Consider the following 44,414-nt stretch of genomic DNA (forward strand, 5'->3'; position numbering starts at 1 on the left):
TATCGATCAAAAAAGGGCTGACGATCATCGCCAACCCTTCGGTTATTCATCAGTCTGTGGAACATATTCTCGAAGCGGAGCGCTCTCGCCTCTCAAATCCCACTTCTGCTGCTATTTGTCCGTATGGAACTGCTCACACGCCATCATGGTGTTTTCAATTAGGCTCGCAACTGTCATCGGGCCAACACCACCGGGAACGGGTGTGATGAAGCTTGCGTGCTCTTTGGCTTTAGCATATTCCACATCACCAACCAGCTTGCCGCTATCTAAACGGTTAATACCAACATCAATTACCACCGCACCTTTCTTAATCCAGTCACCCGGAATAAAGTTAGGTTTGCCAACTGCAACCACAACCACGTCAGCTTGACGTACATGGCCTTCTAAATCTTTAGTGAAGCGATGGCATGTTGTGGTTGTACAGCCAGCGAGCAGCAGCTCTAGCGTCATTGGGCGGCCAACAATGTTAGAAGCTCCAACGATAACCGCATGTTTACCACGCATCTCGATGTTGTAGCGCTCCATCAGAGTGATAATGCCTTTCGGTGTGCATGAACGTAGCTTTGGAATACGTTGAGCTAAACGACCGACATTGTATGGGTGGAAACCATCAACATCTTTTTCTGGGTGGATTCTTTCTAACACGTGTGTGGTGTCAATACCGGCAGGCAAAGGTAGCTGTACTAGAATGCCATCAATCGTGTCATCACCATTCAATTCATCGATCAAGCTCAGTAAGTCTTGTTCATTGGTTGTGGCGGGTAAATCGAATGACTTTGAAACAAAGCCAACTTCTTCACAAGCGCGACGCTTGCTGCCTACATACACCTGTGATGCGGGATCTTCACCCACAAGAACCACAGCCAAACCTGGTGCACGTAAACCCGCTTCCTTGCGCGCTTTCACTCGTGCAGCAACTTCAGATCGCACAGTTTGCGATATCAACTTCCCATCAATGTTTTGAGCTGTCATGACTTTCCTTCAGAAATAGAATGGCGAGTAATACGCGGGGTATTGTCGCAAAAAATTTGACGAACATCCATAAGCAAACGTTTGCTTCGTGGTGTTTTTAATCATAGCCCTCAGCGCTGCCCTTTTTTTAAGCATTCAGATCAGAATGTTACTAAAAGGTCTTGTGTTGCGCGTTCTAACTCGTATAATCCTGCCCTGTAGCGCGCCCTTAGCTCAGCTGGATAGAGCACGTCCCTTCTAAGGATGTGGTCGCAGGTTCGAATCCTGCAGGGCGTGCCATTTATTCTAGAAAGCCCCGATAACTCAATGAGTTGTCGGGGCTTTTGCGATCTGGTGACGCCGTATCTTTAATTTTGCAGCTATTAGCATGAGCATTAGTTGTCCACAACAGTGCAATGAGGCATACACTAGACCATTTATTCACAATATTGCGCCTCTGCAGGAAGAAGAACACTGGACGATCCATCTTGTAGGTGATTGTACGCTATAAAGTTCATAGTGCGGGCTTTGGTGTTGTAGGTGAGCGCTGTCAGTGTTTTGGCGATGTTTATGCTGTCATCGATATCGATACCAATAAAATCTTGGCAAGCAATGACTTTCAAGAATCCATCACTCATTCGCCATGCTTTCACCACGTTTTCATCGCTGTCGTCACTCCAGTCGTGATACAAGTTTATTTGGAATTGGCGAGCATTTTGCTTTATTGCATTGCGCACCGGCTCGGTGACTTGCAACAGATTGATGAAATTTTCAATGTCGTCACGTATGCCGTCGTTGTTTTCATCTGGCCCTGTGAGTGAATCGCTGCGATCAAGGGTGTGGTCAAATCGGTCATACAGCACTTGAAATTGGCCATCAATGGTCGGTTGCTGTTTGAGTGTTTGAGTTAATTCCGATGTATCAGTTAGCGTTGATGGTATTGGCTCTGAGCTGGAAGTTTTGCACCCTGAAAGGGTAAGAATAAATAAACTGGTGATTACTAGTTTCATTATTGGGCATTTGGTGAATGATTGACCGCCTTAGTATCTGTATCACCAAATTAAACACAATTACAACAATTAGTTAATGCGATGCTTATTGTGCATAGGTGGCCTGTAAGTGCAATTTTTCTTATCGCTAGCTCCCCTCTGCCCCAAAACGTAATTAGAATTAAGGAGCGCAGCTTACTTTGCCCCTAATTTTGGTTATCTAACCAACGAGTTTTTCAATCTTCTGTAGCTTACCCAGAATTAGCTTGTAAATGTACTCGTGACTCAGAATGTATACCGCAGGTAAATTACATAAGAACCTTGGTAGGTACGTTAAGGTGTTGAGCACGAAAAGATCAGGCTCATAGTAACGATCACCAATCTTCATGGTATTGGCTAAAAAATGTAGTTTTCCCCCTCATATTCAGCAGTTTTAGAGAGACAAATTTCTGTGTCTTGGTTTTTCAATGTGCTGTGCAGTAGGTATGAACACACCTCGGCTAGAAAGTATTTATTCATCTTGGTTTCCATGTTGTTGGCAATCAAGGACATATAACCTTCAATTTTGCAGCTATTGGCGTGAGCATTCGTTGTCCACAACAGAGCAAGGATCCATATGTTAGTCCACTTATTCACAATATTGCGCCTCCGCTTGAAGTGCTACACTGAGCGCCCCATCTTGTAAGCGATTGTATGACAAATAAGTCATGGTGCGGGCTTTGGTGTTGTAGGTGAGCGCTGTCAACGTTTTTGCGATGTTGCCACTGTCACGAGCTGAAATGCCGGCATAATTTTTACAGGCAAGGACTTTTTCATACTCATCCCCCATCCGCCATGCTTTCACCACGTTTTCATCACTGTCGTCACCCCAATCGTGATACAGATTTTTTTGAAAATAGCGAGCATTTTGCTTTATTGCATTGCGCACCGGCTCGGTGACTTGCAACAGATTGATCAAATTTTCAATGTCGTCACGTATGCCGTCGTTGTTTTCATCCGGCCCTGTGAGTGACTCACTGCGATCAAGGGTGTGGTCAAATCGGTCATACAGCACTTGAAATTGGCCATCAATGGTCGGTTGCTGTTTGAGTGTTTGAGTTAATTCCGATGTATCAGTTGGCGTTGATGGTATTGGCTCTGAGCTGGAAGTTTTGCATCCAGAAAGGGTAAGAATAAATAAACTGGTGATTACTAGTTTCATTATTGGGCATTTGGTGAATGATTGACCGCCTTAGTATCTGTATCACCAAATTAAACACAATTACAACAATTAGTTAATGCGATGCTTATTGTGCATAGGTGGCCTGTAAGTGCAATTTTTCTCATCGCTAGCTCCCCTCTGCCCCAAAACGTAATTAGAATTAAGGAGCGCCGCTTACTTTGCCCCTAATTTTGGTTATCTAACCAACGAGTTTTTCAATCTTCTCTAGCTTATTCAGTAAGCTTTGTTTCCTAAATCAGGGAACTAAATCATTAACTTACTATCTGAAACTTACTATCTGATCAGCTAAGTTCACTCAAATACTTAGACCAATGGCCAAGCCTCGCTACAAAACAACCAACTGGAAACAACATAACCAAGCTTTAATTAATCGAGTTTCACTGACATGTTGGATTGACGAAGATGCAATCCAACATCTAGCCATTGATGCTACAGGGCTGAAGGTCTATGGCGAAGGGGAGTGGAAAGTCAAAAAGCATGGCACTGACGGGAAGCGTCATTAATCAGAGTGATGTTATTGGCGATCACTCAACATCAATAAAGTAGGTCGATTGTGCTGACGGGTTCAAGTAGTGATACTGATCGAGAGTGAGCTCTTTACTGTCCAAGACATTGGTGATGCTCAAACCAAATTCAGCAATATTGATGATGGCCGCTTGGGTGCGAGGCACATTTTGATCATAGACCAAGATGTATGGGCTTAGGCGTGTCTCTTTGTTGGTGGAAATCACGACCCCAATTTGATGGTCAGAGAGCTCAACAATGGTGCCTGGCGGATAAACGCCAACAACGCTAATTAACGCCATAATGTCTTTTACATCATGTTGCCCACGGCACTTATTGTATAAGTAGGTCAGTGCACTATGGGGGCTATGTTGGCTGTTTACGCCATTACATAGGTTGTCATAAGCATTGGCTAAAATGAGCACGCGTGAGAGTTGATGGATCTCATCTAAGCTCAAACTATTTGGATAGCCGGAACCGTCGTTGAGCTCATGATGTTGCCCAATTAATTTTAAAGCGGCTTCTGGGAACTTAGGGATCTTTGCGCAAATTTTTAGGCTTTTCTCTAAATGCGAAGCGAGCCGCTGGCGATCATCTTCTGCCAGTGGTTCTGGTTTAGACAGCAAACTCATCGGCAACTGGCTTTTGCCAATATCGTGATACAACGCAGAGAAGGACGCTAACTGACATTGCTTGGGGTTAAACCCTTTTGCCTGGCAGATCAAAACCGATAACAACGACACGTTGAGCGAATGGTAATGCAATCGGCTGTAGCCTACAGAATCATTCATTAAATGAATTGCGCTGCCGCTCTCGGTATCAATATTTTTGTAGAGAAAGTTTACTATTGATAACGATTGGCTGATGCTGGGATTTGCACTTAGCTTATCAAGATCAAAAAGGTCTTGAACATCATTAAGCGTGCTGGCAAAGGCCTCTTTAGAGCGATGAATACGGTCTTCAATGGCGGCAAACTGCTTGCAACTGTCTTGCTTTTTAAGCCACATTTGGTCGAGTGCATCTTCTGCAACGGATTCGAGTAAATGCTCATGGCATACCTGTTCCGTTGGAGGGGGATTGCTTGGTTGAGCTTCCACATCTTGAACATCACTTTTCAGTGCATTAATCGTGATGGTTTTTAGCCCAAGCTGCTTGATGATATTGAGCTGCTCATCACTTTTGATTTTAAAAGAATTGAGTAAGAAAGGGTGCTGGCCCCATTTGAGTGGTAGATAAATATAATGGCCGACACGCAGCTGCTGTACATCAAGTCTTACTTTCATATTCATTCATATCAAAATTAACTGCAATACCTTATTCGCACGAATGCTTGGTATTTTATTTCAGCCTGACTCTACTCCGGAGTCCGGGACTTTTCTATCTTATTTCAGCGGAAAGTTGATGTTGGTGAGCACTATTGCTCATTGCTTAAACCATGCGATGAAATTGAAGCTAAATTTTAACTTAACTGATTGAAAATCGGTCTATTTGGTTGTTGGGTTGAGTTCGAGGGGCTGTGTTGGAGAAAGTGCTTTTGAGACGAAAAGTTTTTGATATGGAGGTTTGTTGAAGAGATGGATTGAATGAAATGGGTCGGGGAGTGGCTATCGAAATAAGGTGCACTCGCAATAAACTGAACCTAATGTCATCAACATCAGGTTCAGTTTTGAAAGTTTACTTAGTATGAAAAATTTGCTCGGTTTTTAGAGAGGTCAACGAGCGAATTTGGCGCCAGACGTAGTAAAAGATACCGAACATCATCAGCATGCTAGGGATGGCGATGATCGGGTAGCTGTATAGGGTTAGCTTACCTAATTCTTCATTAAATGCCGTTGTTCCCGCAGGACTGGTGACAATCCAAGTGGCAAGGAAATAGTTCATCGCAGAAGAAAAAGCGAAGGTGCTCGCAAACAGGTAGTTTGATGATACAAGGCAACGGTCGAAAGCGGCTTTACCCCCATTTTGTTGCAAGCGCTCATTGATGAGAGAAAGGTTTAAGATGGTGTCATTAAGGATCATCTTCTGCATGAACGGGTAACGAGTAAAGGTTGAACCTAGAACGGCCAAGCCAATTAGACCCGGAATTAAGGCTTCTTTAAGTGCTAACCAACGTGTATCGAGTTCTAGCAAGCCAATACCACCGGTCAATAAAACGCTGACAAAGCCAAGCGCGGCGATAAAGTTAAACTTCTTGTTGCGGATGAGATCCATGCCACCGTAAACAATGGGGAATAGCAACGCGACGACAAGTGCCATTGCGGTGCCTAGGTGTTCATCGCCACTAAATTTCATCAAGATAAATGAAGGGATGAAGACGTTAAAGAGGATCTCGAAGAGAGGATTCGACTTTTTCGCGGTCGTGTTATTCATAATTTCCTACTGACTTTACTCTGTCGGCTGCGATTTTAATTCGAGACGAAGTGTCAATTGCCTAGCATCAGATGTAAAGCATTAAAGCGTCGAGTTATGTAACGACTTATGATGTCGGTCACATTGTTTGGGATACGAGAGACCTAGTTTGGACGTGATGCGTTTCAATTTGAGCGTAAGAGTATGGGCAAGTTGTGCTGTGTTCTGAGCCTGCTTCAAACGCATTTTGAGGCCAAGGGAATAAAGTCATAGGGGTGAAGATTGGTTTGATGTTCAATGCTTATCGGTTAAGGAATGATGCGTGTTTAATTCGTTTGTTTTTCGGTCTATAAACTCATTATCCAGTTTGATTTTGTTTTGGAGTACAGTGTGAAAGGTTTCAAATCGGCTCTGCCACACAAAGTTTGCCCTGTCTGCTTGCGGCCATTTTCTTGGCGAAAGAAATGGCAGCGCAACTGGGATGAAGTTGTGTATTGTTCTCAACGTTGTCGCCGCGCAAAAAAAATCGCGTCGAATCAATAGAACTATAAAAGTTTATCTGCCGATATTGTCGATTATTCTCCTTTCTACCAAGGCAATACTTTTCCGTTGTAAGCTAAAAATGCGCCATTTTGTTGTGGGGTTACCGTTTCAATTATTCGGACTAAATCGCAGGCCACTTGCTGTGATTCGAACAGTTTTCCTTGTGGTACATTCGCCTGAAATGGCACGGAAAGGGGCGTGTTCGTTGTTCCTGGATGTAAAGAGAGTACGGTGCCGTGTTTGATCGTGCGTTGCCATTCAATCGCAATGGTTTTCAGAAGCATATTGAGCGCCGCTTTGGAGGCTCGATAACTGTACCAACCTCCAAGATGGTTATCTGTAATACTACCGACTCGAGCGGAAATAGCGGCCAATTTAGGGGCTTGGCTCTGTTTTAATATTGGCGAAAAATACTTGGCAAGCAACAACGTCGGTAAAGTATTGACTGAGATGTTATGCAAAAAGAAATCACTTTGAACTGAGGCTAAATTCTTCTCTGGCCCTTTTGTCGGGGTATGTAGCATACCCGCGCAATTCACCAACCAATCGAGCTTGGTTAGCTGTGCACTGAATACCGCGATTTGTGTTTCTTTGGTGATGTCCAATTGATGCCATTGCAGGCGGTCATGCTGCCATTTAGGCAGAGCATGCCGGTAAGTGGCATGGACAAGAGCATCTGGATATTTCATAAGTAGCTCACGCACCATTGCAAAGCCGATCCCGCCATTACCGCCAACGACCAAAATTTCCATCATAGCTCCTCGATATTCTGCATGTATTGCTCTGCGGTGAGCAATATCTCATCTTGTATTTGCGGATCGGTGCGATCCCAAGAGCGATAAATCATTCCAATGCGAGGATTATTGGCTAAACGTTGGCGATGCTTATGCATGAAGCGCCAATAAAGGCTATTCAATGGGCACGCACCTTCGCCACTGCGTTGTTTAACGCTGTAATGGCATCCTTTGCAGTAGTCACTCATTTTGTTGATGTATGAGCCACTCGCCGCATAAGGTTTTGTTCCGACGATACCGCCATCAGCAAACAAAGCCATACCACGAGTATTGGGCATCTCGACCCATTCTATTGCATCGATGTAAATACCCAGATACCACTGGTCGACTTGAACGGGGGCGATTTCGGTAATCAAGCAGAAATTCCCTGTCACCATTAAACGTTGAATATGATGCGCGTAAGCATAATCGAGAGACTGACTAATCGCGTGATGTAGACACGACATTTTGGTTTCGCCATCCCAAAAGTAGTGAGGCAAAGCTTGTGTAGCATCGAGCGCGTTTAAGGTTTGGTAGTTGGGCATATTGGCCCAGTAAACTGCTCGAATATACTCACGCCAACCGAGTATTTGGCGTATGAAGCCTTCTACTTGAGCGATATCTATGTCAGACCTATTACGATAGGCTTCAAGTGCGGCATCAATCACTTCTGCAGGGCTGAGCAGTTTACTATTAAGAGAAAAGGATAAGCGACTATGGTACAAGCTCCACTTGGCGTTGTGTTCTTGTGTCATCGCATCTTGAAAACGGCCAAACAGAGGTAAGCAAATTTGACAAAAATAAGCGAGTAAAGAGAGGCTTTGAGAACGGTTAATTGGCCAAATTAGTTGGTCACCAATTGAGCCAATAGTATTGATGTTATGTCGTTTTAAGCGCTGGAGGACTTCGCAGGTCTTTGTGCCAAACAGCATAGGTTGCGGGAGCTGCTCGATATCTTGAGATTTGAGTTTATTACGATTACTGGCGTCGAAATTCCATTTTCCCCCTTCGGGCTTACCGTCATGAATCATGACATTGAAGCGCTTTCGCATACGGCGATAAAAGTGTTCCATCATGATGTGTTTTTGCGCTGGAAATTGTTGCTCTATCTCGCTATATGGCAGCATAAAGTGTTCGCTATCGACACAATTTGTCGTGACGCTGGTGGTGCTTATCCTGCTTGGCGACGACGGGGTTTTATTGTTGGCTAGCGGAGGGAGTTTCAGGTTAGCGAGTTGAGCGAGTAATCGGTACTCGTCGGGACGCTGGTATTCAAAAATAGAGGCATTGACTTTGGCGACGTAGTGGGCAATCAATGCAGTAATATCGGCGAAGTGCTGAGTGTCATCTAAGGTCAAATGTAGGATATGGTGACCTTCTTGTTGTCGCTCGTTGGCAAATGCCTGCATAGCAAGAAAAAAGGCGCATACTTTTTGAATGTGGTGTGGCGCATAATGGGTTTCTTGATGCAGCTCTGCGATTAAATATAAGGTGGTCTCATCAACCTGTTCAAACCAACTGTGTTGGGCGTTTAACTGGTCGCCCAAAATAAGGCGAACTCGAGTGTAGTGCATTAGATGGACTCCTGATTACCTTTTTGGGGCACGATAGGCCAATCGACCATATCGACACCATCTGTTTGCGCGTGTGAACAATGGCCTTGCCAGCGACGAATGAAGGACAAGTCAGCGTCATAGTGCTGAGTTTGTTTGTTGAGATCAAAACGTCTTGAACCGCGCGGATCTGCACCGACGCCTGCAAGGTATTGCCAGTTTCCCCAGTTTGATGCGACGTCATAATCGACTAGCTGAGTTTCAAAATACGCCGCGCCGTAGCGCCAATCCAGTTGCAATTCATGGATCAAACAACTGGCGACGATCTGTCTACCTCTATTGGACATGAAGCCAGTTTGGTTGAGTTGGTGCATGCACGCATTCACGATCGGGAAAGGGGTTTCGCCTCGCTTCCATTGCAAAAATCTTTGCGGATAGAAACTCGTCAGTGGCGCGCTAGGTTTATTGCCTGAAAAGCGAAACAACCTTGCACCATGTTTCATTGCTGACCAATAAAAATACTCTCGCCAGAGCAATTCAAAAGAGATCCAGTAGGTGGATTCGTTCCGGCCGAATTGATGCTCATGTTCTGCTAACATCGAAAGTATGGTACATGGTGAGAGGCAACCTATCGCCAACCAAGGTGACAGTTTGGTTGAATAATCCATGCCATCTAGCTCGTTGCGAGTTTGCTTATAGTGTTGTGGTAGGGGGGAGGAAAAATAGCGCTGACAATGCGTTAGCCCAGCAAGTTCGCCGCCCTCAAAAAGCGCGGGTTGAGTGGGGGGTAACTTAGGCCATGTTTCCTCAAATTGAATTTGTAGTGGCGGTGGTAACCTTGTAGTTGTTGTATTGCGTGCTGGTTTGTCGAGTTCTTCAACTTGTTTGCGAAATTGGGTAAACGTTGATGGTAGAGCATTCAGTTCAAATGGTAAGTCGGACTTGCGGAAAAGGCTGCGTACATGGTCTTGAGTTACAATCAGTGAGGGGAATTGCTCTTTAAGTTGCCGTAAAACCTGTTTTTCATCAGTGCCGACGAAGGCGTCGCAGTATAAGTGATCAACCGAATGGTCATGGATAATGCGTTGTAATTTGGCATAAGGAGTCGATGTGGTGACCACAAGTTGTTGACCTAGTGCGGTAAGTGATTTTTGGAGGCACTTTGCGGATTGAGATAGAAACTGTATTTTTGCTGCGGAGAAGCGATGTTCATGTGCGTAGTGAGTGATAAATCGTGTCATTTTTGGGACGCAATAGAGGCAGATTAGCGTATCGACTTCTTGAGCAGCTCGTTGCAGCAGCGGGTTGTTTTCAATGCGCAGATCCTGCGTAAACCAATATAGACCTATTGTGTTTGTCACGTTAAGTTCCCAAGTTCATTATTTTATCAGGCTTTTTTAGGTACGAGAGCAAGCGTTAGTCGATCAGTGTTGAGGTGATAATGGAGCAAAGAAATTTGGCCAGGTATTAGAGATAGTATTTTGCAAAAAAACGCGCATAATCTGGCTATAGAAACCTTAAAGAAGATATTTACTATGACTAACTTTCAATACTACTTTCAGAAACTACCTTGCTTTGGCTGTAAAAAAACGCAAGTAAACGTTGATCTTGGTTGGCTAACGGCAACGATGAAAGAAGATGTTTTAGCGCAACTTTCTACGATCATTGCTGAAGGCAACATTGAAGCGGATCTTTGCGTAAACGTGACATGCACGGCTGCAGAAGCGCGTGATTATCTATTGCTGAATTTCTACGGTTACTCGGAAGAAGAGCTGGATGGTCAGATTGAAGCTGACGATGAGAAAGAAGTCGCAGATGAAATCGCTGAGCTATTGGCTGATGGTAATACAGTTGCTGTATTTGAGCATGACATTGCACTACAAAGCTGTACTGAGTGTGGTATTGAAGACGATGAGTCTATTGAAGAGTAATCGCTTTTCTTCAATGATGTAGCAAGCTTCGATAAAGACTGCTTGTAAACATCGCTCAAGATAATAATAAGGGCTGATGAGATCGTTCTCATCAGCCCTTGTGCATTTTAAGTTCGCTACTTGTCACGATGATTTGTTGTTATCTCAACGATTCAATCGCCTTAATCAGCCCTTCTAGCCCTTGCTCCACTTTACTACGCTGACAGCCGACGTTAAAACGCAAATGGTTGCGACCTAATGGACCGTAGGCGTCACCACGCATGATGGCGATCTTATGATCGTGGATCAGGGCGTGTTGCAGTGCATCCATATCAATTCCTAATGGCGTCAGATCGATCCATGCGAGGTATGTGCCTTGTGGCGGGCAAAAATTCAGTTGCGGAAACGCTTGGTTGAGACGTTCAGCAACCCACTCAAGGTTCTGGCCTAAATACTCTTTGAGTTCACCAAGCCAAGGTGCCCCTTCGCGATAGGCGCTCATCGTGGCAATCACGCCAAAAATAGACGGCGAGGACAAGCCATCGGTCAGTTTGAGGATCTCTAAATACGCTTGCTTGGTCTGCTCACACCCAATCGCGGCATAAGCGCCACTTAGCGCAGGGACGTTAAATGATTTTGAGGCTGAGCTCACCAGCGCCCATCGGTTATCTTGCGCTACTTTTGTCCAAGGAGTGTAAGGCTCAAAGCAAATATCCATGTGGATGTCATCACTGATCACACAGAGTTTATGCCGTTGGGTAATCTCAGCTATTTTGCTCAGTTCTTCTTGGGTCCAAACTTTTCCAGTCGGGTTGTGTGGGTTACACAATAACAAAATTTTGCAGTTAGGATCGGCCGCTTGTTGTTCCAGCAGTGACCAATTGATTTGATAATCACTGCGCTGTGCATCTTGTGCTGAACGGGGGATGGCTTGCAGCGGATTCGGTATCGCGATGCGATCAGCGCTCTCTATGATTGGCTTGAAGGCATCATAGGCAGGATCAAAATAGAGTATGCCATCACCAGGCTTGGACCAAAGCTGAATCAGACGAGAGATGATGTACATGACCGACGGACCATACACCAAACTCTCTTCATTTAGCTCTGTTTGATATTGGTTGGCAAACCAGTGACAAATGGACTGTTTAAAATCGGCATGATTCCAGCGACTGTAGCCAAAAATACCATGATCTAGTCGTTGCTGTAGTGCCTCGGTGATGCAAGGGGCGGAGGCAAAATCCATATCAGAAATGGTGAAAGGCAATAGATCTGAAAAACCAAAGCGGTCGCCAACATAATCCCACTGCGTAGAGTAAGTATTGAGGCGGTTAGTGGGGGCTGAAAAATCAAAACTCATCGAGCAGTTCCTAAGCAAGGAAGGGTAGAAAGACGCGGTGACTTTCATCGCCGCGCCAGCATTACTGCAGGAGCAATAACTCTCGGGGGGGAAGAAAGTTATTTGTTCAGCAACGCTTGTTCTAAACGGTGTAAACGACGATTTTGTTCAATCATTTTACGAATCAGTTCGCGTTCAGAAAGTGTCGTCATTAGATGATCTTGTGCGTGAACCATGATCATACTCACCACGATTTTCTCACCACAAATTTCTTGACGGATCAGATCAGTTTGCACCGCGTGGGCTTTGCGAACGCTGACGTTACATTGCTCCATCATGGCATCTACTTCGTCAAATTTGCCTTCTTCTGACAGCGATAAAGCCTCATAAGCATAACCCTTCGCTTCGCCTGAATAACTCACGATAGAGATTATGATTTTTTCAAAATCTTCATTCATTTCTTGGGTGTTGCTCATGGGATGTTCCTTGGATTTGATTGATTTCGTTTGATGTATTCACACTATCAGACGTCCGAAAAAAAGCGATGAAACTTGATTTCACAGATTTAGTGAAATCAAGTTTCGTTGACGAAATTAGGCAGATGGCTGTTAATTGAGCCGTAATTTAATACGAATCTGATATACGAATAGAAAGGAAATAATGATGAAGATTTTACTAGTTTGTGCTGGTGGTTTTTCAACCACAATGATGATGGAAGAAATTAAGAAAACGATCAACGGCAGTCAAAAACTGAATTTGGAAGACTTCACGTTAGAGGCTATTTCTGTCGATCGACTAGCAGAAAAAATTAACAATTTTGAAGTAATTCTTGTTGGCCCTCAATTGAGCCATAAATATAAGGCGATTGAAGCATCTGCATTAGAAAACAATAAGCCTTCGGTACTGCTTTCAGCTGAAATTTACGGTGCTATGGATGGTGCAACGGTACTAAAACAAGCGCTTCTTGCACACAAAAAGCATCAAATGAGTCTAACGGACTAAGTTTCACGCCTCTCCCTACATAAGTGCGTGATTACCAGTACCCATTATAATAATGAACAAAGGTTATTTATATGAGCCTGTTTGCTTCTTTTGAAAAACTGTTGAGTAGCATATTGCTACCAATTGCAGAAAAAATAGATAAGCAAGTCCATCTGAGTGCAGTAAAAAAAGGTATGGTCGTATTGACGCCTATATTGCTGCTTGGCTCGATGGCATATCCATTAAAAGCACTGAAGAACGTATTTTCTGATTCAGCTGCTGTACAAGAATGGTTTATTAATAATGCTTACCTGATCGATCTGTTAATCAAGTTTTCACTTGGCTTTATTGCAATATATACCGTTATTGCCATCGCTTACTTCTTGAGCGAAGGGTATAAAATATACACCGTTGGTGCGATCGCCTTATCGCTCTTCTCCTATTTGATATTGACCACTACGGTTAACCCCGATGGTTCGCTCGATATTCGCTTCTTTGACTCAAAAGGTCTGTTTACGGCGATATTTGTGGCGATTGCCAGTGTGGAAATATATCGGTTCTTTACTGAGAGAAAGCTGGTGATCAGAATGCCTGAAGGCGTGCCAGACTTTGTTTCTAGCTCGTTTGAATTGATCACGCCGACGGCATTTATTGCTGTGCTGTTTATCTCAATCCGCTACTTTGTTGCTGATTTCACAGGTGGTTTATTAGTACCAGAAATCTTGATGGAAGTGTTAGCGCCAGTGGTTGGTAGCCTAGATAACTTGTGGGTTGTGTGGTTTGTGATCATGCTGCGCTTGTTGTTCTGGTTCTTTGGTATTCACTCGGCAGTGCTTAGCCCAATCCTATCTCCTATTTTTGTTCAATATCTGTCAGAAAACATTGCAGCGAAAACATTAGCAGAGGAACTGCCTCACTTTGTGACTGGTGGTACTTTCTCAGCCTTTGTGAACTTTACCGGTTCCGGTGTGACGCTAGGTTTGGTCATCGCGATGATGATTGCCAAAACGCAACGTTATCGAAAAGTGGGTCAGGTTTCTTTGGTGCCGAGTCTATTTGGTATTAACGAACCGGTGCTATTTGGTGCGCCAATCATCTTAAACCCGATTCTATTTATTCCGTTTGTTTTTGGTGGCTCGCTTATTGGTATCTTCCCACTAGTACTGATGAAATATGGCTTCCTAGCAAAACCGTTCTTTGATCCACCGTATCTACCATTGTTCTTTGAAGGTTATTTAACCGCTTTTGACTGGAGAACACCGTTTGTTCAGGTGGTGCAGATTATGGCTTCTTTCTGTGTTTACTATCCGTTCTTCCGAATTATGGATAAACAAGAAATGATCCGTGAAGCGCAAGTTGAAGCGGAAAAAGAGAAAAAGTCGGTCTTCAGCAAGAAAGATGATGAGTTGCTCGATGAACTGGGACTCGATTTCTAACCCAGCTCGATAACTAATTTAGATCGATAAGTAACTTAGCTCGATAGCAAACCAATCTGATCTCAATGATGTTCTATCTGCGAGATCAGATTCTTTCTAAGCGGGGAGATGCGAATGCCTACATTCAGTCTAAAGCCGTACCAAGCGCAGTTTGATGCGTTGCTGGTAAGCGATAACAATCACAAGCGTTACTTAAGTGGCTTTACCGGTAGTGGTGGTCACTTATTGCTTACCCAAACGGGCGCCGAGTTACTGGTTGCTGGTAAATATTGGCATCAAGTCGCGGAACAAAGTCCACATTGCTACCGAGAGTGTACCGATGGCGCAGGTTGGTTACCAACCTTGCAACAGAGGCTGGATTTTCATGGTGTTGAACGGTTGGGATTTGAATCACACGCGCTGAGTTATCAAGACTTCGAGTTATTGCAGCAAGGGTTATCTCAGCAACTAGTGCCAACGAGTGATGTCATTGCACCTTTGCGACGTTGTAAATCGAAGCAAGAGATTCGCCTGATCGCAAAAGCGTGTGAGATCACTGAAGCTGCAATTGAGCTTGCGTTGGCCGATTATCATCTCGGGATGAGTGAGCACCAATTAGCGGCGCATCTTGAGTTTCATGCGCGCATGCTCGGGGCTGACAGCATTGATTTTTTGATTGTTGTTTCAGGAGAACGTGGCGCATTGCCTCATGGCCGCCCGTCAGATCGCCTTATTGCTGATGGTGAACTGGTCACCATTGATTTTGGGGTGGTGTATCAAGGTTACCATTCAGATGTTACGCGCACTTTCTGTATCGGCGCGATTTCTTCTCAGTTACACGATTTATTTACCGCGGTGCATAACGCGCAACGGTTGGGTGTTGAGATGCTTCGTCCCGGCATTCGTGCTGCCGCTGTTGATGAAGCTGTGCGGCACTATCTCACTCAGCTTGGCTATGGTGAGGCGTTTTGCCATGGCCTTGGCCATGGTGTGGGGTTGCAAGGGCACGAGTACCCGCTATTAACCGCAAGTAGCAACGCGCGACTTGAAGCGGGGATGGTGTTAACCATCGAGCCAGGCGTTTACCTACAAGGTGTCGGTGGCGCGCGCGTGGAAGACACGCTGGTGATCACTGAAAACGGCTGTGAAAGCTTGACCAAGTTGCCGCGAAAATTACGCGATATTAGCAAAATATCTTGAATTAGCTGTGGTATAGCACAAATCGGCATGAATAAGCCGGGAGTAATAACAATGACAGATTTTAGTTTGTTGGCTCAACTTAATAATGCTCATGGTCCTTCTGGACGTGAAGATGAAGTGAGAAAAGTGATTTGTGATGCGCTTGCGCCGATCGCAGATGAGATTACGTTTGACGGTCTAGGCAGTGTGATTGCACGCCTTAACCGCCATGCAACCGGTCCTAAGGTAGCGGTCGTCGCGCACATGGATGAAGTGGGTTTTTTGATCCGTGAAATTCGCCCAGATGGTCTATTGAAAGTCTTTAAGCTTGGCGGTATTGACCCTGCTGTGGCGATCAATAGTGAGCTCGAAATCAAAACGCGCAGTGGTCAAAAATACACAGGCTTAGTCTGGAGTAATAAAGCGGCTGCGGAATTAACGATTGATGATTTGTGGGTCGATGTTGGTGCGAGCAACGCCGACGATGTATTGTCAATGGGTATTGAAATAGGTGATAGCGCGGTGTTTGCTACACGCCATTTTGATCTCAACAATAGCGGCAATCTTGTGGCTAAAGCGCTGGATGATCGTATTGGTTGTTGGCTTGGTATTGAATTAATGCGCACTATGGCAGATAAAGCCTTGCCATGTGATCTCTATTTTGTCGCGTCTGTGCAGGAAGAAGTTGGTACTAAAGGCGGAAAAACGGCGATTGAGCAACTGCGACCGGATGTGGTTTTAGTACTGGATGTTGCCACGGCGAAACATGTTAGCAGCAGTTCGGGTTCACAACGAATTTATGGCAATGGGCCATGTTTGGTGGTGGCGGATAAAATCGCTCTTGGCCATTACCCATTACTTAACTTTGTTAGCGATGTGGCCAAAGAGTTCGGCATTTCGGTGCAACGCGATTTTCTTGCGGGTGGTGGCACCGATAATGGCCCGGCAACATTGGTTGGCAGTGGTATCGCCGGACTGGCGATTATTTTGCCAGTCCGGAACTGTCACTCGGCGTATACCCAAGTCAATCAGCACGATGCCACACAGTGTTTGAGCTTGTTACAACAGGTGATCACTCAACTGGATGAAATGCAGAAAGCGCGCTTGTACCCCTACTACCAATAGGGCTCTCTGGCTCGTTTAACATTGCGAATGGGTCTTGCTCAGTTAAACGTTGATGTAACTGATAGACCGCACGCAGATGCTGAACATTATCAATATGGCTAATCATCATTATTTGTCTGACTGGTCGGTTGAAATTGTCGCAGATCGGCTTCGCAAGTGGCAGGTGAGCGATGGCAATGCGGCGTGAGTGCGCCGCATTTTTACCATGACAAATCAGCAGCCCATGTTGGGCAAAATAAGCGTGGCTATTGGCATGCATCAATGTTTGCACGCCACTGGCGTAGTCTTTCGTTACCAACCCCATCGTTTCCATTTCACCACTCAACCAGTTTAAGATGGGTGTTAACTCTGAGCTGGCTGGCATCTCTTTGTTGTTTCTCAGTGTCACCAGCAAATCATCTAACGCGGGTAGGGTACGGTCATCGATGATCTTATCGCCCATTTGTTTGATCAATTTAGCGACAAATTCTTCTGTATTGAGCTCTCGGCTGCAGCTTTTTGCTATTGATAGCAGTTTCTCCAGTGACATCGGATTTTGACTACGTGCTTCGATAGCCTTATGGATCAATCGCGTTAAGTAACATACCTCTTCATCGCGTAATGGCTCGACCAAATGGTGACCATTTTGGTCGGCAATGAGTTTGATGTGGTCGAATAACTGGCGGGAATAAAGGCTTTGTTCGCCTATTTGAGTATTGAGATTATTTTTAGCTCGATAGACGGCGGTAGTGAGATAAATAACCATGTCATTAAGCAATGTTGTATCGCTTAATAAATCCTCACCACAATAGCGACTAATATCGCTGACGAGTTGAAAAATAAAGCTTTCGGCCTGCAGGCGTTTTTCGTAGAACCCATCAGTATTCATACCGCCGAGAAAGTATTCAGCTAAATGCAGAGCTTCAAATCGGTAGCACTCTTGTTGCCAATTCAGTGCGTTTTGGATGTAACCAAATGCCTTGGTGGACTGCAGAAACGAAGCGTTATTTTTACGATTGATCAGCACACCTTGCTGAATGCGAGCCAAGGTGATTATCAAATAAATGGTGAATAAATTTTTGAATTCGTGGCTCAATGAGCAACCAGCGTTTTCCTCGATCCGGCTGACGGCTGGAAAGGCGGGCTGTGGGTTATACTTCTCAATATATGCACGCACAATCGCCACAATATCACGTTCATAGAAATAACGTTTTTGTAGGTAATGCTGCTCATTATTTTTGCAATAGAGATACTTAGAGGCATAACACATCTGCAAGTAACGGATCTGCTTTTCTTTACCGGAAACAAACAGGTGTTGATCGATCACTTCCAATTCAAGATCTAACGCGCGAAAAATCTCGTTGGTATTACGCAGATCCTTATTCAAGGTTGGCCTACTAACGCGTAAGTAGTTTTGAATCTCACAAAGTGGTGTTTCTGGCGCGAACAAAGCCGTTGTTGCGAGGTATTCTTCTCGCTCATGTTTGGAAAAGACAAAATTACTGGCTAGGCAATCGCTGAAAAAACGGCTCGGATCGTAAGGGTAATGCAGTTCACCTTGCGTCAGTGCAATCGGTGTCATCTCGAGTTTTTCTAGGTAGTAATTGATGTTTTCGATGGCGTAGCGCAGATTACGCGTCGTCATATTAAACACCGCGGCAAGCGCATTGATGGTACTGCTTTGCATCGTCAGTGCCGTGACAATATCAAAGTGCTGTTTATTTAGGCTCATCAGATAGTTAGGCTTACTAAAAAGTGGGCCAAGTCTAGCAATATGTGTTGGGTAAAGATGAGAGCTGAACTACGAAAATAAGCCCTTCAATACACGATGTTTCTTAGTGCTGTGAGCATTCTTCCAAATCACGGCTTGTATAGGTGTTGCTGGTAATACCGCTTTCTTCGGTTGTTTCGCGATTCGTACTGAATTGGCAATAGCAATTGATCCGTACATTAGGAACCGGATCTTCTCCTCAATGAAAACTCCTTTTCTCCAAAGCTTATCTCTGTTTAACAAATGTTCGTAATCTTGCATTTTCATTTGCTTTCATTTTCTTTTCTCAAAGTTTAAAAATAAAAAGTGAAAATAGAAATGTTTGAGCTAAAAACCTACTTCTAACCAGCTATTGTTCGCTTGAGAATAAATGGAATTTACATGGGAAAATATGTGATCTTAATTGCAGAATTTCATAAATTACATAACGACCCATGTTTGCGTTTATTCGTTAAAGTATTGTATTTTAATGGTTTTATTCTTTTTGTGTTATATAGCTGAGTGAGGGCGTCATTGCTTAGATGGAATGATCAAGTGGTTGAGATATAATGCCGATACTTGGATTGCTGAATATTGTGAGTTTAGTCAAGCTTACTATAAAAAGTAATTGCTCAATTAAAGAACATGAAAGAGAATTGCATCAAATGAAAGCAAATGAAAATCTAAGAGCAAGATTATGTGCGTCGAACCAGTTAAAGGGGACGCAACGATGAAAACAGCCATAGAAAGAAGATTAGAAATAGCAAACATGGTTGGCGTGCGTGGGAAAATGCACGTGGATGAACTTGCTGATTACTTTAATGTGACAGGGGCGACGATTCGGGCTGATCTTCGTTTTCTTGATGAAAATGGTTATATCGTTCGCTCACATGGATTTGCTTTAGTTAACCGTGCTGTTCTATCCAAACTTGCGATGTCGGCGACATCCAAAAGCCAAAATGCAAGTTCAGACTTTTATGAATATGTCGCTCAGTCATTTCATAGTGCGTTGGAAGAGAAAAGTACGATTTTCATCGATAGCAGTCCTTTGATAAGAAGAGCGTTGAAGCATGTAAAAGATCTCAAGAGTTCGACCGTTATTACCCGAGATCTCAATTTAATTCAAAATATCCCTCATATAACGGATTGTAAGTTTTTCGTTACCGGTGGGCGTGTGAATACCGAACAAATGAAAATGTCCGGTTCACATATGATTAATAGTTTAAAACAGTATCGATTTAATAATGTTCTCATTCATGTTGAAAGCTTTAATACTAAGTTAGGTGTTTTCTCTAAGAGTGAGTTTGATGCTGAAATGATTCGTTTGTTATGCAAGTTATCTGAGAGAGTCACAATTATTGCTGAGTCTTCAGCATTTGTTCATAACGATTCATTTTGGGCATGCGAACCGAATGAAATAGATACTGTTGTCACAGATTACGATTTGGATGACGAAACTAAAAAGTCATTGGAATTGAATAATGTAAAAATTTTAAAACTAAGTTCTAATAATTAATTAAGGATATATGCATGGCTAATATCGTTTTAGCACGTATTGATGAACGTCTAATTCATGGTCAAATTCGTTTGCAGTGGGGCAAGCATTCTGGCGCAAATACTATTCTTGTCGCAAATGATGAGATTGCACAAATGGAACCGCTTCAAGCACCATTTAAAGCCTCTGCAGGAAGTGATTTTGCGGTTATTTTCCGAACGATAGAACAAACGATAGCCAATTTGCCAAAAGCAGGGATGGACAGAAAAATTCTGTTGCTGTGTAAAAATCCAACTGATTTCTCAAGAATTGTCCAAGGTGGAATTAAATTACCTGAAATTAATATTGGTAATATGCATTTTCATGAAGGACGTGTGGCAGTTAATAAATATATTAACGTCGATAAACATGATATGGCTGCGTTTAATTCTCTGCGTGACCATGGAAGTGTAAGTACTATTCAGCATATGCCTGAAAGTGAAAAAGAATGCATTTTTGAAATGACGAAAGATTTACAAATCTAAGGTGAAATAAAATGTTAATGGAAGCTATTTTAGTCGCCGTTTGGGCGGCGCTGTGTGGCATCGATAAATTCGATGTTTTCACTGGTATTCACAGACCGTTAGTCACCGGTACCGTTGTCGGTCTAATTCTTGGTGATTTACAAATGGGCTTAATTGCAGGTGCGACATTCGAGCTTGCATGGTTAGGTCTTGTTGCAAACGCAGGTGTTCAGCCACCAGATACCACGGTTGGTGCAATCGTAGGTACGATGTTCGCAATCAAACTTGATATGACGCCTGAAGCGGCGATTGGTATGGCAATACCTTTTGCCTTGGCAATGCAAACTTGTGTTCTTTTCCTCTTTACTTCTTGTGCACCAATGATGCAAAAAGCAGATCAATACGCAGAGAGTTTAAACTTAAAAGGTATTGATAAGCTTATATATATCGGTTTGAGTGCGCGTGCATTGCTATACGGTGTGGTTGGTTTCTGTGCTATTTACTTTGGTGCTACTGGCGCTGAATTTATTCAAGAATACCTGCCTCAAAGTATCGTGAAAGGTATGGCGATTGCGGGCGGTATGATGCCAGCGGTTGGTTTTGCAATGTTACTTCGTACTATGTTTAACGTTGCTATTTTACCGTACTTCTTCTTAGGTTTTGTATGCTCGACTTATTTCAATATGCCGATTCTAGGAACAGCGCTTGTGTTTACCTGTGTTGCCGTCCTTGATTACATGAACAATAAAAAGTCTGACACTCCTCAAGCAGCTCAAACACAGGTATTTGATGATGAACTCTAATTCTGAAATGACGATGAATCCTGATCATTACCACGATGATTCAGTAAGTGCAGTAATTAGCAACACGGATAGCTACAGCGATAAAACGGCAACTAAAGTGATTACCAAAAATGATCTGTGGAAAATCGGTTTCCGTGGCTTGTTGATGGAAGGCAACTTTAACTTCAACCGTATGCAAGCAGGTGGTTTTTGTTACTCAATTAGTCCTGCACTGAAAAAGATTCACAAAAACCCAGAAGACCTTAAGAAGGCGTTAAAGAATAACCTTCAGTTTTACAATGCCAACCCGAAAATGTTTACTTTGCCACTTGGTCTTGCAATTGCAATGGAAGAGAGCAAAGAGAAACCATCAACGATTGCCTCAGTAAAAGCAGCGACGATGGGTTCAGTTTCAGGTGTGGGTGATGCGTTAGACCATTCGGTAATGCTGCCTTTAACACTTGCAATCGGTAGTTCGATTGCGTTGCAGGGTAACCCTCTTGGTGTTTTGGTTTTCTTTATTCTGTATCAGTCATACCGTATTCCAATGTATTTCTGGTTATTGTTCCTTGGCTATAACGCGGGTGTATCGGCACTAGAAAAACTGTCAGACCAAGCTGAGAAACTGGGTCGAGCAGCGAACATTGTCGGTCTTGGTGTCATTGGTTCGATGGTTGCGAAATATGTAAAAGTTTCGACGGTCATTGAGCTCGAAGCGGGTGCTGCAGATATTAGTTTGCAAACCGGTATGCTTGATAAGCTAATGCCAAATCTATTGCCAATGGCACTTGTTTGGTTGATGTATTATCTAGTGAAAAAAGGCAAGTCTCCAACGGCACTTATTTTCGGCACTCTATTTGCCGGTGTTGGTGGCCACTTACTGGGTATCTTCTAATAAGGGCTTATTATGATAGGTATTATTGTTTCCGGCCATATTCACTTCGCAACGGGTATGCAATCTGCGGTCGAAGCCATTGTCGGTGAGCAAGCGTCATTAGAGTTTATTGATTTTGTTCCTACAATGACAACAGAACAGTTAGAAGAGCAAATGATCTCTTCGATTGAAAAAATGAATGATGGTTCAGGAGTTTTAATTCTTACAGACGTTCCTGGTGGTTCACCATGTAATCGTGGTGTCGCCATTATGCTAAACCGTGATGATGTCCAAGTGGTTGCTGGTTGTAACTTACCAATGATCACTAATGCATGCTTCGAACGTGATGGTGTCTCTCTTGACGAACTAACTGATATCGTTTGCGAGATTGGTTCTCAGTCTATGAAAGATATGAAGAAAGAACTTGCTCAATTAGAGAATAATAATTCAGATTCATTCGAAGACGAATTGTAAAATCAAATAAGCTCCTAACTTAAATATAGGCACTACTGAGTTTAATTCAATTCTCCCCCTGAATTGGATTTGTTTAGTCAGGATAGTAGTGCCTTTTTTTTGCTGTTTAATAAAAGTAATGCCGATTTAATTAATATTAAATTAGTAGAAAAATAGATTAAATAAGGTTACATAATGAATCGTAATCAAATATTAGAACAAATGAAGCGAGTGTATTGTTGGCAGCGTGACAACAGAACTCGATACGTTACTCGTAGTACGGGTAAAAAACGTTTTTTGAAAGCAACGGATTGGGAGCGAGGCGTATTTTGGCTTTCCGTTGCGGATGCTTGGCAGGCAACTAATGACCACGAATACTTAGAAGGTCTTTTAGATTTTTCTTTACATACAGGGTTCCGTCCAGGGCCATTACCTCGCTTTGCTGATGATCATGTATGCATGCAAGCGTATCTACCTCTATATCCTTTATTTGATATTCCAGAATCGATTGAATATGCCACTAAAGCGTTAGACCTTATGGTGAATGAACCTAAGCCCGGTCGTGAAGATTGGTGGTGGTGTGATTCGTTATTTATGGCTCCTCCGGTTTTTGCGGGTATGAGCGTTGTAACGGGTGACGACAAATACCTGAACTACATGGATAAGGCTTGGTGGGATGCGGTCGACAATCTATTCGATCCTGAAACAAACCTTTATTACCGTGATAAACGCTACATCCCTAATGCTGAAGGAACCGAGTTTAGAGAAGCGAATGGCGAGAAGGTATTTTGGAGTCGCGGTATTGGTTGGGTACTGGCCGCTGTTCCTCGCATTCTTGCACACATGTCAGAAGATTTCCCTGCTCGTCCTCGATACATTCAAATGTACTGTGCGCTTGCACAAGAAGTGATCAAGTACCAGCAAGTAGATGGATTTTGGCGCACCAGTTTGTTGGATCCAGAGAGCTATCCAGCCAAAGAAAGCAGTGCAACCTCTCTGTTTTGTTATGGTTTGGCTTGGGGTATTGAACAAGGTTACCTTGATCGTGATACGTACTTACCCGTTGTCAATAAAGCATGGTCTGCATTGGAAGAATGCATTCATGAAGATGGCATGATTGGTTGGGTTCAATTACCCGCATTTAATCCACGTGATGTGGAATTTGAACACAATATTGATTACGGCGCTGGCGCATTTTTACTTGCAGCTACCGCAGTTCTGGCTCTGACAAGTTAGCCATATTGTATTAAGTATCTAAGGTTATTCTCCTAACAAAGTCAGTTGGCTCAATGACTATATTTCTAATAAATAAAACTGCATCGATGTTGGGATATATAAACGCAGGCATTTTGTTCTGTGTCATCAAAGAAGAGATTCGAAATGAAAATTGCTTTAACAATGGAAAATAGCCAAGCGGCTAAAAATGAAATTATCCTAAAAGAACTAGAATTTGTTACTGCGCAAAGTGGTGATGAGATTTTTAACGTTGGTATGTGTGATGCTGAAGATCACCATCTCACTTATATCCATCTGGGTATTCAAGCGTCGATTCTGTTAGCGGCAAAAGCGGTTGATTTTGTTTTCACAGGCTGTGGCACTGGTCAAGGTGCTTTGATGTCTTGTAATGCTCATGCCAATGTCGTGTGTGGTTACGCATTAGAGCCGTCAGATGCTTTCTTATTCACGCAAATTAATAATGGCAATGCGTTGTCATTGGCTTTTGCTAAAAACTTTGGTTGGGCAGCCGAGCTAAATGTTCGCGGTATTTTTGAAAAAGTACTGATGTCTGGTTGTGAAGCTGGACAAGGGTACCCAGTTGAGCGTGCTCTACCTCAACAGCAAAATGCGGCGATTTTGAATGATGTAAAACATGCAGTAGCAAAAGACTATCTTGACGGTCTAAAAGCGATTGATGTTGAACTTGTTCGCACTGCTTGTGGGGGTGAGCGCTTCCAACAATGTCTGTTTGAAAATGGTCAAATGGGCGAAATTGCCGATTACGTACGTACAATTTTGAACTAGTCGTGGCTTAGAAATGTTGTAGCGAAAGACCAATCATTTGATTGGTCTTTTTTTTCAATGCTGAGGGCTATCACGGATTTATTTCGCTAGTCAGGAGGGAAAATGGCAAAGTATATTCCATCATCAGATCGGCCACATATACCGTGTGAGCATCCTGATCTATCAATGCGCTTACAATTGTTTAAGCAAAATCTAATTCGGCTTAAGTATAAAAATTCAAACTTCACTCAACGCGACAGCGAGATCCAGTCTATTTTTGCTCAGCCAGGGGAGCTGAAACATCAATGTGATTCACTGGTAAGTTATGTTGCCGAAGCTTTCCAGCATTATGCCGTATGGGATTATAGCCACGCTTATTATCCCGGGTATTGTAGTCAACAAACGGCAAGATTAGATGCTATGGAAGGGTGTAGCCGTGTGCTACCAACCCTTGCTGCTTGGTTACATGCAAACAAAAGCAACAAGGCTGGTTTGTATTCACTGGATCATCAGCCTCTTGATATCGCGGATTGGATGCGACAGGCCTTCCTCGCCGGCACAGATCCAAAGCATGTAGGATATTGGGGCGCAATTGAAAACTATGATCAGCGAATCTGCGAAAGTGCGGATCTGGCGTTGGCATTGTGGTTGAGCAAACCATTTGTTTGGGACCATTTTTCTTCGGAGCAACAGCAGCAAATTGTTGTATGGTTTGAACAAGTTAATCAAGCCAAAACAGTTGATAATAACTGGCACTTATTTCCTTTAACGGTTCAATTGGTTTTGAAGTCCCTAACGGGTAATGATCAGATTGATCATCAACGCTATGCGCGTGTTAAGGAATTTTATGTAGGTGATGGTTGGTTTAGAGACGGTGCTAAAGGCAACTATGATTACTATAACGCATGGGGCTTTCATTATTCACTTTATTGGCTTGACCAAATCGATCCTGCGTTTGACCCGAATTTCATTCGCACTGGTTTACGATCGTTTAGTGATAATGCACGTTACCTATTTACCGCGCAGGGTTTTCCTATGTTTGGTCGCAGCGCTTGCTATCGTCTCGCTGCCACGGCACCGTTAATCGCCACATTAGATGCTTGCCATGGGTCAATACCGGAGGATTATTTGGGCCAGTTTAAACGAGCGTTTAGAACCAATTTGGATTTCTTTATCACCAACGGTGCGCTGGAAAAAGGTCGTCCCACTCAAGGTCTTTTCGGTGATGACCTCCGATTGACAGATAATTACAGTGGCCCAGCAAGCAGTTTTTGGTCACTCCGAGCATTAAATATCGCGATTTATTGTGGTGATAAAGTCGGCTTGTGGGATGCAAAAGAAATGCCGTTGGAAATTGAAAAGGAGAGCTTTATGTTTTCTTTAAATGGCCCAGACATGCTGGTTGTTGGCATCAAAGAAACTCAGGAGGTGACGGTTTTGTTCAGAGAAGAATATTTACCACAACCTTCACCATTAAATCGGCGGTTGGAATCCCAGTCTTTGTTTCATGCACTGAAAGAGCGAATTTCCGGGCGGGCTGAAAGGCCGAAAAACAATTTGCTGCGAAAAGGAGTAACTTGTTATAGCTCGAAGCTATCATTGTTTCTCTAGCTGCAGGGGGTCTCTAGCAGCATGTTTGAGGGGAACGACAGATACGATTGAGTATTCCCCTCATGTTTATGCCGTTTATTGATTGTTCACATCATAGCCTAACTGTCTTGATATGTTGTGACCTGCAGTTTGCAACAATTCAACATAGTAAGAGAGTCGCTCTTGATCAAAACGAATGGTCGGGAATGAGATCGAAAGCCCTGCGATGACCTGACCAAAGCGATCATAAATCGGTGCGGCGATGCAGCGTAACCCCGGCTCTTGTTCTTCGTTGTCTTCGGCGTAATGCTGCTGGCGGACTAACTCAAGTTCTGTCAGCAATTGCGCAGTATTTTGTAAGGTTTTTTCGGTGTGTTTTACAAACGTTACATCGGCAAGCGTTCGCTCGACGAACTCTGCGTCACGTTCAGCCAATAAAACTTTACCAATCGCAGTACTATACAGTGGATTGCGGCGACCAATGCGTGATTGCATACTGAGGTTGTAGCCAGAATCGATTTTATGGATGTAGATAATCCCGTCTTCATCCAATGCACCAAGGTGGAGCGCTTCATTGGTTTGCTCAGAGATGTAGCGCATCTCTTTGTCGGCCAAGGCGATAAGATCGACATACTCAAGCGATTTTGCACCCAATTCAAACAGTTTCAAGGTGAGGCCATATTTATCGGCTTCTTCCTCTTGGGAAACGTAACCCAACATTTTCATGGTTTGTAAGAAGCGATAGGTTGTCGCTTTAGACATCATTAAGCGCTGAGAAAGCTCAGAGACACCAATGTCTTTTTGTTCGCCTAATGCCTGAAGAATACTAAATACCTTCATTACTGAAGAGACGGCTTCAGGCTGAGTTGTCTTTTCCATTTTCCTACCTTATGCATATACCTGTGCATGTTCTTGCTCATGCAGAATAGCGCTCATTATACAGAGCGTGTTTGCTTCGGCTAGTTTTTTAAAAAGCCATTTCATTTAATTGAAACATCGTTTTACTTTTAGGTGCAAAATTGTGATGGCGATAGTTATTTTTGAAACGCCATTTCAAAAATAACTATACAGCATTTTGATGTGTTGATATTTTGCTTGTATACAGTGAACAGGCGCTCAGAAAAGAGCCAGAATATTGCACAGCATTTAAGGAAATAACATGATTTTGGATTCATTTAATTTACAAGGCAAAGTCGCCATCGTAACGGGGTGTGATACAGGTTTAGGCCAAGGTATGGCATTGGGTTTAGCAAATGCAGGTTGTGACATTGTTGGGGTTAACATTGTTGAACCAACTGAAACAATCCAAATGGTTGAGCAGACTGGCCGCAAGTTTATTGACGTTCGCGCGAACTTGATGAAGCTTGATGATATTCCAGCCATCGTTGATCGCGCGGTGACAGAATTAGGCCGTATCGACGTACTAGTTAACAATGCGGGCATCATCCGCCGCAACGATGCGATTGATTTTTCAGAGCAAGATTGGGATGACGTCATGAATATCAACGTGAAGTCTGTATTCTTCCTATCGCAAGCTGTCGCAAAGCAATTTATTGCTCAAGGTGAAGGTGGCAAGATCATTAATATCGCATCAATGTTGTCTTTCCAAGGCGGTATCCGTGTACCTTCTTACACGACGTCTAAGAGTGGTGTGATGGGCGTGACTCGTCTAATGGCAAACGAATGGGCGAAGCACAACATCAATGTTAATGCGATTGCACCAGGTTACATGGCAACTAACAACACCGCGGCTTTACGTGCTGATGAATCGCGTAACAAAGAGATTCTCGATCGCATCCCAGCTGGTCGCTGGGGTAAGCCTGCTGACTTGGCAGGTCCTTGTGTGTTCTTGGCATCAAATGCTTCTGATTACATCAATGGTTATACCATTGCCGTAGATGGCGGCTGGTTATCTCGCTAACGATTTAAAGTGACCGCTAAGGGAAATGAATAGGCAAGGCGTTAGTGATGATTGTCGATTTTATAAGTGAGCAATCATTATTGGCTCAAACTTTTGGCTTGATTAGTTTTGCCTTAGGTTTATCGACGTTCTATCAAAAAAACGACCGTCGATTAAAGATCGTTATGCTGATATTAAACCTTAACCATCTTATTCACTATGTGTTGATGGGCTCGGTCATATCGGCACTTAGCGCACTATTGTCGGCATTACGCACTGCTACAGCGATTTACATTTCTTCCGCTTGGGTCGCGATGGTGTTTATCGTTGTCAGTGTGATTTTTGGAGTGAGCCTTGCCGATTCGGTATGGGATCTTTGGCCAATTGTTGGCACAGTTATTGGCACTTATTCGGTGTTCATGCTGCAAGGTATCGCGATGCGCTTAGCGTTTCTTGCCGGAGCAACATGTTGGCTGATTAACAATATTCTGATTGGGTCGATAGGCGGTACGTTATTAGAGGTGAGTGTTATCAGTATCAATGTCGTGACGATAATGCGCTTACTAAAAGATAAAAAGCAGTTAGTGGCCACTAATCAATAAGCCTGCATTCGTCAGTAAAATAAACGCAAATTTTAGATTTATCGGGAAATTTCAAGCTGGCCTTAGAGCTGGCTTTTTTCTTAGTAGCATCGAATGCTAAAGGGGTTGTATGAAGCAAATTAAACGAGTCGCTATCATTGGCGAGTGTATGGTTGAGTTAAAAAAAAATAACGGTGTTCTCGAACAAGGGTTTGGCGGCGATACACTCAACACAGCCGTTTATCTTTCTCGTTTAACAAAACAGCGAGGTGTAACAACGTCGTATGTGACTGGCTTAGGCCACGACCCATTCAGTAAAGAGATGTTGGCATCTTGGCAGCAAGAATCATTGAATACCGATATGGTGTTTATTTCAGAAAATAAATTGCCGGGAATGTACGCAATTGAAACAGCGGAAGATGGCGAGCGTAGTTTTTTTTATTGGCGTAATGACTCCGCCGCTAAGTACTGGTTACGTGAACATGCCATGACCGAGCTAAGCGAGGCATTGTGTCAGCAACAGATGATCTATCTAAGTGGTATTAGCTTGGCGATTTTACCTGAGGATTGTCGCCTATCCTTGATTGAGTTGTTGAGGAACGCTCGGGCAAAAGGTGTAAGCATTGCCTTCGATAATAACTATCGACCAACACTTTGGAATAATAAAGAAGAAGCAAGACAAGCCTATAAGCAGGTATTAGCCCTGACGGATATCGCTTTCCTCACGTTTGATGATGAACAAGCACTCTATGGTGATGACCTAGAGCAACAAGCGATTGAGCGCACTCAAGCATTAGGTGTGCAAGAAATTGTGATTAAGCGTGGGGCCGAAGCGTGTTTGGTTATTTCTAAACAAGGTGTTGATTCGATTGCACCAATCCCGGTGACAAACATTATTGATACGACCGCCGCCGGTGATTCATTCAGTGCGGGTTATCTTGCGAAACGTATTTTGGGTGGTGATATGCAAGAATCTGCAAAGGCTGGGCATACCTTAGCGGGAACGGTTATCCAGCATCGTGGAGCAATTATTTCTCCAGACTTAATGCCGATGATTTAGTGGGTGGCGAATTGCATTCTATACCCTTATTTAAATTACTCATATTATGGAAATAAAGATGAAAACGCTTAATCAACAATTAACCGAAATACAAGTTGTCCCAGTCATCGCGATTAAAGATGCCTCAAAAGCGGCCAAGCTCGCACAAGTTTTGATTGAAAATGGATTGCCGTGTGCGGAAGTGACCTTCCGTACTGAACAAGCGGTGCAAGCGATTAAAAATATGCGTGAAGCTTACCCGGAAATGCTTATTGGTGCTGGTACGGTGTTAACTAGCGAGCAAGTCGATCAAGCAATAGAAGCAGGTGTTAATTTTATTGTTAGTCCTGGGTTTAACCCAACCACCGTAAAATATTGTCAGCAACGGGGCGTGGCTATCGTACCGGGCGTCAATAACCCAAGCTTAGTTGAGCAAGCGATGGAAATGGGACTCACTACATTGAAGTTTTTCCCTGCAGAGCCTTCTGGCGGCACGGGCATGCTCAAAGCTTTATCTGCGGTTTACCCTGTTAAATTCATGCCAACGGGTGGTGTGAGCCCTTCAAATGTTAAAGAGTACCTCGCGATCCCTTCCGTATTGGCATGTGGCGGAACTTGGATGGTACCCAATGATTTGATTGAAAATGAGCAATGGGATGAGCTAGCAGCGCTGGTGGCTGAAGTGGCCAATATCATTCGCTAACGGTTGTTAACAAAAAAGGAGCCGAAGCTCCTTTTTCTGTTTGTGTTAACTAGCGATAAATCAAATTAGACCAATGAGTTAGGCCTGCAGTGACTGAGCCAAAGTAGTTGCCAGCGATGATTTCAGTATTCGGTAATACCGACGCGACAGCGGCAGTCAGTACGGTGGAACGTGCTGAGCCGCCGGTCATGTAAATCACGTCGGGTTTGATACCACTCTGTGTGACGGCTTCTTCCACCAAATTGCGGATTTTCAGCATTGGATTATCTATGGCGGCTTCAATTTCGCTGCGCTGGGTGATGATTTCAACGCGTTCAGAGATTAAGTCAATCAGCGCGGTGTAATCATCATGGTCAGATAAGGCAATTTTTGCTCGTTCCGCTTGGTTAATCACGCCGTAGCCCAAGGTTTCTTGGTGTAGCTTCAATAGGCGGCCTAGCTTTTCTGGCTCTGCGGCTTGTTTGAAAAACTCACGCAGTGGTTTTAGATTATCACTGCCATAGAAGCTGCGCTGGGCTTGGACGTCGTTAATCGCCATCGCATTCCAATATTGGATTAGGGGTAAATCTAAACCGTTGAGTAATTTACTGCCAAGACCAAACTCTTTCATAAAGCATTTAAAGGCAATAAAAATATCCAAATCGTTACCGCCGACCATTTGGCCAGTGTGGGCGAGTAAAGAGTCATTACGTTCCAGTTTGTTGTGCCAACTTGGCCCCATACGAATCATCGAACAGTCAGTGGTACCACCGCCGATATCGACCACGAGAACATTTTTGTCTTCGGTTAAGCTGGCTTCAAAATCAAGCCCGGCAGCAACGGGTTCATACTGAAATTCGACATCTTTAAATCCGGCACGTTTGGCTGCACGGGTGAGGATATCAACCGCTTGGATATTAGAGTTTTCACCTCCCCGGCCTAAAAAGTTTACCGGTCGACCAATGACGGTTTGAGTAATATCCGTTTGAATGGAATGTTCAGCACGACGCTTGATATTGCTCATCATGGCGCAAACCAGATCTTCGAAGAAAGAGAGCTGAATATCACGCAGTCCCATTGCGCCTAAAAATGATTTCGGTGATTTAACGAAATAGGTGTCTTTTGGATCTTCGAGATATAACTCGAGTGCTTGATGACCAAACTTTACATCGTCAGCTTGGACTTCAAGCCCTTCTTCACGGTTGATTTTTACCGCGCGACGAAGAACGGCTTCGTTAGTCTCATCACTCGGTTTTATGTCTAAATAGCGAAAAAGATACTCAGAGACCGATTCTGCGTTTGGCGCACACAGTGTTGATGGGATAAAAGCATTTTCACCGACTAATGGGATTTGGGTGATTTTGCCATCAACAGTATGAGCGACGCTGCAATTTGCAGTACCGAAATCGAAACCTATAGACATGTATACCTCAGAGACTAGAAACAAGGGGGCGCACACTAAACCTTAGATGCGTAGACGGGTCAAGGGCAATAGGTCATTTTTCTTAATTGCGACTAGGCTACGTTATGATGATGTTCCCTTGGCGGTTGGAAAATTTCGCTCTTGAAAACAGAGAAACAGGTCTGAAGCAATAAGTTATTTGTCCACCCAAGTTTATCTTGCGGCTTCGGTGGCTATATATGTTTTGCTTCTTACTTGGTTGGATATCATATTTAGAAAATCGGGTCATTTGGTTGTATTTTGATTGCTTAATACCCAGATCGTCTGTGTAGAGCGGTATAACTTATAAAAGGAAAAGTCATGACAAATGAATACATCCCAGCAAAAGTATGGACAGAAGATACCAATACCGGCGGCACTTGGGCCAGTATCAATCGCCCAACATCCGGTGCTCGTCATGAGCAAGAGTTGCCAGTGGGTGAACATGCACTACAACTTTATTCGATGGGTACGCCAAACGGTCAGAAAGTTACCATTATGCTCGAAGAGCTACTTGCTCTCGGTGTAACAGAGGCAGAGTATGATGCGTATTTGATCCGTATCGGTGATGGCGACCAGTTTTCTTCAGGGTTTGTCGCGGCGAACCCTAATTCAAAAATTCCAGTGTTGGTCGATCATTCTGTCACGCCTGCGATTAACGTCTTTGAATCCGGGCATATTTTGCTATATCTCGCGGAAAAATTTGGACAATTACTACCAAAAGAGCTTGCTCAGCGCACGGTCGCGATGAACTGGTTATTCTGGTTACAAGGCAGTGCGCCATATCTAGGAGGGGGATTTGGTCATTTGTACGCTTGTCAATATCCCCACCCAAATCATCATTCTAAACATATTCATTAATTTCAATTAATTAGGCTTTACGAAGCACTATACAAAATAATTAAGTGGTATTTTGTATAGTAATAATTCAGCTACTCAACTCACTTAAACGAACAAAAATACAGGGATATAGCTATGAGCGAAAAGCAATACACTCCGCCTAAGGTTTGGAAAAACGAAGCTAGTAGCGGTAACAAATGGGCCAATATAAACAGTCCTGAATCTGGCGCTAGATTTGAACGAGAGCTACCTAAAGGAGGACACCCATTTCAACTCTATTCACTAGCCACTCCAAATGGTCAAAAAGTGACTATCTTATTTGAAGAACTCTTGGCTCTAGGTATTAAAGAGGCTGAATATGACGCATACCTCATCAATATCGGTGAATCAGATCAGTTCTCTTCTGGATTTGTAGGAGTAAACCCCAACTCTAAAATCCCTGCATTAGTTGACAAATCGGGAAGCGAAACCGTAAACGTGTTTGAATCTGCCTCTATACTGGTTCATCTTGCTGAAAAGTTTGGTAAGTTTTTGCCAAGTAATGGTTCTGCACGTAGCCAAACATTTAACTGGTTGTTTTGGGCGCAAGGGTCTGCCCCATTCTTAGGCGGTGGTTTTGGTCATTTCTATGCTTATGCGGATGAAAAGCAAGAATACCCTATTAACCGATTTGCGATGGAAGCGAAACGTCAACTTGACGTGCTAGACAAACAACTTGCAAAGAACACTTATGTCGCTGGTGAAGAATATACTATCGCTGATATGGCTATTTGGCCTTGGTATGGCAATTTGGTGCTAGGCAAGTTATATGATGCTGCTGAGTTCCTAGAAGTACATACCTATGAGAACGTTGTACGCTGGGCTAAACAAATAGAGTCTCGTGAAGCGGTACAACGAGGCATAGTGGTGAATAAAGGTTGGGGGGAAGAATGGGAACAAGTCCCAGAACGACACTCTGCTGAAGATATCGATCGTGTGTTGCAAATCCGCCCATAACCTTATACACAACTCACGACTCTAAGCGGTTAAGAACGGTCGACAAGGGTTTAAAAAATGGTTTTCTAACCCTGCAATGAAGGAGGAATTACGCCTCCTTCTTTTGATTATTCAGCTCTTGTTTGATCTGCAAGTATGCCTCTCTGGACTCTTCAGAAAGCGCTTGAACTTGCTGTTGGTAGTTGAGCATTTGCGTATCAAAAAGGTCTTTGATCAAAACTTGGTTTGTTAGATGGCGTTCAAACAGTTCTTTTACCTTATCTTCGACACCTTGACCGTTTTCAGTGAGTCTTTTTTTGTCTGAAATGGGTTTGATTAGCGATAGTATGGATTTCTTGGTCGGACAAACACCTAACAAGTTCAGTGCAAAGAAACTCATTGCCAAACACGAGAATGCGCTAAATAGTTCAGGGTGGTTGTTGATAAGCTGATTCAAGATCTGAGTAATAAGCGTGTGTTTAAATTGTCTCGTTTGTCCTGAGATTTTTCCGCCTATTCTGGCTAATTTTGGGTTTACCTCAGATAAGTAATACTGCTGCATATCCCAGCTGGTGTGTCTGCGATGTTCAATCTCAATCAAAAATCCTTCTAAGATATTTTCTTTCTCTCTGTGCAATGCTGCGACTCGCAGCAAATGGGCTTCGCCCTGTTTCTGAGAAAATCGCTGAAATGCTGTGGTATTGATGTTCAATTCTGTAGTGTTATTCATAGTTCACTCCTTTTAAAACGGGTTTTTAAACCCTAAGTCAGTGATCCATAAATCGAATAAACGTCAAATTGAGTAAAAGTTGAGCGTGAGAAAAATCCCTCAACTACGGTGTTTTTGCGTTTAGAGAATATTATTGTGCTTGGAAAATTGAACGAGACGGCGAGTTTTTCAAAAAAATATCTTAGTGAATCCCTTTTTCTAAAAGGATTTGAGAGTGAAAAATCCTTAGTTGTCAAGAAAAAAAATAAAATAATTCTTGCATCTTGATATTAATTTTGATATGATATGAGAACACTAAACGTTGTACGTGAGTTTTAGTGTTGAAATCGCTAAGTATTCCAAAGGAAGTGGAATAATTGATAGAGTCATCGAATGACACTTTAGCGTAAGTGAAAATTATTTTCGCTTTATATTGGCTTATCTACGGACATACACCTCCGTTGTTTGCCGCCAAATAGTACGAACGAAATGTTCGAATAAAACTTAGCAGCCCCGTTGATGAGGGTAGCTACACAAAATAACTGTAAGTGCCACTTGAAGAGGAGTGTTTGACGAAAGAACAGTGAATAAACGTTGTTGATAGCTTTTAGGCTATCAGATCAATCTTATTGGGATTGATGTGCCTTCGCTTTAAGCGATAGAGAAACATAAATAGGTGTCGTGTATTGCGATTACGATCCTGACGTTTATTGATTTTCAGTGTGTTTTATCACTGAAAAATGCTGTGCTAATTCGTTAAAACGCCACTCATCTCAGGCTGTGTGTTTTGTGATTTGGTGACAAATTAACTTTGGAGGAAACGCTATGTCATTATTAACATCGATTCAAATTAAACCTACCTTGCACTCGTTCGTGTCTATCACTTACGAGGGATTTTCATATCTGCAATTCCATCAACTCTCTTTCTATTTGTGGCGTTTTTCATAGCCAGCGTTCTGATTGTCCTAATTTAGAACGTTAATTAATTAGAAACTTAAAGTAATACGCTCTCTGGGCGGGGGTTCTTGCACCCCAAAGAAAACAAATAATCAATTAGAAGGAAAATATTATGAAATATACAAAATTATATCGAGATCAACTAGAAATGTTCAAAAGTACAACTCAAGGAAAACAAGCTCTTAGGAATATGTTTGGTCGTAAACCAGTGAGCTTTCCTCGATTTGTGAAAACGATAAAAGCACTCTCTAGTCAATCAGTGGATGGGAAGCCGTTGCAACGTACTCTCAGTGAAGAGTTGCAGTGGCGGACTTTAGGTTCTCCAGTGATATTTTTAGAGAATGAAGCTCTTGTCAAATGCTTGCATAGTTCTCAGTTTAATTATGAAAAAGACTTTGCTGTTGTACCTCCTTTTAAATCTTTTTCAATGTCCTTTCCCGAAAAGACGGTCATTAATGGTGTTGAGCTTAAAAGTGCTCTTGTTTCGATTATGACACGCAAAGAGTTTTTAGATCTTTATGGTCCATCCGTTATTACTCTCGGAGATGTTTATAACACTGAATATGGAGATGATGAATTGTGTATCTCAATCCAGTTTGAAAATGGATTTGGTGTTATTGATTCGAACTTTGCACATATCTCGAAGCTCACTTCTGTGCTTAACAACAATGCGTTAAGACCATTAAAGAATCAAGGGACAGAAGCATTAGATGCGTTGACCAAGATCGCTTTAGCATTATGTGTTTATCACAGTGCAACGGACGGGGAGAAGCTAAAAAAAGGTTATCCATCCTCGACAATGGTTTTTCCAAAAGGAAAAAATAAATCGAATTATCAAGCAATAACAGCTCAATATTCTAAAAGTCGGCTTCAAGTTAGTGAAGGAGAAAAAGGTCGAAAAATAACGCACCGTGTACCTCACTTTAGAAACTTGAGAGCAGAATGTTTTTACAAGAAAGATGAGTACAAACACTTGAAACGTGGTTCTCGATGGACATTCGTCAAAGGTGTTGATCTCAATGGCAGTATGAACACTTTAGAGCAATGAAAACTAACAGAAAATAAATGAAGAGGATTATTTGATGGAAAGAATGAATACAAAAAATATTTTAGTGAAGCTAGAGAAAGCAGTCGAGAGCTATGGTGGTTGGTTTTGGCACGATGAACTAACTGGTATTGAAGAGCTAGAAGAAACAATTGATAGCTGTATCTGGGATAAAAAGCCTGACTTTGAGTATTTGGCTTTGGAAGTGCTCAAATACTTAGAAGTTATTGATAGATATCACGTTATTGAAACTGAAACAATTCGGCTCAAAGCTGAGATTTGGAGCGATGAAGAAGAGTTCCTTTATCACGGAGGGGATGAATGTTTTGACAGCTTTGATGAATATCTTGAGTGCAAAAAGGCCGACATTTTTTATGGTCTAAGAGAAGTGTTGGTTCGTGAATTAATAGACATTCACTCCTAAAAATAAGAAGGGGACAAACAGCAGCGGAGTCTGCACTAACTATAAGCGAGAAAAATAATGATAAAACAGAGTAACGCAGTAGAAAATAAGGCTATTACAAGGGCAATAGAAACGTGGTCAATCAGTGAGATGTATGAAAAATGGCAGATCGCAGAGCGTATTGACGATAATGATTTAGAGTTGATAGAAAAAGCCGTCAGAGATTTAGTTGTGTCGAACCAAATCAATGTACTACTGGCATTTCCCAATTATACAAGGTTATGCGTCATTGAAGCACTTGACTGGTACGATCAACTTTCGATGGATAATGTCTATTACATTGAGCAACAGCTTCACCTTGCAAGGGATGACTATCAAATAGACGATTCTGATTTTGAGGTGATGATGAGAAGGGTGAAACGACACTAAATCGAAACTTGTATGCAAAGAAGCCCGTGAAGGGCTTTTTGCGTTTTAAGGCACTTGTTTTTACAGCGATAGACGGGTCGAAGCACGAAGTTTTTGCTCTGGGCTTGTTTCTGCTGCTGGTACGGGATCAAAATCAATATCGTTAAACAACGACTGCTTCACGTCCAATTCAGCGACTTTCTTTTCTAACTCACTTGCGGCTGGTCCGTAGATCTTCACGGCTTTTTCTTGGCTGAATACCTCAATGCCTTTGCTTATATGATTAAAACCGACAATCTCTTGGTTTCGCAAAGGGATCATAGTGCCATAAGTATCGGCTTGGTCATTCAAAAAATCACGTAATTCTTGACGGTATTTAGGCACAAAATCAACAGTTTGGTCTAACTGGTTAGGGATGCGGTAATCTGGCTGATTTTCAAGTTTTAATTTATGCTCTGCTACTTTATCAGAGATGTATTTTTGTGCTTCTTTGGCTTGCTTACAGACACTCAATAACACTTTTTTCTTATCAGAGAAATTGCTTGCCCACCCTTCGATGTATCTGGCGTGTGCATTAAATGTCTCTAGTCCCTGCTCTAGACACAAAAACATAGTGCTAGTCTCAGCGATTAATTCTTCTTTCGAGTAGCCCAAAGTGCCAAAAGCGTTGCTCATATCTCGACCTAGAGCTTTTGAAGTAGAATGAGATAATTCGTGAAGCGCTAAAGCCAAAAATGCTTTATCAGATGAGCATTTTTTACGCAGTGGCAATACTATGATGTGCTCCTTGGGCGAATAATAAGCACGATCTTCGTTTTTTTCAATCACAGGAACGCCCATTGCGTCAATGATCATCAATGCTTGTTGCACAAAACGTTCATCCTTCATTTCTTGACTCATTTCCTGCTTCTCTAGCTCTTCTTGCTTGGCGAAATAGGGACGCTCATCAATGAACGATTGAGGCAGGAGGTGTTTGATTTTTTCGAGCGGAAAGACCTTATATGGCTTTAAACCTTTACGGTGTTGATAGCCATTATCTCGCATCTCTTTGAAGCTCATAGCGTGCGTTTCACGCTCGAACTGACTCTTACTTAGTGCTTTACCGTCTTTTTTGAAGCTTTCGAGGTATTTCACCACAACAGAATCTAATTTTAATCCTTTCAATGGTTTATCGGGATCAAACGTATCGGATTTTGGTGGTAATTGGTCTTTATGCTGTTCCAGTAGGTCAGCAGCTTGCTTGAACGTTGCGTAAATCGGTATTTTCGTTGCTTGTTCTTGTTGATCTTGAAGCAGCATTATAATGTTAATACCAGCATATTGATCATTATGAAAATTGACTGGTAACGCATTTAGCGAAGAACGGAAAAAACTTATCTCATTTTCACTGTTAGAGCTTGGCTTTTCGCCTTTGGGCTTGGAAAAATAATCAAATAACCTGTCCAGTATCAGATCTTGTTGGCTCTTTTTTTCGGTAGTGCGAGCCGCACTCAGTCTTGTTTTTTTCATAAGTAACTCCTTGTTTCTATAGGGTTACTTATGTCGTATCACGCCTCTGCACTTTTGAAAGTTTCAGCCGATTAAGTGACTGTTTATTCCTGAAAAATAAAGGGTTTTATTTTTGATTTGCTGATAATTTCTGGTGTTAAAACCACCATTTCGTTAGTAGTTTTTGACTTATCACACAAGCTCAATGCACCATTTACAGTGCGACACGCAACGGTGTTTTCGTCAGATACTGCCAAAACCCAAGCTTCGTCTAACTCATCAAGATCTAAATCAAATGCCTCTTCTAGTTCAGCGATAGCAGTCTGCTTCGTTACTCTCTTCTGCTTAAATGTTGTAAAACATACTACATTCGTATGAGTGGCATTATCAGCTTCAAAAACAGCCGAATTAGCGGCAGTTTTTGTTTCGTGAGCCTCTGGCTCACTCTCTTGAATATTTTGGCTCTGAGTGGCTTTTGAGCGTTGTTTTGGTGCTTTGGCTTCGTCTTCACGCATCTTAGCCACAAAACCGTTATCGACACTTTTGATATTAAACCTAGAAAATGGTTTTGGAATGCCAGGCAAGTGACACAGCTCTTTTTCATACTCAAGAACGTGCTTTTCTTTCAGCTTCTCAAAAGAAACCGACAGTTTTTTGTTTAAATCACCTTTAATGCCCAAAATGTTTGAGATATAGCTCTTTGTGAAAAATGGAGCGTCTAATCCTCTAAGAGATTGAACTATCAGGAAAATAGGGATTTGATTTTTCCTTTTGATTGCGACAAAGTCGCTTTTCTGGATGAATGTAAGTGAATGATCACGCTCATTCATATAGTCGATAAACTCATCGTGAAGCTCAAATCGCAAACTATTATCGAAGTGGTTGATGAATAGCTCTTCAAAGATAGTGACTGGTTCATCATTAACAAAAAACTCTACCTTCTTGAATCGGTCGATAAAGTTTTCAATCTTTTCAATCAATTGACTGAGAGTAAAATTACCCTTTAGTTTTAACTGCTTGAAGATTTTTGAGCCTTTGTCCAAGCTTAGAATCACGCACTCGTCATTTTCTTCATTGTTAGAGTTGAGATAGTAGTTATGGTGTTCAACAAGTAACAAACTGAAAAGTAGGATCTCCACAAATGTGTCGCAGTAAAGTCCATCTAAATCATAACGCTGCTGTGATAGGTTATGAGTGATCACATCAATGTTTTGTTCAGCGTTGTTTCTGAAAAAACCGACCTGAAGAAGTTCTGTTGGTAGGGCTAATGTTTGGTTAGAAAGAAAATCGTAGTGGGATAGTGGTCTAGTGCTCATTGGGTTACTCCTTAGTTAATTTTAACAAGAAGTCTTGACTCAATGGTTATCCGTGATACGTTGAAATTATAATCTGTTGCAATGCACCTATTGTATTGAATAAGAACCAAGTTGACGCTTGGTTTTTCTTGTTTTTATCCCTATGTTTTACCGCAGATCGAAAAAACTTCAAGAGTTGAACAGCAAAAAAATCCAGAAATATTATTCTGCTTTTTGAGCCATTGTGTAATCCAATTACACCGTTTCTAAAAATCTATCTTTAATAGAAGGTATATCTATTGGTGGAATGCTATGGAGTAGCAAAAAGAATGGTATGGAGTTTGGGTAGAATGCTATGGAGTTGCCTTGAAGAGAAAGCAAGACTCTAAACGTGATGAAACAAAGAATAGAGCCTTGTAATACCTTACCTATACCTAACGCTTGACGAGTTTCTGAGTATCTCGATCATAGCGGTATAAATGTATAGTCAGGTCTTGTATGAGCGTAACTGCATCATCAATAGCTTGAATTGGAACGTTAAACCACTCTTTAGCTTTGTATGCTTTACCATCATTACCAACAACATCAATATCTAAGCGGACTCTCCCAAATAGTGCGTGTAACGCACTTTCTACTGAGTTGAGATTCAGCCCCTTCAAAGGGATAACTTTGACCTGTTCTGCGCTATACATCAAAAAAGCTGGATCTTTTGCTGCCTCTTTGAATCGGGTGCTAACATCTCGTTTAGTTAAACCTATTTTGTACAAGTGTTTGTATTTTTCTCTTAAATCTGGCTTGTTAGTTTTTGCAATGTAAATGTAACCAGTAGATTTCGACTGAGAGTATATCTGCATTCGAGGATCTGACTCTTCCGCTGATTTCACACGTTTTGCGTTAAACACCGAGCCATCAGTATTTAAGATTCGCTTTGCGCCTTCATCTTCTCGTATCCTTTTGGTTAAGGATCTGAGAAGCATTGTAGATTGAGTACCATTTTCAAAAATAATGAGCAGTCGTCTATCGTCTCGATCAGTGCCACGAAATATTTCACTCATATGATCAATGAATAACAACATTCCTTTAAGCAGATAGAAATTGCCTTCTTGGAACTCAAATACGGATAATTCTGATTCTGCGATAGTACCTAAGCCTTTCGTATCAGACGTTAACCCTTTGTGAACATCCTTGAAAAGCGGATCGAAAACATCAAAGTTTGGACAAGGCATTGTTTGCCCAACTTGTTCCGCCTTTTTGCGTTCCCTAATACGCTCAGGATCAGTTACATTTTTAATATCAAAAATGCTTGCTGAAACAGAACTCGATGGGGAAAGTTGTTCTAGTAGCTTTGAGTTCAATATATCTTCGAAGGTATCAAACTCTTCTACTTCCTGAACTAACACCTCTTCAGAGCTACCACTTTCACCTAACAAGTTGAACTCATCATATTCTTTTAAGGATTCGTGGCTACCGATGTCGTCTCTGATTTTTTCGAGTTTTATGCTTAGTTTAAACTCGATCATATCCCCTGATTCGTTCGGTTCTCTTTGGTGTTCACGATAAAACTCGATGATTTCTAAAAAACTATCCAATTCGGTAGATTTAACCGCTTTTGTTTTCTCTTTAGGCTTAGATATCCAGCCATACTTATCTGCATTTAACACAGCATCGAGAAATGACAAATCATCCATTTCTTACCTCCCGTGTTGCTGACGCATTTGTTCAACAAAAACAATTGCTTCTGCAAGCCTTCTTTCTAGAGGATCATTTGACTCCAAAGAAGGTTTCCTTTGATGAGTAGCCATAAACTCTTCAATTTTGTGCTCTTTGAAGAGGATAAGGACTTCCTCTTTAGTAATGGTAATTTTCTGTGAGTCGATTTCGTTCTTGATTGCTTTGAGAACAGGAGCATCAACTGATTTAGACAGTACATCAAAAGCGTTCTCGTAGATATTACAAGAATCAATGAGGTCAACACTTAAGTTATCTAAGTCGAATTGCTTATTCGCCATTTCGATAAATCGAGAAGTCGTTCCGTCACCATTTTGTTTCTCTTTAATACGAGAGGGCTTTATCAGTGCCTCAGCAACGAAGTGCTGACGGATCTCTTCGACCTCTTGGTCAGATAACCCCATACCTTTGAACTTCTCTTCAATTATTCGAGGTAGGTGGACTCGGTTTGCTACTTCAGCATCAATGCTGCCTGCCATTGCTTTCTGCATAACATTATCTTGCAATACAGCAGCTTGAAGCTCAGTCATATCTTCTTGAATAATCTGCTTAACTTTGTCTGTAGATGGCTCTGCAAATCCTTTAATTTCAACTGTCCCAGATTTTTTCTGCTCATTCAATTTCTTGAGTGCTTCTTGCTCTTTTTTATAGTCGTTGTCGAACTTGTCTTTGTTAATGCTATCGTCAGAGTTCTCTTTAGACTGCGGAGAGCGGAAATTAAGCCTTGGCTCTAAGATTTGCTCCATAAGCAAAGAGCAAGTGATGGCTTTTAGCATATTGTTTACGGAATCTTTGATCAGAGTGTCACTAACATCGGGGTTTACAATGAGGTTGGTAAACTGAGCGTGAGTCTTGTTTTCTGAGTCACGGGTACATCGCCCGATAATCTGAATAATTTCTGTCAGTGAGCCTCTGTATCCGATGGTTAACGAGTGTTCACAATACGCCCAGTCGAAGCCTTCTTTCGCTGTGCCAAGTGCAATGATGAGATCCATATCATCAACACTGGATATATCACGGAGAAAACCTTGGATTTTTTCACGCTCTTTAGGGTTGTCATTAACCAAGTCAGCTACACGAATAATTTTCCCATCAGTTTTTCGCTCAACGAAAATTACCCCTGCGTCATAAGCTTTTGGATCAATGTTTCGGTCATCAATAATTTCACCAATTGAGTCAATGATATGGTCGACTTCTTGGTACTTATTGCCTGTTGATTCCATTGAGTTAACGTTAGGAATATGAAGAATGGTTTTTTTATCAGTATCAAGAACTTGTTCGATTTCGGAAAGATAAGAACCTTGATAGAAATGGTAGCCAATGCCTAATGATTTTAGATGCTTATAACCGTTTAGCTGTTCGTAGTAGTTGTAAGTCACCTTATCAAATCGGTTCTCATACTCTGGAAGCAAAACAGGCTCTGCATCGCCTCGGAAGTAAGAACCTGTCATCGCAACAATATGTGCGTTAGAGGAGTTCATTAGAGCTTGCAGAACACCGCCTAGAATGTTGTCGTCATTTGCAGACAGGTGATGGAACTCATCAATAGCAATTAAACAGCCATTGAAGTCGGAGGGTTCAAGAGATTTAAACGAATTACGTAACGTGGAGTGAGTACAAACTAGAACGTTATCATCTGACTGCATAAACTTTTTGAATGAACCTGATGTATCGCTAGCGTCTATACATAGATTATTTGTTTCTTTTACTGTCCAGTCAGCGAAAAAGCCGTAAGTTGATAGGTCGGTATCTGAGAACGATCCACCAATGGACTTTTCAGGAACGGCAATAATCGTCTTCTTGATGTTTTGGTTGTGCATTTTATCAAGGGCAATGAACATCAATGCACGAGACTTACCAGATGCTGGCGGTGACTTCAGCAATAGGTATTGTGACTGACGAGCTTCATAAGCTCGTGCTTGCATCTCCCTCATACCCATTGTGTTTGTATTTACGCTATCAGAGCTTGTTTGATATGTAACTTCAACAAAGTTTGTACTCATTATTGTTGTTCCTTCATTTCAGCGTACAGTTTAAATAGCACTTCTAAACGCTCGGTATCAGTCGTAAGTACCTTCGAGCGATTTGCTGCTTTCTGATACAAGGAATCAACAAACACATCTAGCTCTTGGTGAACTTTCTTAAGGGACTCTGGCATTCTGTTCTTGTCGTATAATTGAGCTAATGTTTCGCCATTCATCACTCGTTCTCGTATGATTCTATTGGCATAGCCCTGAAGTGCTTCTTTGTCTAAATCAGTAAGTGTCGGAATAGGGAAAGTGTTGTAACAAAGAGTATTAGAGTACCTGTAATCAGACTTTAAACGCCCCCCTACAGTACCCACCCACAAAGTATGAAGTCTTGAGGTTAGTAAAGAAAACAGATAGTTACTCATATCGTATGCAGCAAAGTTAGCATTGCTTGATACTGTGTTTTTGTCGTGAAACTCCATCGGTATGTAAGTTCGATTTTCTGATGATACTGATGGTATGAGTAATGCTGGGCCGTTTTTATGCCTGCACTCCGCAAACTTATACGGTGTTGAAGCAAATTTTCTAGTTTGGTCTTTAGAGCTTTCTAGACGCATCAGTTTTACGTTTTCGATACGCTCACGAATTGGCGGTATTGAAAGTGCGATTTCTTTCTGTTCATCAGTGATCCATATT

42 protein-coding genes, 1 tRNA gene and 2 pseudogenes are annotated in these 44,414 nt (G+C 42.3%); 25 read left to right on the top strand and 20 right to left on the bottom strand.

The window, feature by feature from the left end:
- Nucleotides 1-111: 111 nt before the first annotated feature.
- Nucleotides 112-972 carry a bifunctional methylenetetrahydrofolate dehydrogenase/methenyltetrahydrofolate cyclohydrolase FolD gene (folD, locus tag RH88_RS07240; RefSeq protein WP_005594575.1) on the bottom strand — a complete coding sequence of 287 codons (861 nt, stop codon included), beginning with the start codon at nucleotides 970-972 and terminating at the stop codon, nucleotides 112-114.
- A gap of 202 nt (nucleotides 973-1,174) precedes the next feature.
- Between folD and RH88_RS07245 the strand changes: the two genes are divergently transcribed.
- Nucleotides 1,175-1,251 (top strand) — tRNA-Arg (locus tag RH88_RS07245).
- Nucleotides 1,252-1,388: 137 nt separating this feature from the next.
- Here the strand turns inward: RH88_RS07245 and RH88_RS07250 are convergent.
- From RH88_RS07250 to RH88_RS07260, 3 genes are all read right to left on the bottom strand, one after another.
- Complete coding sequence (locus RH88_RS07250) at nucleotides 1,389-1,961, bottom strand: hypothetical protein (protein WP_005594577.1); 573 nt, start codon at nucleotides 1,959-1,961, stop codon at nucleotides 1,389-1,391.
- Nucleotides 1,962-2,336: 375 nt separating this feature from the next.
- Nucleotides 2,337-2,576 carry a hypothetical protein gene (locus RH88_RS07255; RefSeq protein WP_005594579.1) on the bottom strand — a complete coding sequence of 80 codons (240 nt, stop codon included), beginning with the start codon at nucleotides 2,574-2,576 and terminating at the stop codon, nucleotides 2,337-2,339.
- Nucleotides 2,569-3,141 (bottom strand): hypothetical protein, encoded by a 573-nt coding sequence (locus RH88_RS07260; protein ID WP_005594580.1) that lies wholly within the window; start codon nucleotides 3,139-3,141, stop codon nucleotides 2,569-2,571. The genes RH88_RS07255 and RH88_RS07260 overlap by 8 nt, the downstream gene beginning before the upstream one ends.
- A 332-nt stretch (nucleotides 3,142-3,473) precedes the next feature.
- Here RH88_RS07260 and RH88_RS07265 point away from each other — a divergent pair.
- Nucleotides 3,474-3,659, top strand: a pseudogene (locus RH88_RS07265) (hypothetical protein); the annotation flags it as partial.
- A 27-nt stretch (nucleotides 3,660-3,686) separates the two neighbouring features.
- Here RH88_RS07265 and RH88_RS07270 read toward each other — a convergent pair.
- Entirely contained in the window at nucleotides 3,687-4,949 is a 1,263-nt protein-coding gene (locus RH88_RS07270; protein ID WP_241212167.1) for a cyclic di-GMP phosphodiesterase, read from the bottom strand.
- Nucleotides 4,950-5,340: 391 nt separating this feature from the next.
- Entirely contained in the window at nucleotides 5,341-6,036 is a 696-nt protein-coding gene (locus RH88_RS07275; protein ID WP_005594586.1) for a VC0807 family protein, read from the bottom strand.
- A gap of 369 nt (nucleotides 6,037-6,405) precedes the next feature.
- On the opposite strand from RH88_RS07275, the gene RH88_RS22885 reads away from it, so the two are divergent.
- Nucleotides 6,406-6,558, top strand: a complete 153-nt coding sequence (locus RH88_RS22885) for a DUF2256 domain-containing protein (protein ID WP_081467367.1) — start codon at nucleotides 6,406-6,408, stop codon at nucleotides 6,556-6,558.
- A 44-nt stretch (nucleotides 6,559-6,602) separates the two neighbouring features.
- Here RH88_RS22885 and RH88_RS07280 read toward each other — a convergent pair whose 3' ends face one another.
- The 3 genes from RH88_RS07280 to RH88_RS07290 are packed head-to-tail and all read right to left on the bottom strand — an operon-like array spanning nucleotide 6,603 to nucleotide 10,245.
- Nucleotides 6,603-7,310, bottom strand: coding sequence for an SDR family oxidoreductase (locus tag RH88_RS07280; protein ID WP_005594588.1), 708 nt, complete (start codon nucleotides 7,308-7,310; stop codon nucleotides 6,603-6,605).
- A complete protein-coding gene (locus tag RH88_RS07285) occupies nucleotides 7,310-8,905 on the bottom strand; it encodes a cryptochrome/photolyase family protein (protein ID WP_005594590.1) in 1,596 nt (531 codons plus the stop codon). Before RH88_RS07285 ends, RH88_RS07280 begins: the two co-directional genes overlap by 1 nt.
- The gene (locus RH88_RS07290; RefSeq protein ID WP_005594592.1) at nucleotides 8,905-10,245 is read right to left on the bottom strand and encodes a DASH family cryptochrome; all 1,341 of its coding nucleotides are present in this window, start codon (nucleotides 10,243-10,245) and stop codon (nucleotides 8,905-8,907) included. The genes RH88_RS07285 and RH88_RS07290 overlap by 1 nt, the downstream gene beginning before the upstream one ends.
- Nucleotides 10,246-10,419: 174 nt before the next feature.
- Here RH88_RS07290 and RH88_RS07295 point away from each other — a divergent pair, with 174 nt between their 5' ends.
- Nucleotides 10,420-10,815 (top strand): hypothetical protein, encoded by a 396-nt coding sequence (locus RH88_RS07295; protein ID WP_005594594.1) that lies wholly within the window; start codon nucleotides 10,420-10,422, stop codon nucleotides 10,813-10,815.
- Nucleotides 10,816-10,954: 139 nt separating this feature from the next.
- Here RH88_RS07295 and RH88_RS07300 read toward each other — a convergent pair whose 3' ends face one another.
- Both RH88_RS07300 and RH88_RS07305 read right to left on the bottom strand, forming a co-directional pair.
- Nucleotides 10,955-12,151 (bottom strand): MalY/PatB family protein, encoded by a 1,197-nt coding sequence (locus RH88_RS07300; protein WP_005594596.1) that lies wholly within the window; start codon nucleotides 12,149-12,151, stop codon nucleotides 10,955-10,957.
- A gap of 98 nt (nucleotides 12,152-12,249) precedes the next feature.
- Complete coding sequence (locus RH88_RS07305) at nucleotides 12,250-12,606, bottom strand: PTS lactose/cellobiose transporter subunit IIA (RefSeq protein ID WP_005594598.1); 357 nt, start codon at nucleotides 12,604-12,606, stop codon at nucleotides 12,250-12,252.
- Between the two features lie 184 nt (nucleotides 12,607-12,790).
- Here RH88_RS07305 and RH88_RS07310 point away from each other — a divergent pair, with 184 nt between their 5' ends.
- The 4 genes from RH88_RS07310 (at nucleotide 12,791) to RH88_RS07325 (ending at nucleotide 16,830) form a co-directional block, all read left to right on the top strand.
- On the top strand, nucleotides 12,791-13,132 hold the full coding sequence (locus RH88_RS07310) for a PTS sugar transporter subunit IIB (RefSeq protein WP_223296370.1): 342 nt from the start codon (nucleotides 12,791-12,793) through the stop codon (nucleotides 13,130-13,132).
- Nucleotides 13,133-13,203: 71 nt separating this feature from the next.
- On the top strand, nucleotides 13,204-14,547 hold the full coding sequence (locus RH88_RS07315) for a PTS sugar transporter subunit IIC (protein ID WP_005594601.1): 1,344 nt from the start codon (nucleotides 13,204-13,206) through the stop codon (nucleotides 14,545-14,547).
- A gap of 114 nt (nucleotides 14,548-14,661) precedes the next feature.
- Nucleotides 14,662-15,726 carry a M24 family metallopeptidase gene (locus RH88_RS07320; protein WP_005594602.1) on the top strand — a complete coding sequence of 355 codons (1,065 nt, stop codon included), beginning with the start codon at nucleotides 14,662-14,664 and terminating at the stop codon, nucleotides 15,724-15,726.
- A gap of 51 nt (nucleotides 15,727-15,777) precedes the next feature.
- Nucleotides 15,778-16,830: a M42 family metallopeptidase gene (locus RH88_RS07325; protein ID WP_005594603.1), complete on the top strand. Its 1,053-nt coding sequence runs from the start codon at nucleotides 15,778-15,780 to the stop codon at nucleotides 16,828-16,830.
- Here RH88_RS07325 and RH88_RS07330 read toward each other — a convergent pair.
- Nucleotides 16,778-18,541 carry a BglG family transcription antiterminator gene (locus RH88_RS07330; protein WP_005594605.1) on the bottom strand — a complete coding sequence of 588 codons (1,764 nt, stop codon included), beginning with the start codon at nucleotides 18,539-18,541 and terminating at the stop codon, nucleotides 16,778-16,780. The two genes, RH88_RS07325 and RH88_RS07330, sit on opposite strands and share 53 nt — an antisense overlap.
- Nucleotides 18,542-19,289: 748 nt before the next feature.
- Between RH88_RS07330 and RH88_RS07340 the strand changes: the two genes are divergently transcribed.
- The 8 genes from RH88_RS07340 to RH88_RS07375 all read left to right on the top strand — a co-directional run bounded on the left by RH88_RS07340 (nucleotide 19,290) and on the right by RH88_RS07375 (nucleotide 26,278).
- Nucleotides 19,290-20,075 (top strand): DeoR/GlpR family DNA-binding transcription regulator, encoded by a 786-nt coding sequence (locus RH88_RS07340; protein WP_231893132.1) that lies wholly within the window; start codon nucleotides 19,290-19,292, stop codon nucleotides 20,073-20,075.
- 14 nt (nucleotides 20,076-20,089) lie between these two features.
- Nucleotides 20,090-20,578 (top strand): PTS sugar transporter subunit IIB, encoded by a 489-nt coding sequence (locus tag RH88_RS07345; protein ID WP_005594610.1) that lies wholly within the window; start codon nucleotides 20,090-20,092, stop codon nucleotides 20,576-20,578.
- Between the two features lie 11 nt (nucleotides 20,579-20,589).
- Complete coding sequence (gene agaW / locus RH88_RS07350; protein ID WP_005594611.1) at nucleotides 20,590-21,360, top strand: PTS N-acetylgalactosamine transporter subunit IIC; 771 nt, start codon at nucleotides 20,590-20,592, stop codon at nucleotides 21,358-21,360.
- Nucleotides 21,350-22,234, top strand: coding sequence for a PTS system mannose/fructose/sorbose family transporter subunit IID (locus RH88_RS07355; RefSeq protein ID WP_005594613.1), 885 nt, complete (start codon nucleotides 21,350-21,352; stop codon nucleotides 22,232-22,234). Before agaW ends, RH88_RS07355 begins: the two co-directional genes overlap by 11 nt.
- 12 nt (nucleotides 22,235-22,246) lie before the next feature.
- A complete protein-coding gene (gene agaF / locus RH88_RS07360) occupies nucleotides 22,247-22,687 on the top strand; it encodes a PTS galactosamine/N-acetylgalactosamine transporter subunit IIA (RefSeq protein ID WP_005594615.1) in 441 nt (146 codons plus the stop codon).
- 174 nt (nucleotides 22,688-22,861) lie between these two features.
- On the top strand, nucleotides 22,862-23,902 hold the full coding sequence (locus tag RH88_RS07365; protein ID WP_005594616.1) for a glycoside hydrolase family 88/105 protein: 1,041 nt from the start codon (nucleotides 22,862-22,864) through the stop codon (nucleotides 23,900-23,902).
- A gap of 144 nt (nucleotides 23,903-24,046) precedes the next feature.
- Entirely contained in the window at nucleotides 24,047-24,688 is a 642-nt protein-coding gene (locus RH88_RS07370; protein ID WP_005594618.1) for an RpiB/LacA/LacB family sugar-phosphate isomerase, read from the top strand.
- A 102-nt stretch (nucleotides 24,689-24,790) separates the two neighbouring features.
- Nucleotides 24,791-26,278 carry a DUF2264 domain-containing protein gene (locus RH88_RS07375; RefSeq protein WP_005594620.1) on the top strand — a complete coding sequence of 496 codons (1,488 nt, stop codon included), beginning with the start codon at nucleotides 24,791-24,793 and terminating at the stop codon, nucleotides 26,276-26,278.
- 75 nt (nucleotides 26,279-26,353) lie between these two features.
- On the opposite strand, the gene kdgR is transcribed toward RH88_RS07375, so the two are convergent.
- Entirely contained in the window at nucleotides 26,354-27,136 is a 783-nt protein-coding gene (gene kdgR, locus RH88_RS07380; RefSeq protein ID WP_005594621.1) for a DNA-binding transcriptional regulator KdgR, read from the bottom strand.
- Between the two features lie 280 nt (nucleotides 27,137-27,416).
- Between kdgR and kduD the strand changes: the two genes are divergently transcribed.
- The 4 genes from kduD to RH88_RS07400 all read left to right on the top strand — a co-directional run bounded on the left by kduD (nucleotide 27,417) and on the right by RH88_RS07400 (nucleotide 30,480).
- Nucleotides 27,417-28,178, top strand: a complete 762-nt coding sequence (gene kduD, locus RH88_RS07385) for a 2-dehydro-3-deoxy-D-gluconate 5-dehydrogenase KduD (protein ID WP_005594623.1) — start codon at nucleotides 27,417-27,419, stop codon at nucleotides 28,176-28,178.
- A 47-nt stretch (nucleotides 28,179-28,225) separates the two neighbouring features.
- On the top strand, nucleotides 28,226-28,759 hold the full coding sequence (locus RH88_RS07390; protein ID WP_005594625.1) for a YgjV family protein: 534 nt from the start codon (nucleotides 28,226-28,228) through the stop codon (nucleotides 28,757-28,759).
- Nucleotides 28,760-28,868: 109 nt separating this feature from the next.
- Nucleotides 28,869-29,798, top strand: a complete 930-nt coding sequence (kdgK, locus tag RH88_RS07395) for a 2-dehydro-3-deoxygluconokinase (RefSeq protein WP_005594626.1) — start codon at nucleotides 28,869-28,871, stop codon at nucleotides 29,796-29,798.
- Between the two features lie 58 nt (nucleotides 29,799-29,856).
- Nucleotides 29,857-30,480 (top strand): bifunctional 4-hydroxy-2-oxoglutarate aldolase/2-dehydro-3-deoxy-phosphogluconate aldolase, encoded by a 624-nt coding sequence (locus tag RH88_RS07400; protein ID WP_005594627.1) that lies wholly within the window; start codon nucleotides 29,857-29,859, stop codon nucleotides 30,478-30,480.
- A gap of 49 nt (nucleotides 30,481-30,529) precedes the next feature.
- Here the strand turns inward: RH88_RS07400 and yegD are convergent, their stop codons facing one another.
- Nucleotides 30,530-31,882: a molecular chaperone gene (gene yegD, locus RH88_RS07405; protein WP_005594628.1), complete on the bottom strand. Its 1,353-nt coding sequence runs from the start codon at nucleotides 31,880-31,882 to the stop codon at nucleotides 30,530-30,532.
- A gap of 339 nt (nucleotides 31,883-32,221) precedes the next feature.
- Between yegD and RH88_RS07410 the strand changes: the two are divergent.
- Nucleotides 32,222-32,716: pseudogene (locus RH88_RS07410) on the top strand (glutathione S-transferase); the annotation flags it as partial.
- A gap of 159 nt (nucleotides 32,717-32,875) precedes the next feature.
- Nucleotides 32,876-33,736, top strand: coding sequence for a glutathione-dependent disulfide-bond oxidoreductase (yghU, locus tag RH88_RS07415; RefSeq protein ID WP_005594630.1), 861 nt, complete (start codon nucleotides 32,876-32,878; stop codon nucleotides 33,734-33,736).
- A gap of 88 nt (nucleotides 33,737-33,824) precedes the next feature.
- Here yghU and RH88_RS07420 read toward each other — a convergent pair whose 3' ends face one another.
- Nucleotides 33,825-34,445: a hypothetical protein gene (locus tag RH88_RS07420; protein ID WP_005594631.1), complete on the bottom strand. Its 621-nt coding sequence runs from the start codon at nucleotides 34,443-34,445 to the stop codon at nucleotides 33,825-33,827.
- 1,048 nt (nucleotides 34,446-35,493) lie between these two features.
- Here RH88_RS07420 and RH88_RS07425 point away from each other — a divergent pair.
- Genes RH88_RS07425 through RH88_RS07435 form a run of 3 tightly spaced genes read left to right on the top strand, consistent with a single transcriptional unit; the run spans nucleotide 35,494 to nucleotide 37,258 of the window.
- Nucleotides 35,494-36,429 (top strand): hypothetical protein, encoded by a 936-nt coding sequence (locus RH88_RS07425; RefSeq protein ID WP_005594633.1) that lies wholly within the window; start codon nucleotides 35,494-35,496, stop codon nucleotides 36,427-36,429.
- 34 nt (nucleotides 36,430-36,463) lie between these two features.
- Complete coding sequence (locus tag RH88_RS07430; RefSeq protein ID WP_005594635.1) at nucleotides 36,464-36,850, top strand: hypothetical protein; 387 nt, start codon at nucleotides 36,464-36,466, stop codon at nucleotides 36,848-36,850.
- 57 nt (nucleotides 36,851-36,907) lie between these two features.
- Nucleotides 36,908-37,258 carry a hypothetical protein gene (locus tag RH88_RS07435; protein ID WP_005594636.1) on the top strand — a complete coding sequence of 117 codons (351 nt, stop codon included), beginning with the start codon at nucleotides 36,908-36,910 and terminating at the stop codon, nucleotides 37,256-37,258.
- A 60-nt stretch (nucleotides 37,259-37,318) separates the two neighbouring features.
- Here RH88_RS07435 and RH88_RS07440 read toward each other — a convergent pair whose 3' ends face one another.
- The 5 genes from RH88_RS07440 to RH88_RS23555 all read right to left on the bottom strand — a co-directional run.
- Complete coding sequence (locus RH88_RS07440; protein WP_005594637.1) at nucleotides 37,319-38,746, bottom strand: zincin-like metallopeptidase domain-containing protein; 1,428 nt, start codon at nucleotides 38,744-38,746, stop codon at nucleotides 37,319-37,321.
- A gap of 83 nt (nucleotides 38,747-38,829) precedes the next feature.
- Nucleotides 38,830-40,041, bottom strand: coding sequence for a hypothetical protein (locus RH88_RS07445; RefSeq protein WP_005594638.1), 1,212 nt, complete (start codon nucleotides 40,039-40,041; stop codon nucleotides 38,830-38,832).
- A gap of 413 nt (nucleotides 40,042-40,454) precedes the next feature.
- The gene (locus RH88_RS07450; RefSeq protein ID WP_005594640.1) at nucleotides 40,455-41,708 is read right to left on the bottom strand and encodes a GIY-YIG nuclease family protein; all 1,254 of its coding nucleotides are present in this window, start codon (nucleotides 41,706-41,708) and stop codon (nucleotides 40,455-40,457) included.
- Nucleotides 41,709-41,711: 3 nt separating this feature from the next.
- Nucleotides 41,712-43,751, bottom strand: coding sequence for a DEAD/DEAH box helicase (locus RH88_RS07455; RefSeq protein WP_005594641.1), 2,040 nt, complete (start codon nucleotides 43,749-43,751; stop codon nucleotides 41,712-41,714).
- Nucleotides 43,751-44,414, bottom strand: a 664-nt coding sequence (locus RH88_RS23555; protein ID WP_005594643.1) for a type IIL restriction-modification enzyme MmeI, incomplete at its 5' end; no start/stop codon positions are given. The genes RH88_RS23555 and RH88_RS07455, both read right to left, overlap by 1 nt.

Source organism: Vibrio scophthalmi LMG 19158, from assembly GCF_000222585.1.
Lineage (GTDB): Bacteria > Pseudomonadota > Gammaproteobacteria > Enterobacterales > Vibrionaceae > Vibrio > Vibrio scophthalmi.

Bases quoted from the DNA above. Each gene is read 5' to 3' on its own strand.
- folD (WP_005594575.1), bottom strand. From the start codon at position 972: ATGACAGCTCAAAACATTGATGGGAAGTTGATATCGCAAACTGTGCGA.
- RH88_RS07250 (WP_005594577.1), bottom strand. From the start codon at position 1,961: ATGAAACTAGTAATCACCAGTTTATTTATTCTTACCCTTTCAGGGTGC.
- RH88_RS07260 (WP_005594580.1), bottom strand. From the start codon at position 3,141: ATGAAACTAGTAATCACCAGTTTATTTATTCTTACCCTTTCTGGATGC.
- RH88_RS07270 (WP_241212167.1), bottom strand. From the start codon at position 4,949: ATGAAAGTAAGACTTGATGTACAGCAGCTGCGTGTCGGCCATTATATT.
- RH88_RS07275 (WP_005594586.1), bottom strand. From the start codon at position 6,036: ATGAATAACACGACCGCGAAAAAGTCGAATCCTCTCTTCGAGATCCTC.
- RH88_RS07280 (WP_005594588.1), bottom strand. From the start codon at position 7,310: ATGGAAATTTTGGTCGTTGGCGGTAATGGCGGGATCGGCTTTGCAATG.
- RH88_RS07285 (WP_005594590.1), bottom strand. From the start codon at position 8,905: ATGCACTACACTCGAGTTCGCCTTATTTTGGGCGACCAGTTAAACGCC.
- RH88_RS07295 (WP_005594594.1), top strand. From the start codon at position 10,420: ATGACTAACTTTCAATACTACTTTCAGAAACTACCTTGCTTTGGCTGT.
- RH88_RS07300 (WP_005594596.1), bottom strand. From the start codon at position 12,151: ATGAGTTTTGATTTTTCAGCCCCCACTAACCGCCTCAATACTTACTCT.
- RH88_RS07305 (WP_005594598.1), bottom strand. From the start codon at position 12,606: ATGAGCAACACCCAAGAAATGAATGAAGATTTTGAAAAAATCATAATC.
- RH88_RS07310 (WP_223296370.1), top strand. From the start codon at position 12,791: ATGATGAAGATTTTACTAGTTTGTGCTGGTGGTTTTTCAACCACAATG.
- RH88_RS07315 (WP_005594601.1), top strand. From the start codon at position 13,204: ATGAGCCTGTTTGCTTCTTTTGAAAAACTGTTGAGTAGCATATTGCTA.
- RH88_RS07320 (WP_005594602.1), top strand. From the start codon at position 14,662: ATGCCTACATTCAGTCTAAAGCCGTACCAAGCGCAGTTTGATGCGTTG.
- RH88_RS07325 (WP_005594603.1), top strand. From the start codon at position 15,778: ATGACAGATTTTAGTTTGTTGGCTCAACTTAATAATGCTCATGGTCCT.
- RH88_RS07330 (WP_005594605.1), bottom strand. From the start codon at position 18,541: ATGAGCCTAAATAAACAGCACTTTGATATTGTCACGGCACTGACGATG.
- RH88_RS07340 (WP_231893132.1), top strand. From the start codon at position 19,290: ATGAAAACAGCCATAGAAAGAAGATTAGAAATAGCAAACATGGTTGGC.
- RH88_RS07345 (WP_005594610.1), top strand. From the start codon at position 20,090: ATGGCTAATATCGTTTTAGCACGTATTGATGAACGTCTAATTCATGGT.
- agaW (WP_005594611.1), top strand. From the start codon at position 20,590: ATGTTAATGGAAGCTATTTTAGTCGCCGTTTGGGCGGCGCTGTGTGGC.
- RH88_RS07355 (WP_005594613.1), top strand. From the start codon at position 21,350: ATGAACTCTAATTCTGAAATGACGATGAATCCTGATCATTACCACGAT.
- agaF (WP_005594615.1), top strand. From the start codon at position 22,247: ATGATAGGTATTATTGTTTCCGGCCATATTCACTTCGCAACGGGTATG.
- RH88_RS07365 (WP_005594616.1), top strand. From the start codon at position 22,862: ATGAATCGTAATCAAATATTAGAACAAATGAAGCGAGTGTATTGTTGG.
- RH88_RS07370 (WP_005594618.1), top strand. From the start codon at position 24,047: ATGAAAATTGCTTTAACAATGGAAAATAGCCAAGCGGCTAAAAATGAA.
- RH88_RS07375 (WP_005594620.1), top strand. From the start codon at position 24,791: ATGGCAAAGTATATTCCATCATCAGATCGGCCACATATACCGTGTGAG.
- kdgR (WP_005594621.1), bottom strand. From the start codon at position 27,136: ATGGAAAAGACAACTCAGCCTGAAGCCGTCTCTTCAGTAATGAAGGTA.
- kduD (WP_005594623.1), top strand. From the start codon at position 27,417: ATGATTTTGGATTCATTTAATTTACAAGGCAAAGTCGCCATCGTAACG.
- RH88_RS07390 (WP_005594625.1), top strand. From the start codon at position 28,226: ATGATTGTCGATTTTATAAGTGAGCAATCATTATTGGCTCAAACTTTT.
- kdgK (WP_005594626.1), top strand. From the start codon at position 28,869: ATGAAGCAAATTAAACGAGTCGCTATCATTGGCGAGTGTATGGTTGAG.
- RH88_RS07400 (WP_005594627.1), top strand. From the start codon at position 29,857: ATGAAAACGCTTAATCAACAATTAACCGAAATACAAGTTGTCCCAGTC.
- yegD (WP_005594628.1), bottom strand. From the start codon at position 31,882: ATGTCTATAGGTTTCGATTTCGGTACTGCAAATTGCAGCGTCGCTCAT.
- yghU (WP_005594630.1), top strand. From the start codon at position 32,876: ATGAGCGAAAAGCAATACACTCCGCCTAAGGTTTGGAAAAACGAAGCT.
- RH88_RS07420 (WP_005594631.1), bottom strand. From the start codon at position 34,445: ATGAATAACACTACAGAATTGAACATCAATACCACAGCATTTCAGCGA.
- RH88_RS07425 (WP_005594633.1), top strand. From the start codon at position 35,494: ATGAAATATACAAAATTATATCGAGATCAACTAGAAATGTTCAAAAGT.
- RH88_RS07430 (WP_005594635.1), top strand. From the start codon at position 36,464: ATGGAAAGAATGAATACAAAAAATATTTTAGTGAAGCTAGAGAAAGCA.
- RH88_RS07435 (WP_005594636.1), top strand. From the start codon at position 36,908: ATGATAAAACAGAGTAACGCAGTAGAAAATAAGGCTATTACAAGGGCA.
- RH88_RS07440 (WP_005594637.1), bottom strand. From the start codon at position 38,746: ATGAAAAAAACAAGACTGAGTGCGGCTCGCACTACCGAAAAAAAGAGC.
- RH88_RS07445 (WP_005594638.1), bottom strand. From the start codon at position 40,041: ATGAGCACTAGACCACTATCCCACTACGATTTTCTTTCTAACCAAACA.
- RH88_RS07450 (WP_005594640.1), bottom strand. From the start codon at position 41,708: ATGGATGATTTGTCATTTCTCGATGCTGTGTTAAATGCAGATAAGTAT.
- RH88_RS07455 (WP_005594641.1), bottom strand. From the start codon at position 43,751: ATGAGTACAAACTTTGTTGAAGTTACATATCAAACAAGCTCTGATAGC.